36 protein-coding genes, 1 tRNA gene and 1 pseudogene (2 of these 38 running past the window's edge) are annotated in these 57671 nt (G+C 38.9%); 22 read left to right on the forward strand and 16 right to left on the reverse strand.

Translation table 11 applies throughout. The features are described 5' to 3' along the window. Window positions 1-908, forward strand: partial view of a glycoside hydrolase family 125 protein gene (locus O0931_RS03645; RefSeq protein ID WP_269414188.1) — the 3' portion only. 517 nt of this gene lie to the left of the window's left edge; only the last 908 of its 1425 coding nucleotides appear in the window; the start codon falls outside the window, past its left edge; it ends in the stop codon at window positions 906-908. Window positions 909-1354: 446 nt separating this feature from the next. On the opposite strand, the gene O0931_RS03650 is transcribed toward O0931_RS03645, so the two are convergent. After that, window positions 1355-1957, reverse strand: a complete 603-nt coding sequence (locus tag O0931_RS03650; protein ID WP_269414189.1) for a TetR/AcrR family transcriptional regulator — start codon at window positions 1955-1957, stop codon at window positions 1355-1357. A 118-nt stretch (window positions 1958-2075) separates the two neighbouring features. Next, window positions 2076-3146, reverse strand: coding sequence for a BamA/TamA family outer membrane protein (locus O0931_RS03655; protein WP_269414190.1), 1071 nt, complete (start codon window positions 3144-3146; stop codon window positions 2076-2078). Window positions 3147-3419: 273 nt separating this feature from the next. Between O0931_RS03655 and O0931_RS03660 the strand changes: the two genes are divergently transcribed. Next, entirely contained in the window at window positions 3420-6008 is a 2589-nt protein-coding gene (locus tag O0931_RS03660; RefSeq protein WP_269414191.1) for a phosphatidylglycerol lysyltransferase domain-containing protein, read from the forward strand. A 4-nt stretch (window positions 6009-6012) separates the two neighbouring features. Here O0931_RS03660 and O0931_RS03665 read toward each other — a convergent pair whose 3' ends face one another. Genes O0931_RS03665 through O0931_RS03680 form a run of 4 tightly spaced genes read right to left on the reverse strand, consistent with a single transcriptional unit; the run spans window position 6013 to window position 9049 of the window. Further along, on the reverse strand, window positions 6013-6690 hold the full coding sequence (locus O0931_RS03665) for an AcvB/VirJ family lysyl-phosphatidylglycerol hydrolase (protein WP_269414192.1): 678 nt from the start codon (window positions 6688-6690) through the stop codon (window positions 6013-6015). 5 nt (window positions 6691-6695) lie between these two features. Next, a complete protein-coding gene (locus O0931_RS03670) occupies window positions 6696-7412 on the reverse strand; it encodes an AcvB/VirJ family lysyl-phosphatidylglycerol hydrolase (RefSeq protein WP_269414193.1) in 717 nt (238 codons plus the stop codon). A 5-nt stretch (window positions 7413-7417) separates the two neighbouring features. Beyond that, the gene (locus O0931_RS03675; RefSeq protein WP_269414194.1) at window positions 7418-7990 is read right to left on the reverse strand and encodes an outer membrane beta-barrel protein; all 573 of its coding nucleotides are present in this window, start codon (window positions 7988-7990) and stop codon (window positions 7418-7420) included. 60 nt (window positions 7991-8050) lie between these two features. Next, window positions 8051-9049, reverse strand: coding sequence for a LacI family DNA-binding transcriptional regulator (locus O0931_RS03680; RefSeq protein WP_269414195.1), 999 nt, complete (start codon window positions 9047-9049; stop codon window positions 8051-8053). A 255-nt stretch (window positions 9050-9304) separates the two neighbouring features. On the opposite strand from O0931_RS03680, the gene O0931_RS03685 reads away from it, so the two are divergent. The 8 genes and pseudogenes from O0931_RS03685 to O0931_RS03720 form a co-directional block, all read left to right on the forward strand. Next, on the forward strand, window positions 9305-11062 hold the full coding sequence (locus O0931_RS03685; protein WP_269414196.1) for a glycoside hydrolase family 13 protein: 1758 nt from the start codon (window positions 9305-9307) through the stop codon (window positions 11060-11062). A 7-nt stretch (window positions 11063-11069) separates the two neighbouring features. After that, the gene (locus tag O0931_RS03690; RefSeq protein WP_269414197.1) at window positions 11070-12419 is read left to right on the forward strand and encodes an MFS transporter; all 1350 of its coding nucleotides are present in this window, start codon (window positions 11070-11072) and stop codon (window positions 12417-12419) included. Beyond that, window positions 12419-13603: a glucosidase family protein gene (locus O0931_RS03695; RefSeq protein ID WP_269414198.1), complete on the forward strand. Its 1185-nt coding sequence runs from the start codon at window positions 12419-12421 to the stop codon at window positions 13601-13603. Before O0931_RS03690 ends, O0931_RS03695 begins: the two co-directional genes overlap by 1 nt. Window positions 13604-13610: 7 nt before the next feature. Then, on the forward strand, window positions 13611-14528 hold the full coding sequence (locus O0931_RS03700) for a carbohydrate kinase family protein (protein ID WP_269414199.1): 918 nt from the start codon (window positions 13611-13613) through the stop codon (window positions 14526-14528). Between the two features lie 109 nt (window positions 14529-14637). Next, entirely contained in the window at window positions 14638-17661 is a 3024-nt protein-coding gene (locus O0931_RS03705) for a SusC/RagA family TonB-linked outer membrane protein (RefSeq protein WP_269414200.1), read from the forward strand. 18 nt (window positions 17662-17679) lie between these two features. Beyond that, window positions 17680-19188: a RagB/SusD family nutrient uptake outer membrane protein gene (locus tag O0931_RS03710; protein ID WP_269414201.1), complete on the forward strand. Its 1509-nt coding sequence runs from the start codon at window positions 17680-17682 to the stop codon at window positions 19186-19188. A gap of 191 nt (window positions 19189-19379) precedes the next feature. Continuing rightward, window positions 19380-21416, forward strand: coding sequence for a kojibiose hydrolase (locus O0931_RS03715; protein WP_269414202.1), 2037 nt, complete (start codon window positions 19380-19382; stop codon window positions 21414-21416). A gap of 15 nt (window positions 21417-21431) precedes the next feature. Further along, window positions 21432-21680: pseudogene (locus tag O0931_RS03720) on the forward strand (DAPG hydrolase family protein); the annotation flags it as partial. A 323-nt stretch (window positions 21681-22003) separates the two neighbouring features. On the opposite strand, the gene treF reads toward O0931_RS03720, so the two are convergent. Then, a complete protein-coding gene (gene treF, locus O0931_RS03725) occupies window positions 22004-23611 on the reverse strand; it encodes an alpha,alpha-trehalase TreF (RefSeq protein WP_269414203.1) in 1608 nt (535 codons plus the stop codon). Between the two features lie 242 nt (window positions 23612-23853). On the opposite strand from treF, the gene O0931_RS03730 reads away from it, so the two are divergent. The 9 genes from O0931_RS03730 (at window position 23854) to O0931_RS03770 (ending at window position 48379) form a co-directional block, all read left to right on the forward strand. Next, a complete protein-coding gene (locus tag O0931_RS03730; RefSeq protein ID WP_269414204.1) occupies window positions 23854-25536 on the forward strand; it encodes a GH39 family glycosyl hydrolase in 1683 nt (560 codons plus the stop codon). A 293-nt stretch (window positions 25537-25829) separates the two neighbouring features. After that, window positions 25830-28673, forward strand: a complete 2844-nt coding sequence (locus tag O0931_RS03735) for a glycoside hydrolase family 31 protein (RefSeq protein WP_269414205.1) — start codon at window positions 25830-25832, stop codon at window positions 28671-28673. A gap of 130 nt (window positions 28674-28803) precedes the next feature. Next, window positions 28804-31557 (forward strand): glycoside hydrolase family 2 protein, encoded by a 2754-nt coding sequence (locus O0931_RS03740; protein ID WP_269414206.1) that lies wholly within the window; start codon window positions 28804-28806, stop codon window positions 31555-31557. A gap of 597 nt (window positions 31558-32154) precedes the next feature. Beyond that, entirely contained in the window at window positions 32155-35025 is a 2871-nt protein-coding gene (locus O0931_RS03745; protein ID WP_269414207.1) for a SusC/RagA family TonB-linked outer membrane protein, read from the forward strand. Between the two features lie 5 nt (window positions 35026-35030). Beyond that, window positions 35031-36797 carry a RagB/SusD family nutrient uptake outer membrane protein gene (locus O0931_RS03750; RefSeq protein ID WP_269414208.1) on the forward strand — a complete coding sequence of 589 codons (1767 nt, stop codon included), beginning with the start codon at window positions 35031-35033 and terminating at the stop codon, window positions 36795-36797. A gap of 24 nt (window positions 36798-36821) precedes the next feature. Next, the gene (locus tag O0931_RS03755) at window positions 36822-40052 is read left to right on the forward strand and encodes a SusC/RagA family TonB-linked outer membrane protein (RefSeq protein WP_269414209.1); all 3231 of its coding nucleotides are present in this window, start codon (window positions 36822-36824) and stop codon (window positions 40050-40052) included. Between the two features lie 10 nt (window positions 40053-40062). Continuing rightward, complete coding sequence (locus O0931_RS03760) at window positions 40063-41814, forward strand: RagB/SusD family nutrient uptake outer membrane protein (RefSeq protein ID WP_269414210.1); 1752 nt, start codon at window positions 40063-40065, stop codon at window positions 41812-41814. 126 nt (window positions 41815-41940) lie between these two features. After that, on the forward strand, window positions 41941-46104 hold the full coding sequence (locus O0931_RS03765) for a hybrid sensor histidine kinase/response regulator transcription factor (RefSeq protein WP_269414211.1): 4164 nt from the start codon (window positions 41941-41943) through the stop codon (window positions 46102-46104). Between the two features lie 502 nt (window positions 46105-46606). Further along, window positions 46607-48379 carry a glycoside hydrolase family 9 protein gene (locus O0931_RS03770; RefSeq protein ID WP_269414212.1) on the forward strand — a complete coding sequence of 591 codons (1773 nt, stop codon included), beginning with the start codon at window positions 46607-46609 and terminating at the stop codon, window positions 48377-48379. Window positions 48380-49045: 666 nt separating this feature from the next. Here O0931_RS03770 and O0931_RS03775 read toward each other — a convergent pair. From O0931_RS03775 to O0931_RS03795, 5 genes are all read right to left on the reverse strand, one after another. After that, a tRNA-Ser gene (locus O0931_RS03775) sits at window positions 49046-49130 on the reverse strand. A 96-nt stretch (window positions 49131-49226) separates the two neighbouring features. Next, the gene (locus O0931_RS03780) at window positions 49227-50216 is read right to left on the reverse strand and encodes a YihY/virulence factor BrkB family protein (RefSeq protein WP_269414213.1); all 990 of its coding nucleotides are present in this window, start codon (window positions 50214-50216) and stop codon (window positions 49227-49229) included. A 10-nt stretch (window positions 50217-50226) separates the two neighbouring features. Further along, window positions 50227-50634, reverse strand: coding sequence for an acyl-CoA thioesterase (locus tag O0931_RS03785; RefSeq protein WP_269414214.1), 408 nt, complete (start codon window positions 50632-50634; stop codon window positions 50227-50229). Then, entirely contained in the window at window positions 50634-51665 is a 1032-nt protein-coding gene (gene mltG, locus O0931_RS03790; protein ID WP_269414215.1) for an endolytic transglycosylase MltG, read from the reverse strand. The genes O0931_RS03785 and mltG overlap by 1 nt, the downstream gene beginning before the upstream one ends. A 41-nt stretch (window positions 51666-51706) precedes the next feature. Beyond that, the gene (locus O0931_RS03795) at window positions 51707-52477 is read right to left on the reverse strand and encodes a PASTA domain-containing protein (protein WP_269414216.1); all 771 of its coding nucleotides are present in this window, start codon (window positions 52475-52477) and stop codon (window positions 51707-51709) included. A 216-nt stretch (window positions 52478-52693) separates the two neighbouring features. Between O0931_RS03795 and O0931_RS03800 the strand changes: the two genes are divergently transcribed. The 3 genes from O0931_RS03800 (at window position 52694) to O0931_RS03810 (ending at window position 54784) form a co-directional block, all read left to right on the forward strand. Beyond that, entirely contained in the window at window positions 52694-53680 is a 987-nt protein-coding gene (locus O0931_RS03800; RefSeq protein WP_269414217.1) for a D-alanine--D-alanine ligase, read from the forward strand. Between the two features lie 18 nt (window positions 53681-53698). Further along, window positions 53699-54280 carry a Crp/Fnr family transcriptional regulator gene (locus O0931_RS03805; RefSeq protein ID WP_269414218.1) on the forward strand — a complete coding sequence of 194 codons (582 nt, stop codon included), beginning with the start codon at window positions 53699-53701 and terminating at the stop codon, window positions 54278-54280. Window positions 54281-54385: 105 nt separating this feature from the next. Then, complete coding sequence (locus tag O0931_RS03810) at window positions 54386-54784, forward strand: DUF983 domain-containing protein (RefSeq protein ID WP_269414219.1); 399 nt, start codon at window positions 54386-54388, stop codon at window positions 54782-54784. Between the two features lie 165 nt (window positions 54785-54949). Here the strand turns inward: O0931_RS03810 and O0931_RS03815 are convergent, their stop codons facing one another. From O0931_RS03815 to O0931_RS03830, 4 genes are all read right to left on the reverse strand, one after another. Then, window positions 54950-55324 (reverse strand): hypothetical protein, encoded by a 375-nt coding sequence (locus tag O0931_RS03815; protein ID WP_269414220.1) that lies wholly within the window; start codon window positions 55322-55324, stop codon window positions 54950-54952. A gap of 1 nt (window position 55325) precedes the next feature. Next, window positions 55326-56138 carry a copper homeostasis protein CutC gene (locus O0931_RS03820; RefSeq protein ID WP_269414221.1) on the reverse strand — a complete coding sequence of 271 codons (813 nt, stop codon included), beginning with the start codon at window positions 56136-56138 and terminating at the stop codon, window positions 55326-55328. A gap of 61 nt (window positions 56139-56199) precedes the next feature. Next, a complete protein-coding gene (locus O0931_RS03825; RefSeq protein WP_269414222.1) occupies window positions 56200-57234 on the reverse strand; it encodes a glycosylasparaginase in 1035 nt (344 codons plus the stop codon). A 95-nt stretch (window positions 57235-57329) separates the two neighbouring features. Beyond that, window positions 57330-57671, reverse strand: partial view of a nitrilase family protein gene (locus tag O0931_RS03830; RefSeq protein ID WP_269414223.1) — the 3' end only. It continues 462 nt past the right edge of the window; the window shows 342 of its 804 coding nt (coding positions 463-804); the start codon falls outside the window, past its right edge — the gene reads right to left on this strand; the stop codon is at window positions 57330-57332.

Consider the following 57671-nt stretch of genomic DNA (forward strand, 5'->3'; position numbering starts at 1 on the left):
AATGGGAAATTGATTCCTTGTGTTATCCAATTCGTTTAGCCTACCACTACTGGAAAAAAACAGGTGATAAAATGCCCTTTGATGCAGATTGGAAAAAGGGAATTGAAGCGACATTAAAGACTTTTAAAGAACAGCAGCGCAAAACCGATAAAGGCCCTTATCATTTCGAAAGGGAAACAACGCACCCTACGGATAGTTTGCCTATGGGGGGGTATGGTTTTCCGGTAAATCCCGTTGGTTTAATTTGTTCGGCATTCCGCCCCAGCGATGATGCAACAATATTTCCATTTTTAATTCCTTCCAACTTTTTTGCAGTAAGCAGTTTAAAACAAGCGGCAGAAATGGTAAAAGCATTACAGCCTGATGCTGTATTAGAAAATAATTTATTAAACCTTGCTGACGAGGTTAATGCAGCGATTCAAAAACATGCGATTGTAAATCACCCGAAATATGGTAAAATTTATGCTTTTGAGGTCGATGGTTTTGGAAGTTCCTATCTGATGGATGATTCTAACGTACCGAGTTTACTGGCTTTGCCATATTTAGGTTCCGTTAAACTGAACGACCCGATTTACCAGAACACCCGAAAATTTGCACTTTCTTTAGATAATCCTTATTTCTTTAAGGGTACAGCGGCAGAAGGAATAGGTGGTCCGCATGCGGGTCAGGATATGATTTGGCCAATGAGTATAACGATGCGGGCACTAACCTCAACGGATGATAAGGAGATAAAAGCTTGTATCGAAAGCCTGCGGAAAACACATGCCGGCACAGGATTTATGCACGAATCATTTAATAAGAACGACCCGGCTAAATTTACAAGGGCATGGTTTGCGTGGTCTAATACCTTATTTGGCGAATTGCTTTGGCGAACTTATCATGAAAAACCTAATTTGTTAAAAGCATGATGATCAAGCTTGTTTTTTAAATTAAAACCCTAGTTAAGCTAAGAAATATTAATTTAAACTTACCTGTTCTAAGGTGTTTGAGGTGGTAAAAAAACAGGCAACCATTTAAGAAATAGAAGGTTCATTGAAGGTTGCCATTGTGAAGCTTTGTTTTTTAATTTAACACCTTAGACACCTTAGTTAAGCTAAGAAATATTTATTTAAAATACATGTTCTAATATGTCTGAGGTGGTAAAAAACAGGCAACCATTTAAGAAATAGAAGGTTAATTTAAGGTTGCTTTTGTAAAGCCTTGTTTTTTTAATTTAACACCTTAGACACCTTAGTTAAGCTAAGAAATATTAATTTAAACTTACCTGTTCTAATGTGTCTGAGATGGTAAAAAAACAGTTGACTATTTAAAGCATTATTTTAAACAAAATTTTCGATTTAATAGTAAATTTTTGTCAGGGTTTAAATGCAGTTTTCAAAAAATCAATTACATAAGCTTTACGGGCTTTCATTAACTTAATATAGGTTTCATCATCAATTTTAAGCATATTTTGCATCATAGCTTTTCCGGCAAAAGAAAAAACGCAGATTGAAATCATAGTTATGAAAATCTGCTGCGGTTCACCTTTTAGCTCACCACATTCTACTGCTTTTTTAATGTCGTTAATCATTAACATTATAGGGCTTCCCGATTGTAAAATTTCATTCATAATTTCCGGATTATTATTAAATTCATTTAACATGAATATATCCAGTTCAGGTTCGGAAAGTGCCTTATCAAAATAATGATCTGCAAACAATTGCATCTTTTCTACAACTGTTACCTCGGCATTTTCAATAATAACCGAGCGTTCCAGCATTTCTTTGAATACATCTCTCCATACTTCCTGAAATAATTTTTCCTTACTTCGGAAATAGTAGTGTAAGGCAGTTCGTCCAATTCCTGCTTCGTCGGCAATTTCCTGGAGTCTTGCTCCTGCAAGGCCTTTTTTCATAAAAACCTTTTTAGCTGCTGCCTTAATAGCCGCTTCCGTATCGATTTCATTTACATGTTTCATTGCTTTTAACTATTTGGTTCGACATAATTGTCTGACACTAATATAGCGCTTTTTTTTTAGTTTGCAAGTTTTACGTGGTTTTTCTGCCTTTAATAATTAGGGTTTACCTGCAATTGGTTTAAAATGCTTCTGCCAGACTTACATAAAACCCGCTTTGCCTGTCTTCATTGGCTTTTTTCTCGCCAAGGCCATAGTCGATACGAACGCTCAGCCCTTTACCCGGATCGTAAAAATACCTTAAACCTGCACCCAGGTTTGGCTTAAAGTTGTTGAAGGTAAAATCTCTGCGTCCCCATACCGTTCCGGTTCCGGCAAATAAAACGGCGCCGAACCTGCTGCTATACCTGTAACGCAGTTCAGATTGAAAAGCAAATAAATTTTTATCCCGATACCTGCCCGTATAATAACCCCTCATTATTTCATCATTACCCAGTTGTGGTAGCAGGTAAAATGGAACGTGATCGCTTTGAACCGTATGATAAATTCCCTGGCTGCCTAATACTAAATGCTTATTTATAAAAAAGAACTGGCGAAGATTAAGCTTTATCTGGCTGCCGCTGAAATTATCCTGACCAAAAATTTCAGGTCCATACTGGTAACTAATTCTTCCAAAAAAACCTTTTGTAGGGTAATTATTCGAATTCCTGTTATCGTAACTTTGAGAAATGCCTGCAAATACTATTTTACCACCCGAACGGCCTGAAATATTTGGATCACGATAAAAAACACCGGTTCCAATTCTATCTACAACTTTATAATCTTCAAAACCAATCGAAACGCCTGAAAATAAATTCTTAAGAAGCTGTTTCTCCAAATCAAACTGCAGTTTTATCTGGCGTAGTTCCAGCTTATGCTCATCCGATTGTGCAGTTCTTGGGCCAATCCCATAGAAATTAAAGGGCATCTTCCTTAAACGAAGTTCTGCTAATCCATGATAAAGATTGCCTTTGCTCCAGGCATCGCCATATACACTGAAATTATAGGTTTTCTTGGTTGAGTAGGACGAGGTGAAAGAGAAATTTGAGCTCCTGTTTAAAGTATCGCTTTTATCTGCATAAAAAGAATATAATGCACCTGCGCCAAACTGAAAACCTGCTTCTTGAGTATAACCAAATACAGGTACAGGCATAAAACTCGATTTACGGGTTGTATCGCTTGCCTGAGATAACATCTTCTTTATCAACTTCATTTGTGCATTTGATGTGATGGAAAAGCTGAAGAAAAAAATAAAGAGTATAACCCGATTCATGAAGCAAATAAAAGAATTTTTATGCGAATCGCTAACTGCTTTATGCATCATATTATAAAACATTTAAACTATTTATACGCCTTTTCAGAATATCCCTGTTTTACATTTTCTCTGTAGATTTACGTAAAAACTTTATACTTTAGTGAAGCGTTTAACTAATCATTTTCTAAACGATGGACTTTAATCAATACATAGCCCATCAATTTATTCAATATGCACAAAGCGAAATCCTTTTTATCCAGATTGGTATATAACAAGTTTTTCTGGCAATTTTTCCTTGCCGTTTTTATGTTGGGGATGGCCATTTTTTTTATAAGGGCGCAACATCTGGAATTACTTCAGATAAGAACGCAATTAAATACCGCTGTACCGTCATTTATTATAATAGGGATAATTTTAACAATCATTTACATTATTGCGCAGGGGCAAATGTATGTGTATAGTTTTAAAGCTTTAAATGTAAAACTGAGTTTAGTAAATGCGATTAAATTATTTTTGAAAAGAAACTTAATCAGCATATTTCTTCCCGCAGGGGGATTTTCTTCCTTAATCTTTTTTACGACTGAAATAGAGGAAGAAGGCATATCTAAATCAAAAATTCACCTGGCTTCAACTGTATTTGCATTTTGCGGCATTCTATCGGTTGTTATTGTTGCCATTCCTGTTCTGGGCATTGCCATATTATCAACTAAACTCGGGAATGTTGAATTGGTTAGCTTTTTATTTTTAGTTCTGCTTACCGCTTTTTTAATTGTAGTTATCTATTCAATATCAAAAAAAGGTTGGGCATATACTTATTTGTCAAAAATAAGACCTTCCCTATCAGCCGTTCTGGATGACATGGTTGAAGAGAAAATCAGCCGTAAACATTTCTGGCTTACGCTCATAGTTTCTATTGGCATCGAGATAACAGGTATAGCGCATTTATACATTTGTATGCTTGCACTGGGATTTCAGGCAAGTTTACCTGCAGCCATCATTGGTTATATTGTAATCGTTATCTTATTAATAGCATCGCCTTTTTTACGCGGATTGGGTACTATAGAAGTTTCCCTTACCTTTATTTTAGGCCAGTTTGGGTTTCCAATTGTAGCCGCTGCAACCATAACTTTATTATTCCGGTTTTTTGAATTCTGGCTACCGCTGCTGGGTGGAATTATCAGTTTTATCATCAGAAAAGATAATATTATTTTGAGGCTTTTACCCGCTTTTATTATACTCGTTTTAGGCGTTGTTAATATTATATCTTCCATTAGTCCGGCAATACCAACCCGGTTGAGGCTTGTAAAGGATATTTTGCCAGAAGATTTAATAGTAACCAGTAATGCCCTGGTGCTGATATTTGGTTTAATCCTGGTAATGGTAAGTATTTTCCTGCTTCAGGGTTCTAAAAGGGCCTGGTATATCGCCATTTCACTAACCTTGTTTTCTATTATCGGGCACCTTTTAAAGGCAGCCGATTATGAAGAGGCCTTATTGGCATTTGTTGCAGGCTCGTCACTTTTTTACACCAGAGATAACTATAAATTAAAACCGCATCCAAAATTTGTAAAATTTGGTTACCAGGTTGTAATTTATGCGATTTTAGCGGTCTTTGCATATGGTGTTTTAGGTTTTTATTTTATCGAGAAGAGACATTTCGGAGTGGAATTTAAATTTGTAGATTCTGTTAAGGCAGTTCTTAAAGTTATTTTCTTTATTGATGACAAAGCCCTTCACCCGCTCACAAAATTCGGTTCTCATTTTGAGCAATCGATTTACGCCGCTAGTGGCCTGGTGATACTTTTTATATTTTTCAGCCTTCTTAAACCTTATTTTTCAAAGCCCTACAACAATGAGAAAGATTTTTTAGATGCAGAAGATTTGGTTAAAAAAGATGGCAGCTCTGCCTTGGATTATTTTAAAACCTATCCGGATAAATTTATCTATTTCAATGCAGACCGCACTGCTTTTATCAGCTTTAAAATTACCCGGCACTTTGCCCTGGTTTTAGAAGATCCCGTTGCCGCGAATTTACACGATAAAATGGAGATGGTCAGAAAGTTTGAAGAGCGGTGTGAAGAAAATGGTTTTATTGCGGCTTATTATCGCGTTCCCGAAGAATCGCTGGATTTTTACAGAACGATTGGAAAAAAATCAATTCCGATAGGCGAGGAAGCCGTGCTCGACCTCACTAAATTTACCATAGATGGCGGTAAAATGAAAACTACCCGAAGCGCAATTAACAGGCTTACCGGAGAAGGGTATTTATTTAAAGTGTATAAAGGCCAGCAAAAGGAAGGATTACTCCAGAAAATGCAAACCGTATCGGATAACTGGTTAAGGGATTTGAATCAAAAAGAAGTCGCTTTTACACAAGGTATTTTTGATAAAAGCATTTTAAAAAATCAAACCATATTAACCATTGAAGATGATGAAGAAAAAGTATATGCTTTCTTAAATCTTGTGCCGGATTATGTGCCGGGTGAGGCCACTTACGATTTGATCCGGAAAGAAACCGATGCACCTAACGGTGTGCTGGATATGTTATTGGCAAAAACCTTTCTCTATTTAAAAGAAGAAGGATTTACCAGCGTTAATATGGGGCTTGCACCATTATCCGGAATTGAAGGTATAAACGTGACGCAGAAAACAATTAAATATGCTTACGACAATTTGAAGGCGTTTGCCCAATTTAAGGGGTTGCGGAAATACAAAGAGAAATTTTATCCCGATTGGAAAAAGAAATACCTGATTTACAGCCACAATTATCATCTTTTACAGGTTCCTAATGCATTAAAGCGGATTTCCGAAGGAAGTTAATGATTTACAGGCCCGAAATTATGGCATTGATAATTTTTTCGTAATCGTTATCGAATTTATGAGAACCCGGTATCAATATTTTTTCAATGTTCTTTTTCTCCTTCATTGATTTATAAAAGTCGCTTTCTTCATCTTTACCAAAGATGCATCTGACAGGTGAATTAATCTTGTTAAGTTCCGGGATGGTTTTATACTTTCCTTCCTTACTGCCAAAACCAATCAAATCGCTTACTTTAACAACCAGATCTGTAGAAGTTGAAGGAGATAATAATACGGTCGATTTAAGATGCTGCTGCAGGCTATTTAGTCTTGGTACAAAAAATAATGCAGCATCAGCACCGAACGAATAGCCGATTATAGAAAATTCGTCTTTATTCCACAGTTTTAAATAGTGTTGAATAACCATGCTCATGTCTTGAGCAAGTTTTTCCGGACTTTTTGTTTCCCAGAAATACTTTCGGGTATCTAAACTAACAATTGCATAGTTTTTTTGCGCCAGGCCTTCGGTAAGTTTTTGCGAAAAGCTGTTCATTCCACCGTCGCCACTAAAATAAACTATCAGTTGTTTTGCACCAGGCCTGCTTATTGTACTTATCGGCAATCGGGAAATGTCAGCGGGGTTTTGCGCCTGAATAAAATTAACGAAAAACAGCAGGATGATACCTGATAATGATTTTAGCATATTAATTATTGTTTAAGCAATGCCGCTATAATTTTAGTGTATTCTGCCTCATGATAATGGTGGTTCCCGCTTAAACTATCGAGGTGAAAATTCTTTTGTGCAATTTTGCTCAGGGGTTTATCATCTTCGTCCGTTCCATAAAAACAGTAAACAGGCAGGCTGAGTTTTTCAACTTCTTTATCAACTTTATACGGGTAATTATCATCCGATATATTTGTTAAATCTGAAAAATGTACCATAAAGTCTGTTGTAGCAAACGGGGATAACATTTCCAAGGCCTTTACGTGATTTTTTGCCCTGAAAGGCAGGCGGTTATAGATAAATGGCAATACATCTGCACCGAAAGAATAGCCGCAAAAATAAATCTGATTTGTTTTATACTTAAACGCGTATTTCCTGATGAGTAGCAGCATGTCAGTTGCCGTTTGTGCCGGTGTTTTTTGTTTCCAAAAGTAACTTCTGGCATTTATACCAATGGTTTGAAAGCCATTTTCGGCAAACTTTACGGATAATTCGTCTTCGAACTTAATCCAGCCACCATCGCCGGAGAGAAATATCAATAATTTTTTTGAAGAGACGTTTTTAGCAGGATAAATAATTACGGGGAGGTTAAATTCAGTTTTTTCAATTCCGTTGTGTTCATGGATTCTGTTTTTTTTGAATAAAACACAACTGCTCAAAAGAAACAGGCAGATTAAAGAAACTAAACACAGTTTAATCATAAAAATTAAAAGAAGGTAAAACCCAGCATGAAGGAAAGCCCATGAGGATTAATATCTAAATCGTTAGTACTCATTTTATAACCTTTAAAACCAATACCTAAAAACGTATTTAATGTATTGCTGATAGCATATTTTGCCCCAAAGCCGGTATACAGGTATAGGCCTTCTTCAGTTGTTCTTGACGTTGTAAATGGTGTGCGTTCATCTGCAATATCATATTTATTAAATGAAACACCTAACGATGTTTCCGCATAGAATCGTATCTGTTTATCGCTTTTGAAATTGTATTTTACATTTCCATAAACCGGTATAAATTTTAATTTGTAAAGCACAAAACCGTTATCATGATGTTCGGGCGTAGTTGAATATTCTAATCCAACTCCGGCTTCAAAACCGTTGGAGAATGTGTAGTTAGCTTTTAATGATGGCGCATAAAAAGCGTTACCATGTGTAGAGCGCAGCAATTCGAAGGCCGGTGAAAACGAAAATGAGCCGGTATGGTCAGTTTTATTTTGAGCCACTGAAAAAAAAGGCATCAGCAATAAGGATAGTTTAAGGCCGTATTTAAAAATATTCATTTGACAGGGTATGGTATGTAAATTTATAAAAATTCACTAAAATATTTCTTTATGCAGTAATTAAATAGAACCGCCCATAACCAGTTTAGACTGGTCGATAATGGTTTGTGCAAAAGAACTTCCTGAAATGCATCGCATCATTCTGCTATATGCCAGTTTACCCAGGTTGTAGCCGCTGGTTTCTGCGTACGTTATTTCAGGGTAAAAGAGCGATGGAATCATGCCGTCACTAATCCCGATTAAGCCCAAATCATGCGGTGGTTTAAGTCTTTTGCGCTGTATGGCTTTCATCGTCCCCGCTAAAATTTCGTCGCTCATGCAAAAAATTGCAAATTTCTTTTCCAGGTAATCGGGTATTAAAGATAAGGTAAGCTGTTCAGCCTCTTCAGAACTTCTTGCATGCACTGTTTTTAAGTCGATTTCCGGATTACCATTACGCATAACTTCCATAAATTTTTGTAAGCGGGCTTGTGTTATCGACATATTTTTATCGCCAAAAATGCCTAAAACATTCCTAAAACCTTTCTTTAAAATTTCTTCAGCTGCTATAGATGCGGCATGTTCATCGCCAACGCAAATTTTATTGCAGGATTCGTATTGCGGCACCTTGTCGAAAAATATAACCGGGATACCATGAATATCCAGTTTTAAAAAAGGCGCTATATCTGTCGTTTCAGAAGTGATTGCGATGAATATTCCGGAAACCCTTTTATGTCTGCAGCTTTTTAAAATCTGCTGCTCGATTTTTGGATCATTTGATGAACGGTAAATAATTACAGAATAGCCATAATCCCTGGCATCTTCCTCTATGGCAGAAATAAAAGAATGATAGAAAAAATTGGAAAGGCTTGGTACAACGACTGCAAATTCCTTGCTGCTATGTGTACGCAGATTTATTGCATATGGATTAGGATCGTATTCAATTAACTCAGCAAGTTCATTTATCTTTTTTTTTGTTTCTGAAGAAATATCGGGGTGGTCTTTCAATGCCCTTGAAACTGTTGAAATACTAACGTTTAGTTTTTCCGCAATTTTTTTCAGTGTAGGATTCTGTCTCATGATCTATATATCGATAAACAAATATAAGTTTTCCACAGCAAACATTTTCGCAAATGTTACCGCAAACGTTTGCGGTAATAATTTACTGATTTTGATATTTTTAAATTGATTATCACTTATCTTCATATAATAATTCGAAGAACTAATAAGATTAATCTGAAAGTTTTGAAGATTTAACCCTGATAACCAAATATTAAATAACGATACGGATGCTGTTCCAAAATTTTTGGCGGTTAAAGTATTGGATCAAAAAATATGAGATACATTAGTCAACTTATTATTTTATGCCTGTTTTTAACCTTTTATAGTGGTTATGCACAGCATACTGTGGTCTCTAATCAAATATCGGGCATGGCGAATAAACCCGCATGGTGGAAAGAAGCGGTGGTGTATCAGCTTTATCCACGTAGTTTTAAAGACAGTGATGGCGACGGCGTTGGCGATTTAAAAGGAATAATTTCAAAACTTGATTATTTAAAAAGTCTTGGCATTGATGCCGTATGGCTCAATCCGATTTTCTCTTCTCCTAATGATGATAATGGTTATGACATTAGCGACTATCGTAACATCATGAAGGAATTCGGTACCATGCAGGATTTTGATGAACTGCTTGCAGGCTTACATAAAAGGAATATTAAACTTATTTTAGACATGGTGCTTAACCACAGCAGCGATGAGCATGAATGGTTTAAACAATCAAAATCATCCCGAACCAACCCATACCGGAATTACTATCACTGGTGGCCAGAAGAAAAAGGTAAACCAACGCCCCGCTACAGCTTTTTTGATGTTAATAACGATGCGTGGAAATATGATGCAGCAACAAAATCTTATTACCTGCATTATTTCTCTCAAAAACAACCAGATTTAAACTGGGAAAATGAAAAACTCCGGAATGAGGTTTATGATATGATGAAATTCTGGCTTGATAAAGGTATTGACGGTTTAAGAATGGACGCTTTTCAATACGCGGCGAAAGATACGACCTGGAAAAAATATCCTGAGGGCTACGAAAAAAACATTATAAAATATTATGGCATGGGTCCGAATCTTCATAATTATTTAAAGGAGATGAATAAGACTGTTATTCGTAAATATAACGTAATGACAGTTGCGGAAGGTGCGGGAAGTACACTGGAAGATGCGCATGCACTGGTAGATGAAGACCGTAATGAGCTTAACATGGCCTATCATTTTGAAATAATGGATATCGGGAACGATCCCAAAGGTTACAAATTAACCGATTTGAAAAAAACTTTTACAAAATGGGATAATTCTTTTGCAGATAATGGCTGGCTGGCAATCTTTTTGGCGAACCATGATGTGCCAAGAATGGTTAGCAAATTTGGTAATGATAGCCCTGAATTCAGACGCTATTCTTCAAAATTGCTTACGACATTAATCATGACGATGCGCGGAACGCCGTTTTATTTTAACGGTGATGAACTCGGTATGTCAAATATTAAATTTGATGCTATTGAAGACTATCGTGATATCGCTACGATAAATGCTTATAAAAATATTAAAGCTAAAGGAGAAGACATAAAGGCTTTTATGGATAAGCAGAAGTTTATATCCCGTGATAATACACGTACGCCTTTTCAGTGGAATGATACCGCAAACGCGGGCTTCACAACAGGTAAACCCTGGATAAAGGTAAATCCGAATTATAAAATGGTAAATGTAGCTGCAGAAGAAAAGGATCCAGATAGTGAGCTTTCTTATTTTAAAAAGATTGTGGCTTTAAGAAAAGCGTCACCTGTATTAGTTTACGGCGCTTACCAGGTTTTTGATATCGAAAACCCTGATGTATACTGTTATACCAGAAGTAACGGTAAAGATAAAATGCTCGTTATTTTAAATTTTTCCGGCAAAGCGATTAGCTATTCCTTAAATAAGGATATTGATACGGCATCAGCTGAAGTGCTTATTAACAACTATGCCAAAGCGGCGTTAAAGCAGAATCAAATTAAATTATTGCCTTGGCAATCAATTGTTTATAAAATTAATTAACCTCAATATGGTAGCAGCACAAGCAGAAAAGGTTGATAATTTATCATCAGCGGTTAAGCTAAACTTCGGGTCGATAATTGCCATGAATCTGGGTTTTTTCGGCATTCAGTATAGTTTTGGTTTACAGCAAACCAATATGACACCGATTTACTCTTACCTTGGTGCAAACCCTGATCAATTGCCGCTGCTTAATCTTGCCGGACCAATGACGGGTTTAATCATTCAGCCGATTATTGGCGCCATGAGCGATAAAACGACCAGCAGATTTGGTCGGAGAAGACCTTATTTTTTAATCGGTGCCATTATCTGCAGCATTTGTTTGTTTGCCATGCCTTACAGCAGTTCGATTTGGATGGCTGCCAGCATTCTATGGATTTTAGATGCGGGTAACAACATTACGATGGAACCTTACCGTGCTTTTGTAAGCGATAAACTTCCATCTGAGCAACATGCACTTGGTTTTTTAACACAAAGTTTTTTTACCGGTTTAGGCATAACACTGGCAAATCTTACTCCGGGGATTTTAATTGCCGCAGGCTTAATCAGCATTCATTCCAGAAGTGGTAATAACATTCCTTATACAACCTATGCAGCATTTTTTATCGGCGGAATTGTATCAATAGGGTCTATCATGTACAGTTGCCTTACCACAAAGGAAACGCCTTTATCTGATGAGGAAATAAAAAAGATAAAGGCTATGCCCGGCGGTATTGGCAGTATCTTTAAAGATATTGTTGAGGCTTTTAAAGTTATGCCTTTAACCATGAAGAAACTGGGTATTGTGTATCTTTTTAACTGGTATGCGATGTTTATCTATTGGCAGTTTATTACGCTTTGTCTTGCTAAAACAATTTACAACACAACTTATGCCGCTTCAGATGGTTTTGCGTCGGCGCAATTACTAACGGGAACGGTAAATGGTGGTTATAATGTTGTAACGTTTATGGTTGCCTTTCCACTGGCTTTCTTTGCCAGGAAAATTACAGCTCAGAAAGTCCACCTTATCAGTTTATTGTTCGGCGGTATGTGCCTGATTTGTTTGCCAATGATTCATGATGCGTCACTTTTATTCATCCCGATAATTGGTTTGGGCGTTGCCTGGGCCAGTATGATGGGTACACCCTACGCCATGCTCGCCGGTAGTATACCCAAAGCAAAAACAGGCATTTTTATGGGGATACTGAATATGTTTATTGTAATCCCCATGCTTCTGGAAACCATAACCTTTAAACACATATATAAATATTTTTTAGGGCATGATCCTGCAAACGCAATCGCCTTTGCCGGTGCTTTAATCGCCATTGCAGGTATAATGGTTTTACTAATTAAAAAGAAAGACAAAGTACTTGCAAACTGATGGTCGATTTAAAATCATATAACCTGGCTATAGACCTTCTACACGAGGCATCAACTCCGTATGGTTTTGTTGCGGCTGTGCAGGAATACGATAATTATAAACGTGTATGGACAAGAGACGGTGTTATCATCAGTATTGCGGCATTACTTAGCGGTGATAAAAAACTAATTAATACGGCTAAAGCAACATTAGAAACTTTGTTAAGTAACCAGCATGAAAACGGATTTATGCCGTCGAATGTTTCTCCTGCAGATGGATCTGTAAGTTATGGCGGCACCTCGGGAAGAGCGGATAATCCATCCTGGGCCGTAATCGGTTTATCAGCCTATACCATTTTAACAGCTGATAAGTCGCTTTGGGAAAAATACCAGGAACAGGTAACTAAATGCTTTGCTGTACTGGATGCCTGGGAATTTAACGGAAAGCATTTAATTTACGTACCACAAAGCGGCGACTGGGCTGATGAATATATCCAGCACGGTTATGTTCTTTTCGAACAACTGTTACGGGTTTGGGCGTTAAAACTCGCTGCATCATTATCGGGAAATAAAAGCTGGGTGAATAAAGCGTCCCAGATTACGACCGCCATTCAATCCAATTATTGGAAAACGGAGGAACAGTCAAATGTTTATGCGCCAAACCTGGTTCATCAGTTAAAAGATGCTTCAGAAAAGTTCTGGCTTATGGGTTTTAATCCGGCAAGAATTTACAAATACTTCGATTTGCAAGCTAATGCATTTTCTCTTTTACTTGGATTGGGTAATGGCATTCAAAATGATTCGGTAATCGACTATATAAAAGAAGTTTACGATGAAAAAAAATCAATATTGCCCTCGTTTTATCCTACGATTAATGAAGGCGATGCTGATATGAATGAACTTAAAAATAACTATGCATATGCCTTTCGTAACCAACCAAACTATTTCCATAACGGAGGTTTGTGGCCGGTTTGGAATGGCTGGCTGGTTGGTGCATTAAATATGCAGGGCGAAATAACAATCGCAACGGATTTAATCGCTGATATACATGCTGCAAATGCAAAGGGAAGCTTGTTCAACGAATGTTTGCACGGTTCGGATAAAATACCTTGTGGCGTGCCAAATTGTACCTGGAGTGCCGCAGGAGCTGTAATTGCAGAACAGGCTATGATAAATAGTGCTTTTAAAAAACTTTTTAAATTTTAACATAAAAATGAAAACAGGATTGACGGATAATATTTCAGGGGAAAAAGTTTTGGTGGTAGGCGAGCTGCTGGCAGATATTATATCCGAAAAAGATATAGCGTCTCTTCAATTCCCTTCATCTTTTATGATTAACCAGGGTGGAAGTTCAGCGAATTTATGTGCCAATTTAAAGTGGCAGGGAATAGATGCAGCCTTAGTCGCAACTGTTGGGAATGATAATCTTGGCGCTTTTTTAATAAATGAATTAAAAACTGTCGGATTATCCGATAATTACATAAGTCGCTCTGCAAACCGCCAAACCAGTATTGTACTGGTTGGTAAGAATGTGGATACACCAGATTTTATTCCTTACAGATGTGCCGATATGGCAATAAAAAGGGTAGAAGATGCTGTATTGCAATCGTGCGGAATAATACATACTACTGCATTCGCTTTGAGTAAAGAACCCGCCCGCGGTAATATTCTTAATGCCTTTACCAAGGCAGCTCAACTGGGTAAATTTTTATCAATTGACTGGAACTTTGCACCTTCCATCTGGCATGAAGATGATGGAAAAGCGGTTTTCAAACAAATCTGCAGGCTTAATCCGCTGTTAAAAATAAGTGTAGATGATTTGGAGCGTTTTTTAGGGGAGCACCTGAGTATTGAGGCCTGTATACAGTGGTTGGATAAGCTAAATGTGAAAGCAATTTGCCTGACCTGTGGAAAAGATGGGGTTTGGTTTAAAGGGCAAGATCAAAGCTGGAGCTATAAGCCTGCACTTGAAGTGGCATCGGTAGTTGGTGTAACCGGTGCGGGTGATGCTTTCTGGTCGGGATTTTTAGCTCATTTTATAAAAGGAAAACCCCTTGAAGCTTGTGTAGATAATGCGCTGGAAGTCGCAAGATGTAAAATAGAAAAGCCTTACCCTTTATATAAAAAATAATTATTATTCATTAAACATAAATTAACAGAAACTATGAAACACCCTCCTTCTTAAAACTTAACTTTTGAATTCAAAAAACAAATTTCTAACCATTTTAAATCAATCAATTATGAACAATACTTTACCAGGCAATTGGACTGTTTTACCTCTAAAACAGAAATTGTATGCACTGGAGAAACTTATAATTTTAAGTTTCTTTATGATCTTTTTAAGCACGGCAGCCTTTGCGCAAACCGTAGTAAAAGGTATAATTTTCGATAATGACAAACTCCCGCTTGCGGGTGCAACCTTACAGGTTGCGGGTACGAACACAAAAACACAAAGTGACGCGGAAGGCAAGTATCAAATTACGGTACCGTCGCCAACTTCAAAATTAATTGTAAGTTTTGTTGGCTTTGAAACCCAAACCGTAAGCTTAAACAACCAAACCGTAGTTAATATTACGCTGGCCTCGCTTAATAATCTCGATGCTGTGGTTGTGGTGGGTTATGCATCTGTAAAGAAAAGTGATTTAACCGGAGCCGCCACAACGGTTTCGGCAAAGGATTTTAACAAAGGTCCTTTAAATGCGCCCGACCAACTTATACAAGGTAAGGTTGCAGGTGTGCAGATGATTAATAACAGCGGTCAGCCAGGGGGTGCATCAACCGTTCGCATCAGGGGTAACTCGGCCATTACCGGAACAGGACAGCCACTTTATGTTGTCGACGGGGTTGCGCTTGATGGCCGATCGGCAAGACCATCTACCAGTGCAGGTATTGGTACCGCACCGGACGGTAACCCTTTAAACTTCATTAATCCGGCAGATATCGAATCGATGGAAATTTTAAAAGATGCATCGGCAACTGCAATTTACGGCTCACGTGCCGCTTACGGCGTGGTTTTGATTACAACCAAAAGAGGTAAATCAGGCGAGACAAAAATCGATCTTAGTGCTTCTGCAGGGGTAAGCAATATTGCAAGACGGGTGGACGTATTATCAGGTGATGAATACCGCGCTGCGTTAACTAAGTACAACCTTACCAACGGTAATTTTGGTACAAGCGTTGATGCACTTGATGCCATTACCAGAACTGCATATAATCAAAATTATTCAGTAGGCATAAGTGGCGGTTCAAATGGCAACACATTCCGTGCGTCACTTGGTTATCAGGATCAGCAAGGTATTATCAAAACAACCGACTTTAAAAAATACAGTGCCGGTTTTAATGGTAATTTTAAATTCTTAGAAAGTAAAAAACTTGGATTAGATGTAAACATGATCAGCAATCAGTATCTGGAAAGTGTAGCGCCAATTACGACGGATGCCGGTTTTACAGGAAGTTTAATTTCTCAGGCATTATCGTGGAATCCTACACAGTCTTTTTATAATCCTGATGGCAGTTTGTTTATCGACTACGGTTCTACAACGATTAATCCTTTGGCCGCATTAGCTGCGAATAATGATAAATCAAAGGTTTCGACCATTTTAGGAAGTGTTTCGCCATACTATAAAATTGCACCGTGGTTGGAATACCGCATGCTTGCCAGTGTAAACTATAGCACCGGTATCAGAAGGGCATCAACAAGAAGCTTCTTAAATCTTCAGGGTATACAACCATCTGGCGATTTCTTAGGCGGTTATGCCAGCTATTCAAATACTGAATTAATTACGCAGCAATTTACAAATACCTTAAACTTTAATAAAGAGATAGTTGGTAAGTTAAATTTAAACGCGATAATCGGCTACGAGTATTCTAATTTTATTAATAAAGGTACTACAAATACGGCAACGGGTTTCGGTAATATTGAAGGTGATTATACAGATGCATTTCAAACAACTGCACCTGCAAACCGTACATTTTCTGCTTTTAATAACCCGACTACGGAGTTACAGTCTTATTTCGCAAGAGCAATTTTCAACTACGACAGCAAGTATATTTTAACGGCTACTTTCAGGGCAGATGGTTCAACTAAATTTGGTAAATCTAACCGTTATGGATATTTTCCTTCTTTTGCAGCAGCATGGGATATTAAAAAGGAAAGTTTCCTGTCGAATACCGAATGGATTGATCAGTTAAAACTTAGGGTTGGCTATGGTAAAACAGGTAACCAGGATTTCCCTTCAGGATCTGCTCAGCAACGGTATGATTATGGTAACTCAAACGGAGCGCCGACTTTAATTGCAATCAATAACGCAAATCCAAACCTTAAATGGCAGTCGGATGAACAAACTAACGTTGGTGTAGATTTCGGTTTGTTAAAAAACAGACTAACAGGTTCGGTAGATTACTTTCATAAAACCACCAATGATTTGTTATTCCCACAAATTTCATTTGTTCCGGCAGTTGGTGGAAATGTACCAACTTGGGTAAATTTACCAGGTCAGATTATTAACAAAGGTTTGGAATTAACCTTGAACGGAAATATTATTGATCAGGAAAATATTTCATGGTCGTTAGGTGGTAATGCAACTTTCATCAAAAATAAAGTGCAAAACATCTCCGGAATTATAAAAACCGGTGCATTAAATGGTCAGGGTTTAAGTGGTGTAACTACTGAGGTTATTCAAAATGGCTTGCCTTTATTTGCTATGGTAACCAGACAATTTAACGGCATAGATGCAAACGGATTTTCGATTTATACAGATGATGGTTTCACCAATTACTATGTAGGTAACCCGAATCCAAAAGTAATTATGGGTTTAAGTACCAACTTCAGGTATAAAAAGTTATCCTTTACTGCCAACTTTAACGGCGCATTCGGACAAAGCATTTACAACAATACCGCAAACTCTGTACTGGCGATTTCTAACTTAGGTACAAGAAATGTTTCTTCGGCATTGGTAAGCTTGCCAGTTGCAGAATCGTTAGCTAATCCAATTGCAGCATCTTCAAGATACATTGAAAAAGGTGACTATATAAAGCTTGCAAATGCGACACTGAATTACAATTTTGGTAATATCGGGAAAGCAATTAAATCATTAAACGTTTATGTTAACGGACAAAATCTTTTTGTAATTACAAATTACACAGGATTTGATCCGGAAGTTAACGTTAATAAAAGTGTAAGTGGTGTTCCTTCGGCTGGTATAGATTATACAGCTTATCCAACTGCAAGAACGTTCAATTTTGGTGTTAATTTTTCACTTTAATTCTTAAAAAATAAAAACATGAAAAATAAATATATTATCGGTTTTGCTATGGTTGCCCTAAGTTTTTCGGGTTGTACCAAGCTAGATGAAAACCTGAACGGCCAGGTAGGCAGTGCAGGTGTGAGTGGGGGTAATGTTTCGAGTTTATTAGGCGCAACATATGCTGCAATGATTGGTCCTTACCAGGCGCCATGGAACTGGTCGGCATTACAGGAAGTAACATCTGATGAAATTATTGTACCTACCCGTGCAGGCGATTGGGATGATAATGGCGCATGGCGTTCCCTACACTTACATAAATGGGCACCTGATCATACCAGGATTTCTGATGTTTTCAGAGATTTAAACAGTATTTCTTATGTAGCAACAAGTGTGCTTGGCGCCAGCCCTACAGCAAGTCAGGCTGCACAAGCCCGTTTTCTGCGCGCCTTTGCACAGTTTTCTATTTTAGATGGCTGGGGCCAGGTTCCATACAGAGATGCCGGGGAAGATGTAACCAAACCATCGCGTGTTAGAAATGCAGCTGATGAAATTGGTTATTTAATTAATGAATTAACAGCCATTATCCCCGATTTACCAACAGGAACAGCAAACGTAGCCAATAAAAACGCTGCCAGAACATTATTGATGAAAGTTTACCTTAATAAAGGTGCCTTTTTAAATCGTAATGCACCAACTTTCGATGCTGCAGATATGGCTAAAGTAATTAGCCTTGCTGATGAAATTGCAGCTGGCGGCTATACTTTAACAGCTAATTACTTCGATAATTTTGCACCTACTAATGATATCTTATCCAAAGAAAATATTTTTACGGCTCAAAATATCGGCGGTGCCAGTGGCAGCGATTTAGATGGACAATGGAAATGTACAACACACTATAACCAAAATCCAAATGGTTACAACGGTTTCTCTTCATTATCAAATTTTTATAACAAATTTGAGGCATCTGATAAAAGAAGAGGCGGAAGCTATACCGGTCAAACCAACATTTCCGGAATCAGAGTAGGTTTCCTTGTTGGTCAGCAGGTTGATCAGAATGGCGTTGCTTTAAAAGATAGAAAAGGTAACCCTTTAGCCTTTACACCAGAAGTGAGCATTATCGAGCGTGATCCAAATCACCTGGAAGTTGCAGGTATTCGTGTAATTAAATACCCGATTGATTATGCAAATGCAGGTTCAAGGAAACCAGATAATGATTGGGTTTATTTCCGCTATGCTGATGTATTGTTGATGAAAGCAGAAGCGCAGTTAAGAACATCACAAGCTGCTGCCGCATTAACTATTGTGAATTCAATCAGAACCATAAGAGGTGCATCGGCTTTAACCAGCTTAACTCTGGATATTTTATTAGATGAGCGCGGACGTGAACTTTACTGGGAAAGTTTCAGAAGACAGGATTTGATCCGTTTCGGTAAATTCCTTGCTGCATGGCAGGAAAAACCCGCAAGTGAAGCGAAATATTTAGTGTTCCCGATTCCTGATAATCAGCTTGGAAATCCTAACCTGATTCAGAACCCGGGCTATTAATTCCAATAATGCTTAAAAACCAGAGGCTGTAACATAAATCAATTTATTTTTGGCCTGTCATGTTGAGCTTGTAGAAACGCCCAAAAAGGCTTTTTTACAAACCTTTCGACAGGCTCGGGATGACATTTTGTATTTGTGTTATAGCCTCTGATTTGTTTTTAAATGCTTTCAAGTGCTAATTTATTATATCCATGAAAAACAAAATAATTTTATTCCTGCTATCGGTTTTCAGTTTGAATGCCACCGCACAAGATCCTTGGAAAATAAGTGCAGATAAAATAGATCCGGGCAAATATTTTGGTATTACTGCTGCAAATGGAATTATTGGTATTGTTTCTTCACCACAACCCTTTAAAGTGAAAAATGTGATTTTAGCCGGGGCCTATGATACTTATGGACGTGGCCGGGTAAGCAATTTTCTTAACGGGTTCAATTTGCTTAATATGTATCTCGAAATTGATGGAAGAAGATTGGATGAACAGAATACTCAAAATATGCAGCAACAGCTCGATATGCAACATGCGGCATTTACCACAAAATTGCAATATGGGAAAAAGGCTGATGTTAAATATACCTATTATGCATTGAGGCATTTACCTTTTACGGTACTAATGGATGTAACCATCACAGCTAATGAAGATTTAAAACTAACTGCTGCAAGTGTAATGGAAACGCCCGATGCATTGCGGGATGTAGAAAATTATTATAATGAAATAGACAGACCGCATGTAACCTTAAGTTTGCTTACTTCTACTGCTAAAAGTCCTACGGGTAAGTTGCAGCTTTGTGCATCTAATAGTTTTTTGTTTACAGAAGCCCATGGAAGCGAGCCAAAAACTATCCATGAAATGTGGGATAACAACAGCCATTTAATGAAGTTTAGTAAAGCTTTAAAAGCAGGCGAAAGTTATACCTATTCAGTTATTGGCAGTACAATCAGTTCGGCACAACATGCCGATCCGTTAAATGAAGCGGAAAGAATGACGATTTTTGCGAAACTTGAAGGCCACGACAGGTTAGTTAAATTTCATAATGCGGCATGGGATGAACTTTGGAAATCAGATATTTTAATTGATGGAGATCCACAGGCACAGCAGGATGTGCATAGTATGTTGTACCACCTTACTTCATTTTCCCGTGCGGGTACATCTTATTCCCTTTCGCCCATGGGTTTATCAGGATTAGGTTATAATGGCCACGTTTTTTGGGATACAGATATCTGGATGTTTCCGGCTTTGCTGGTGCTTCATCCTGATGTAGCCAAATCATTAATTGAATATCGATACGAACGATTGGCAGCAGCAAAACGAAATGCATTTTCACACGGTTATCAGGGTGCTATGTATCCCTGGGAGAGTGCAGATACCGGCGTAGAAGAAACACCGGTTTGGGCATTGAGCGGCCCGTTCGAACACCACATATCGGCTGATGTGGCGCTTGCAGCATGGAATTATTACTGTGTTACGCAGGATAAAACCTGGCTTAAAGAAAAGGGATGGCCTATTTTGTCGCAAACAGCAGATTTCTGGGCCAGCAGGGTAGAGCGAAATGGAGCGAACCAGTTTGATATTAAAAATGTGGTCGCGGCCGATGAATGGGCGGAAAATGTAGACAATAATGCCTTTACAAATGCAGCAGCGAAATTAAATTTAAAAAATGCAAACCTGGCCGCCGAAATTTTAGGCTTACCTTTAAATAAAGATTGGGCGTTGGTTGAAAAAAACATTCCGATTTTGAAATTTCCTGATGGTGTAACGAAAGAACATGCAAGCTACAAGGGTGAAGGCATTAAACAAGCTGATGTAAACTTATTGGCTTATCCATTGAAAACCATTACAGATAAAAATCTGATTGAAAAGGATTTAGCTTATTATGAAACACGTATTCCTGATGAAGGTACGCCGGCCATGACGCATGCAATTTTTGCACTTCTGTATGCGAGAACGGGCAATGCCGAAAAGGCTTATACATATTTTAAAGAAGCTTACCAGCCCAACCTAAACCCGCCGTTTCGGGTTATTGCTGAAACTAAAGGGGGCACAAACCCATATTTTGCGACTGGTGCAGGCGGTGTTTTACAAAGTGTGCTTATGGGATTTGGTGGTCTTGATATTACAAATAAAGGCATTGTTCAGGTACCAAGCGTTTTACCTCCAAAATGGAAATCTGTAAAAATTACAGGCGTTGGAACGGATAAGAAAACCTTTACTGTGACCAATAAAAATTAAACAAAAGAATTTGGTTTTGATATGAACCGTTTTAAAGAACCCAATGTTGGTACCGCGATTTGTTCCAATGGCAATTCGAGAATGTGCCACTTTGTACGCCGGAAAAATAATGGAATAGAACTTAGAAGCCGTTTCTGGTTCCCTGCGAAAATGCATATTCCAATGATGGTATTAAAAGGATTAAATTATCATGCATTAGAGGAATTTTCTAACCTGGCTAAAATTCTTCCATTGCTTTATAAAGAATATGGCCCTGAAAAATAACGATAGCATTTCGATAAGCTCAATGTGACATTGAGGGTTTTTTATTTCAATTTCCCGGTCTGCGCTTCACCATTGGTGTTCGGAAGAATGAAAACCATTAAGAAAAATAAGCGATTTCCATTTAAATGCCTTATAGTGTAAAATGAAAAAGCATTTTAATTTTAATAACCTTAACTTCTAATTGTTATTTAAAATTTAAGCTTAATAAATTGCTGTTGATTAGGCTCGGTCTGTGGCTCACAGACCAAAACCTGTTAGTTTTACTCTTTATGATCTGTAAGGGCATGGCCATCGTTAGGCTCAACATGCCAAATTAAACGCAACTATTTTTTCATCAATTTTAAAAGCACGCCGTTTGTCCAGCCGAAACCGTCTTGTAATGGATATTCTCCACCACCACCGCCTTTGCTGTTTGGTTCGACAACGTTATATTTTTCCATCAGTTTGCCGGTTTCTTTAAAAACGGCAATATTCAAATTCACCCACCGGTTTGTGATGGTATCGGCCAGCTTATCATAGCCGTAATTATGCAAACCCTGAATGCTGACATATTGTAAAGGTGCCCAGGCATTTGGTGCATCCCATTGTTGTTTGGTTGTGGTAACAGTTGTAATTAAACCGCCGGATTTTAAAAAATCTTTTTCTATTTTTTCGGCAACTGATTTTGCCTGTGCAGGTGAAGCTAATTTAAAGTAAAGCGGAAACGAGGCCGCTAAAGTTAACTGATTAGACAAACGCTGTTTTTTCCAGTTATAATCAGTAAAAAAGAGCTGTTTGCTATTCCAGAAATATTTTAAAATTGCTGCCTTACGCTGGCTTGCCTTTACTGTAAATCGTTTTGCTTTAGTTTCATTACCCGCTTGTTTATTGGCATCAGCAATGGCAATTTCAAGATTATACATTAAACTGTTCAAATCAACAGGCAATAAATCCGTTGTAATAATCTGGCTGTAACTTTTGCCATCTGCAAACCACCTGCTGCTAAAATCCCAGCCGGATTCTGCCGCCGAACGCACATTCCTGAGAAAAACGGATGGTTCCTGCTTCGTTAATTTTGCCGCCTCATAATCTTCTCGATATGATTCTTCCCTGGGCTGGTCGCCGGCATCGTGGTAGCGGTTTAATACCGTCCCATCTGTTAATTTCACAACGTGATTTAAGGCTGTACCTTTTTTCAGTTGAACTGCACCTTTCATCCAGAAATTATATTCCTTTTCCAGTACGTCTTTATAGTCACTTAATTTCACATCAGCATCATATTTAGTAAGCAACTGAACCATGGCGGCAAAAAAGGGTGGCTGCGATCGGGTGAGGTAATAGCTGCGGTTTCCATTCGGGATAAAACCATAAGTATTAATCAGATAGGCAAAATTATCAACCATATCTTTAACGGTTTGGGTTTTACCAGCTTTTAATAAACCCAGCATGGTGAAATAAGAATCCCAGTAATAAATTTCTCTAAAACGACCCCCAGGTACCAGATAAGGCTTTGGCAGAGGTAAAAGAGATGTTTGAAAAGCAGAAAGGGTATCAGGATTTCTTTTTAGAACCGTCCAAAGTGTATCTAAATGTTTTTCGATTCCTGCATTAATATCTGATTGATAAATTGCATTGTGATTTTCCGGTAGTTTAAAATATTCATTTACAAAACGCTTTAAATTGAATTCCTTCAGATTTTTCTGCGCTTCAAAAGCTTTCATAATTTCCGAAGGTTTTTTCTGGGGAATGGCATCTGCAAAAGATTTACCGTCCGGATAAACCCTTGCGAGCTGAACCCTTTCAAATAAACCCGGATAGGTTTGTCTTGGGCTTAATTCTTTCTGGGCGTATAACTGTATGGAGTTAAGTAGTAAACAAAAAATAAATAGTTGTAAAAATTTAAAACGCCCAGTTTTTTTTTGGTTTGAAAATAAATATATGTTGCTCATCATATTATTATGCTTATAATGTGAAGTTAAGGTTTATTAAGTTTTCTTAGGCTATACTTCTTTAATTTTCCATCACTTATATTGTATTTAAAACATGCAGGAAGTTAAATTATGTTTCAGATGCATTGATTTTTTTATTGGCAATTTACTTAAAAATAAAAACCATCTAAAATAGTAAGATTCGGATCTATTTATCAACTTTGTTAGATACAGATAAATAGAGTCCCGGTTTTAATTAATCAAAAATGTACAAAAACCTAATACGTTGCCTGCTCACTTTAATGATTTTGCATATCGTGGCACCATTGCATGCACAAAGTCCGGTAGTAAAAGTAGATCTCAGCCAGGAAGTAGCCCCTATGAAAAATGTATGGGCATGGTTTGGTTATGATGAACCAAATTACACATACATGAAAGATGGCAAAAAACTCCTTTCGGAAATTGCAGCGCTTAGCCCGGAGCCGGTTTATGTACGTACACACAGTTTGCTTGTAACCGGCGACGGCACAGCATCTTTAAAATGGGGATCAACCAATGCATATACTGAAGATCTTAACGGTAAACCGATTTACAACTGGACAATCGTAGATCGCATTTTTGATACCTATGTTTCCCGAGGAATGAAACCGCTGGCACAAATTGGTTTTATGCCCGAAGCGTTGTCTACACATCCTTCACCATATCGGCATTATTGGAAGCCCGGCGATCCGTATAACGATATTATAACTGGTTGGGCATACCCGCCAAAGGATTATGATAAATGGCGGAAGCTGGTGTACGAATGGGTAAAGCATTCAGTGGCCCGGTATGGTCAAAAAGAAGTGGAGAGCTGGTATTGGGAGGTATGGAACGAACCTAACGGCGCTTATTGGAAAGGTACACAGGAAGAATTTTATAAACTGTATGATTACGCTGCCGATGGCTTAAAAAGTGCTTTGCCTACGGCTAAAATCGGCGGAATTAATGTTGCAGGAACCCGTGGTAAAGGTGCGAGGGACTGGACGAATAATTTTATTAAGCATTGTATTGACGGTACCAACTATGCAACGGGCAAAAAAGGTGCCCCGCTTGATGCTATACTTTTTCATGCTAAAGGCTCACCTAAACTGGTGGATGGTGCCGTGAGAATGGATATGGCACCTCAGCTTAATGACATCAAAACCGGATTCGAAATCACCACGTCATACCCTGAAACGAAAAACCTGCCTGTTATTATAGGTGAGTCTGACCCGGAAGGTTGTGCCGCCTGCGGAATGGCGACCAATCCCGAAAATGCGTATAGAAATGGTACGATGTATTCCAGTTATACCGCGGCAACTTTTGCCCGTAAATACCTCTTGGCCGACCAAACTAAAATCAATTTTCTAGGCGCCGTATCATGGTCTTTTGAGTTCGAAAATCAGCCATGGTTTTATGGTTTCCGCGATTTGGCAACCAACGGCGTGGATAAACCGGTATTAAATGTTTTCAGAATGTTTGGTATGATGAGCGGCAATCGTATAGCAGCTGAAAGCAACAGGATGTATCCCTTAAAGGAAGTTCTGAATACAAGTGTGCATGGCACCCAGTCGGATGTAGGGGTATTGGCAACAAAAGATACAAAAACTGCGGCGGTAATGGTGTGGAATTATCACGATGATGACCGGCCGGGACCAACTGAAAGCTTAAGTATTAACATCACAAATATTCCAGCAAAAACGATTTCACTAAATATTTACCTTATTGATAAGGAAAACAGCAATTCGTATGAGGCCTGGAAAAAAATGGGTTCGCCACAAAATCCTACAAAACAACAAATTGCTGCACTTGAAAAATCAGGAAAGCTAAAACGCGTTGTTTCTAGTAAGATAAATACAACTTCAGGCAAGGTTGTTGTTCCATTACAATTAGAACGACAGGCTGTTGCCCTTCTAAAAATGGATTGGTAAAGCGAGCTCCATTATCCCGATTGATACTTATTACACCGCTATTTATCTGGTTAAGCTTAAGTAAATATTTAAAGTGGTGATACAATTTTAACAACACTTTTAAACAAATCCGGCGGGGTTTTTACTTTATATTTAATCATTATAATGGTTTGAAAGCGATTTATTCAGTCTCCTTAACATTTGTGCTTTATTCTGAAACATTTGTGTAAGATTCACATTTTCTTACTTACATATCTTTAGCTTATTAAACCAAATATTTATTAATCGCCATTTTGCGGTTTACAATAAGCTTTATGAGAAAAATTCTTACCCTTTTACTTACCGCTGTATTTTTATTAGCCTTTCCAGTTTTTAGTTTTTCACAAAATGTCCGTTACCAGAAAACGGATAACGGTGTAATTATACGTCCGGTTAACGGTGATGAAAGCAGCGGTAAACAAATTAAGCTGGAGGTGGTCAGCGATAAAATCATCCATGCGGTGATTAGCCCTGAAGGATTTTTTTCGCTGGAACCGGGTTTGATGGTTGTCCCGGTTAAATCCAAGCCTGAGTTTACCGTTTCAGAAGCCGGGGCATACATACAGCTCAACACCCGGTCACTTATGGTAAAGGTTAATACAACAACCGGTCAAATCCTCTACCAGGATTTATCGGGTAAAAGCATCCTCGAGGAGAAAGCAGGGATTTCCCGTTCATTCCGTGCGGTTTCAAACGGTGGGGAAGCAAGTTATGAGCTTAAGCAGGTTTTCAGTTCCCCTGCAGATGAATCGATTTACGGATTGGGCCAGCACCAGGACGATATGATGGACTATAAAGGCAAGCAGGTTTTATTGCTGCAGAACAATACCGATGTGGCCATCCCTTTTCTTTTGAGCAATAAGCACTACGGCATCCTCTGGGACAATTACTCGATTACCAAAGTCGGCGATACAAGAGATTATCAGCCGCTTTCAAGCCTGCGCCTGTTTTCCAGAGAAGGAAACGAAGGCTGGCTGACGGCAAATTATGAAAACAGGAAAAGCGGCGGGGCAAGCCTAAAACGTGCGGAATCAGACATCGACTATTCTTTTCTGAGCGATATGAAGAAATTCCCTGACAGCTTTAAAATGGCAAATGGACTTGTAAAGTGGGAAGGCAAAATCGCTTCGGGTTATTCCGGTCTTCACCACTTCAATGTGAAGTACGCGGGCTACATCAAAATGTGGGTAAACGGGGAGCTGCTGGTGGATAAATGGCGGCAGGCCTGGAACCCGGGCAGTGCGGTTGTAGGCGCCGAAATGCAGAAAGATAAAAAATATGATATCAGGATAGAATGGTTGCCCGATGGGAATGAATCATACCTTTCGGTTAAATGTTTAACACCCATCCCCGAGTGGGAAAAGAATCAGTATGCCTTTTCATCTGAATCGGGCGATGCGGTAAATTACTACTTTGTATCGGGAAATGATGCGGATGAAGTCATCAGCGGTTACCGTACGCTTACGGGCAAAGCGGTGCTGCTGCCCAAATGGGCAATGGGTTTCTGGCAAAGTCGGGAACGGTACAAAACCCAGGAAGAACTTTTGGGGGTGGTTAAGGAATTCAGAGACCGTAAAATACCGATAGACAATATTGTGCTGGATTGGCAGTACTGGAAACCGGATAGCTGGGGCACACACGAATTTGATAAAAGCCGTTTCCCGGACGCAGATGGGATGATTAAAACGTTACACGATACCTACCATACCCGTTTGATGATTTCGGTATGGCCGAAGTTCTATACCGGCAATGCCAATTATGAGCTGATGAATAAGAACGGCTTTTTGTACAAACACAATATTGCCGATGGCAGAAAAGACTGGCTGGGCTACCAGTCGACCTTTTATGATGCTTTTAATCCCGAGGCCCGAACGCTGTTCTGGGATTTGATGGACAAAAAGCTATATAAAAAAGGCATCGATGCCTGGTGGATGGATGCAACCGAACCGGATATCCATTCTAACCTTCCGATTTGGGAACGGAAATACAACATGACCCCAAACTACCTGGGTTCGGCGACAAAATATTTCAATGCCTTTCCGCTGCAAAACTCGAAAGGGGTTTACGAAGGGCAGCGGAAGGCAAACCCGAACGAGCGGGTATTTATCTTAACGCGTTCAGCTTATGGGGGGTTGCAAAGATATGCGGCGGCGACCTGGAGCGGCGATATCGCCTCGAGGTGGGAAGATATGAAATCGCAGATTTCAGCAGGACTGAATTTCTCGCTGTCGGGTTTACCTTACTGGACGATGGACATCGGCGGTTTCTCGGTAGAGCGCAGGTATGAAAAGCCGAATGATAAAGACTTAAAAGAGTGGCGGGAGCTGAATACGAGGTGGTACCAGTTCGGGGCTTTTGTTCCGCTGTTCAGGGGCCATGGCCAGTTCCCTTACCGGGAGGTGTATAATATCGCACCGGAAGACCACCCGGCTTACCAGAGCATCCTGTATTACAACAAACTGCGCTACCGCCTGATGCCTTACATCTATTCGCTTGCCGGGGCCACTTATCAAAAAGATTATACGATAATGCGAGGCCTGGTGATGGATTACGGAACAGATGGGAAAGTAAAGGATATAGGCGATGAGTACCTATTCGGCCCTTCGCTGCTGATAAACCCGGTGTATGAATACGGGGCAACGAGCAGGAAGGTTTACCTTCCGGAAGGGAACGGCTGGTATGATTTATATACGGGCAGGCACACAAAAGGCGGGCAGACGATAAAGGCAGATGCACCGTATAACCGGATGCCGGTTTATGTTAAGGCGGGTTCGGTTATCCCTTATGGCCCGGAGCTCCAGTATACCGATGAAAAACCTGCAGATGCGATAACCTTATATGTTTATGGCGGACAAGACGGAATGTTTACGCTTTACGAAGATGAAGGCACGAACTACAACTATGAAAAAGAGGAGTATGCCACAATAAACTTTAACTATAGCGAAAAAAGTAAATCACTGACGATATCGGAACGTAAGGGCAATTACAAAGGAATGCTAAAAGACAGAAAGTTCCATATTGTTTACATCAGCGAAAAGAAACCAATTCCATTAAACTTTAACCAGAAACCAACCAAAACCATCCAGTATAATGGCAACCAAATTATAACCAGATTTTAAATTCAGAAAAATGATAAGTTCTGTCTAAATTTCGGCAGATCAGGCAAGATTGTACTATTGCTAATTATAACCCAACTTAATAAATTACAGATACTGTAATATTGATATTTAATAAAATACAAAATAAAATATGATGAAGAAGCTGCTTTTTATGTTCCCGGCTATTTTTTTTGCACTGAATGTGCATGCACAAGACACACAATACCAGTATTTATCTGGTAAAGATAAAGACCATATGGTTACCTGGGATTTCATGGTCAATACCGGGATGAAAAGCGGTGTTTGGTCTAAAATTGGCGTGCCTTCCAATTGGGAACAACAGGGTTTCGGAAGTTATAACTACTATAAAGATACGCAAAACCCGGAAGAAACAGGACAGTACAAATACAAGTTCAATGTCTCAAAAAGCAATGCCGGCAAAGCAGTATTTATTGTTTTTGAGGCAGCTATGACAGATGCTGAAGTAAAAATCAACGGAAAATTAGCTGGGCCTATACATCAGGGCGGATTTTATACTTTTCAGTACAATATTACTTCATTACTAAATTTTGAAGGTGAAAACCTGCTGGAAGTAAGAGTAAGCAAACAATCTGCCGACCCATCGGTAAATCGTGCCGAAAGAAAAGCCGACTTCTGGCTATTTGGGGGTATTTTCAGGCCTGTATACCTGAAAATTTTACCAAAGGCACACTTAGACAGAATTGCAATTGATGCGAAAGCGAATGGCGGTTTTAGTCTGGATGCTTTTACAGAAAATGCGCCTGTAGGTTCATTTTTAAAAGCCAGGGTACAGAAATTAAATGGCGAAAATGTTGGAACTGAAATTTCGTCTAAAATCACATCGGTTGAAAATGCCACAAATCTTAAGGGTTGGTTTAAAGATGTAAAATTATGGAGCCCTGAGTCGCCGAATTTGTACCAGGTAGTTGTTTCTTTAAGTGATGCCAATGGCAAACTTATCCACCGTATTAAACAAAAATTCGGTTTCAGAACAGCAGAACTCCGTGCACATGATGGTTTTTATGTAAACAATAAGAAAATCATTTTCAAGGGCGTTAACCGCCATAGCGAGTGGCCTGAATCGGGGAGGGCTTTAAGCAAGACGCTCAACATCGAAGATGTAAAACTCATTAAAGAAATGAACATGAACGCGGTGCGCATGTCGCATTATCCACCTGATCCGAGCTTTTTAGATGCGTGCGATTCGCTTGGTCTTTTTGTAATCGACGAACTAACCGGCTGGCAGGCAAAATACGATACCGAAGTGGGTACTAAGCTGGTAAAGGAACTGGTGACCCGCGATGTTAACCATCCATCTATCGTAATATGGGCAAATGGTAACGAAGGCGGTTTTAATTATGATTTAGACCATCTTTACGCAAAATATGATAACCAAAGCCGCTTGGTTATCCACCCCTGGGAAAAATTTAACGGTACCGATACCAAGCACTATCCTGATTATAACTACGTAGTAAATTCTGCTTTATATGGAAAGGATGTGTTTTTTCCGACAGAATTTATGCATGGCTTACATGATGGCGGACATGGAGCCGGTTTGGATGATTTTTGGTCGGCGATGATGAAACACCCCTATGCGGCAGGTGGTTTCTTATGGTCTTTTGCAGATGAAGGTGTAACCCGTTTAGATAGGAATGGTAAAATGGATATTCAGGGTAATGCAGCCCCAGATGGTATTTTAGGTCCGCACCGCGAAAAAGAAGGTAGTTTTTATACCATAAAAGAAATATGGTCGCCCGTACAAATTACTTTAAAAAACCTGCCCGTAAATTTCGACGGAAAGATACCGGTAGAAAACCAGTATTTCTTTACTAATCTGAATCAATGCCGTTTCGAATGGCGCCTGGCTAAACTACCTGCCCCGGGTGCAAATAGCCAGGCTACCACAACAGCATCAGGGAAATTAACAGGCATTGGCTTAATGCCCGGCGACAGAGGCCTACTTAGCCTGCCACTACCCGCTAGCTGGAAGTTTAATGATGTTTTATATTTAACCGCTTTCGACCCATACAATAAAGAAATTTTTACCTGGAGCTGGCCAATTAAAACGCCAACTGCGCCGGTAACGACCGGTGTTGCAGCAAAATCTAAAATCCAGGTATCGGAAACCAATAAAACATTAAGCCTTAATGTTGATGGCATTGTTTATAATTTTGATAAAAAAACAGGCTATATCCAAGGCGTAACAAATAAAAAATCGGAGATTTCGATATCTGGCGGTCCGGCTTTGGCAGGTGTTAAATGCGAGTTGAAAGAATTTAAAAATTATGCTTCAGGTGATGATTATATTGTAGAGCCTGTTTATAATAACGAAGCGAAATTTAAAGTGAAATGGATTTTTTCATCTGGTAAAGATGTAAAACTCGATTACGAATATTCAGGTCAGGGGGAAGCAGATTTTATGGGTATTACTTTTAACTACCCTGAAGAAAACATTACCGGGATGAAATGGGCAGGCAATGGTCCTTACCGGGTCTGGAAAAACAGGTTGAAGGGTACAAAATTCGGGGTTTGGGACAGTGATTTCAACAATACAATAACCGGAGAAAGCTGGAAATATCCTGAATTTAAAGGCTACTATTCTGACGTTTACTGGGTAACTATAAAAAATAAACAATCGCCTTTTACGGTATATACAACGAATAAGGGAACATTTTTTCAGATGTTGAAACCCCTGAAAGCAGCAGGTGCAACCAATAACAATACCACACCACCATTTCCTGACGGCGATTTAGGCTTTTTAGATGCGATAAGTCCTATAGGAACAAAATTCCAGTCGGCAGAAAAACTTGGTCCTCAAAGCCAGAAAAACATGCAGCTGAATTATACCTGGAATAAAGGAAGTCTCTGGTTCGATTTTAATTAAACAACGAGTTGCAGTCAGACGGATTAGCCGTCTGACTGCGCTTTTCTCCAAGAAGATTGAGAAGCGGGTATGTTGACATATTCCTCAATCGTCATGCTCGCGCCTGCCTTCCGCAGGCAGGAATTTTATTTTGCGATACAAGTTTCAACGTTATTGCCTGTGCGCCACAGACCATTGAACAGAACAGGTTATTAAACAGAATTCAAAATTAAATCAATTAGAAATGTCACTATAATTTTTACTCTTAAGTGTTTGATTTTAAGTTAATTATACATCTGTTAACATTTGTTCTATAAAGATTAACAATCCTATCGCAATTATTGTATTACACCTGTTACTTTCACCATTGAAATTTAACCAGGCCACTGGAAATTTAAACTAACCAAATATACTATCCAATTTTCGGCACTGCATAAACATTGCAATGCGGATATCGGTAGTTATAAACAAACAAAATAACTAACCAAATTAACCAAACAACATGGACATTTTTACTACAGAAACCAAACTGTTTCCTTCTCATCGATTGCTGATTTTTCATTTTCAGTACAGCTCGTCAGTTATCTGATTTCTTTAACCATTAACTCTTATAATAACATGAGAAAGAAAATTACATTTAGGCTTTTAGGGCTTTTTACGTGCTTTTTCAGCGTAGCATTAACGAAAGTTTCTGCGCAGGAAAAGCCCATAAGGAATGTAAATATCAAGGATAGCGTAATTGCAATCAGCGATTCTGTCTATTCTAAAAACAGGGTCTACCTGCCCTTCAGCATTCCTGTATCTACAAATCTGTCAACCGTTTCTACGCAGACAATTTACAATGCTACACTATTAAAGCATCCGGTTAACAGCATTACGAATGCGCTTTCAGGACAATTTGCCGGTTTAAATACACAGCAAAGTTCAGGGCAGCCAGGCTTTGATGCCGTGAGTTTATCGTTAAGGGGAAGAACACCAATGGTTTTAATTGATGGTATACCCCGTTTAATTACAACAATAACTTTAGAAGAAATCGAATCAGTTACTGTACTGAAAGATGCTATGTCGACGGCACTATTAGGTGTTAGAGGTGCCAACGGCGCTTTATCTATAACCACTAAGCAAGGCTACAACGGCAAAGAACGGATATCTTTTACCATCCAGTCTGCTTCGCAGAGACCGCTGAAAATGCCGCAGGCACTCAATGCATTCAATTACGCATCCTTAAGAAATGAGGCGATTAGCAATGAACTTTCTGTAAATCCATTTTACAATACAGCATTATTATATACAGCAGCCGACCTTCAGGCATTTAAAGACAGCTCAGATCCGTTAGGACATCCCGATGTAAATTACCGGGATGAAGTTTTAAACAATAATGCGCCACTTAACCGGTACTCGCTTAATATGAGTGGCGGAAATAAAATGGTAACTTATTATGCAGGCGTAGAACATTTGAAACAAGACGGACTTTTTAAAAGCACCGATATTTATAATACAAATAATTACCTGGCCAGTTACCTGCTTCGTTCCAACATTAACATTCAAATTAATCCAAAACTATCGGGAGGCATACATTTATTTGGACGTATTGGCAATACAAACGAACCTGGTGCAACTACAAACGCAATTTATAGCGCATTACTGACTACGCCCAGCAACTCATATCCCATATTTAATCCAAATGGCAGCCTTGCCGGCACAACGAGATTCACAAATAATATTTACGGAATGGCCGTACAATCCGGCTACCGCCAAACATTCAGACGCGATATCATCTCCGATTTTTATGTAAAAAGAACACTGGATGATGTTACACCGGGTTTGTATGTTAAAGGCCTGGTTTCCTATGCATCCTACCTGATTGAAGAAACAAACCGAAGTAAACCAGTTGTGGCTTTTCAAAGAACTGTTTCTTCAGGCGGTGTAGAAACTTACTCAAATGCACTTACTCAACCTGCTCCCCAAACAAATGTATCAGTCATCAGTACAACAAGCGGACAACCGAATGTAGGGCAGGGACGGCAAGCTTATCTGGAGTTTTCTGCAGGTTATAACCGTACATTCAAAGGCCTTCATACGATTGATGCAGCGATAATTGCCAACTATGATAATAATGTTTATGGCACCAACATTCCTTACAGCGTTAAAGGACTTGCAGGAAAGGCTTCTTATGCATACAATGAAAAATATATAGCAGAATTTGCAGCCGCTTATAACGGATCGAATTACTATCCGGGTAAAAGCCACTATAAAATGGGATTCTTCCCTGTTGCAGGACTAGGTTGGGTTGTTTCGAAAGAAGATTTTCTTAAAGAAAGCAAAACATTAAATTTTCTGAAATTATCGGCTAACTACGGAAAAGTTGGAAATGATAATCCAGGTTATTTCTCCTATATCCAGCGCATATTTGGCGGCTCTACAGCATATTTCGGAACAGGGGCAGGAACTGTAGCAACACTTAACGAAAGCACACTGGCTAATCCGGATATTACTTATGAATATGCAAACAAGTTAAATGTTAACCTTCAAGGGGCATTTTTCAATAATCAGTTAGGCTTTTCAGTAGATTATTATAACAATAAATTTAAAGATTTATTAACGCAAAGAGGTAAGAATACGTCGCTGCTTGGTAATTTTTATCCAAATGAAAATATTGGCCGGAACAAATATGATGGCCTAGAATTTCAATTGTCGTGGCAACAACAGAAGAAAGGAAGTTTTAATTATTTTGTAGCGCTTAACGTTGGCTTTCAACAATCTGTGGTGGAGTTTTTTGATGAAGTTGATCAACCCTATCCATGGATGCAGCGGACCGGCCAGCGGGTTGGCCAGTCGTTTGGTTACGTGGCTGACGGGCTTTATCAATCTCAGGCTGATATAGCAAATTCAGCCAAAAACGGCGTAGCTACTTTCCTGGGTTATACCCCTCAGCCCGGCGATATTAAATACAAAGATTTAAATGGTGATGGCATTCTCAACCAGTTCGATCAAACCGTTATCGGCAGTAAAAGCCCTTTAACAACCTTTGGTGCAAATCTGGGCTTCAGCTATAAGTTTTTTGATTTCAGTGCCTTAGTTCAGGGGGTAGCCAATTATACGGTTAACCTTAGCAACAACAACTACTTTGAATTTCAAAATGGCGGTCTTGGAAACGCCTTTTCACAACATCTCGATCGTTTTACACCTGCAACGGCTGCCACGGCAACCTATCCGCGTTTGAGCATCGGATTTAATCAGAATAACCATACTTTTTCGAGCTATTGGCTCAGAAGGGCGGATTACATCAGGCTTAAAAATATTGAACTGGGTTTTACCGTTCCCGCACGTCTGACAGGTATTTTAAAAATAAGTTCGATACGGGTTTTTGCAAATGGTACCAATTTATTCACAGCGACCAAGCTGAAAGGCAATTTAGATCCTGAAGTACCTACCGATGCATACCCTTTGCAAAAGCTTTATAACCTGGGCGTTAACGTAAAATTCTAATCATCATGAAAAAAGCGATTTTAATATATATATTCTTGTTCAGCCTGATGGCTGTACAGTCCTGCAAAAAATTCGAAGCCGAACCAAAGGATTTAGATACCTACGACATCATTTTCGATCCGGCAGATTTAAATGCGGTAAGGGCGCAGGAATTTCTTAATAATATTTACACCTTTCTGCCCGCAGGTTTCGCCCGTGTCGGCGGAGACTTTTTAGATGCGGCAACGGATGATGCCGTTTCAATTGTTCCTACAGCATCCATAACTTACTACACTAATGGAATTGTGAGTGTCGTTAATAATCCGGATCAGTACTTCAGTAACGCTTATTTTGGAATAAGACAGGCTAATATTTTTCTGGCGAACAGTTCAAAAATCCCTGTCCCTGCAAGCAATCCCACCCGTACAAAACGATTTAATGCAGAAGCCAGGTTCATCAGGGCATTCCTGTATTTTCAATTGTTGCAACGTTACGGTGGCGTTCCGCTTGTTGCAGATAATGTTTTCACCTTAAATGATAACCTTCAACTTAAAAGAAACACTTTTGAAGAGTGCGTAAACTACATTGCCAGTGAATGCGATGCGATAAAACCGGATTTATATCCGGATAACGATTCTAATGCAAATAACTTTGGTCGGGTGGTTCAGGGTGCGGCGGTTGCATTAAAATGCAGACTGTATCTTTATGCCGCTAGTCCACTATTTAATGGAGGCGGAATTGAAGGTGATACCGAACTTAAAAAGCTCACCGGCTATCTAACGACAGATTTGACCCGCTGGCAAAAGGTTATTGACGCTGTAACTGAATTTAAAGCCCTTGGAAGCTACTATGCTTTACAAACAGGAACAGCCGCATCTGGTTACAGAAATATCTTTATCAACAAAAAGAATTCGGAAGTTATTTTTGCCAAGCAAAGTGCGAATAATTTTGATATTGAAAATGGTAACGCGCCGGTAGGCTATGTTGGCTTTGCTGCCATCGCCGGGGGCGGACGAACAAACCCTACACAAAATTTTGTAGATGCATTTACAACGATAAATGGTAAGCCGATAAGCCAGGATATAAAATCGCCAACCAACCCAAATGGATATGATCCGGCCAGCCCTTATGCAAATCGTGATCCCCGCTTTTATGTCACTGTTTTCTTTTCCAATGCAAATACGCCTTCGGCCGCAAATTACAACTGGCTGAACAGGGCTGTTGAGACATTTGAAGGCGGAAAAGATAAGCCAAACAATAACCTGATTACACAAACCAGAACCGGCTACTACCTCAGAAAATTCCTGGGCAATTTTGTAACAGGTACAACTTACTCACAGCAAAGCCACAATTTCATTTATTTCAGGTACGCTGAAATTCTGCTGAACAATGCAGAGGCATTAAACGAAATAGGCGGACGAACAGAAGATGCCGTTAAGGAAATCATTGAAATACGAAAACGTGCCGGTATAAATGCAGGAACGGATGCCCGGTACGGGATTCCGGCAGGAATAGCGCAAAATGCATTAAGGGATCTTATCCGCAATGAACGTAGAATTGAGCTTTCATTTGAAGAACACCGGTTCTTTGATGTACGTCGCTGGAAAATTGCAAATACGGAGTTAACTAAAACCCTGACGGGGATGAAGATTACAAAAGAAGCAAATGGCTCCTTTACACATGAAATTGTGCCTGTGGTAAGCATCAATTTTCAGGATAAACTTTATCACAACCCGCTGCCTTATGATGAAACCGTTAAAAATTCAGCGTTGAGACAAAACTTAGGATGGTAATTAAGAATGTAAAAAATACATAAAATGAAAAAATTTAAATTTTTTAGCATAGTATTTTTACTATTGCTGATTACAAACTATATACATGCACAGAACAAAACCGTTAGTGGGGTAGTTCGGGATGTTCAGGGACCATTGCCAGGCGCAGTTGTAGAAGAAAAAGGGACTGCAAACAGAGTAGCAACAAATGGGAACGGAGAATATAAACTGGTACTAAAAGGTACCGGAAATACATTAGTTGTCAGGTCGGTAGGCTACGTTACGCGTGAAATTTCCATTAGCGGAAATAATACAGCGCAGATTGTTTTACAACAGGCCTCACAAGATTTATCGGAAGTTGTGGTTACCGGTTATACGACCCAAAAGAAAATAACGCTTACCGGTGCACAAAGTGCGGTTTCGGGAAATGATATCCGTCAAAATCCATCCGGCAGCTTACAGAATACACTTGCCGGAAGGGTAACCGGCTTTATTTCACAACAGCGTGTCGGCCAGCCCGGTAACGATGGAGCAGCGTTTCTGGTAAGGGGCGAATCATCACTTAATAACAATTCGGTAAATGGCGTTGCAAGTACAACAAATAACCCGTTAATTATTGTCGATAATATAGAGTATTCTTATGAGCAGTTTTCAAGACTGGAGGCTAATGAGGTAGAATCTATTACGATATTAAAAGATGCTTCTCAAACCGCGGTTTATGGTATAAAGGGTGGTAACGGTGTTGTAATTGTGACTACACGACGCGGAAAAGTTGGAAAACCAAGAATTTCCGTACGTACAGATTTTGCACTTTCTGAGCCAACCATTTTGCCGGATTACCTGGATGCATACAATACGGCGCTCTTGAGAAACCAGGCCGAAATTACAGATAACTCTTATGCACCTAACCCGTCGTTTAAGCCAACCTGGAGTGCTGCAGATTTAGAAGCATTTCGTACAGGTTCCGATCCGATAGGGCATCCGAATGTGAACTGGAAAGAAATGCTCTTTAAAAAATATGCGCCACAGTTAAAAACCAATTTTGATATCAGTGGTGGTACAGCAAAAGCAAAATATTTTGTTTCCCTGAGTTACCTGAATCAGGGTGGGAATACGAAAGATTATTTTGAAGATTCAGGCGATAATATAAACAGTGGTTTTTATAATAAAAGATTCAATTACCGCTCCAACCTGGATATTAGTGTGACCAAAAATTTTACCTTACAGCTTGATGCTTTTGGAAATATTGGCGAAATCAACAGACCGAATATTTTTTATCCAAGTACAAATGGAAATAAAGACGATATTTTTGCCGATTTCGGAAGCTATCTTGCTTTATCACCAATGGCCTATCCGATAAAAAATCCGGATGGAAGCTGGGGATATAGCCAGTTTCAGGCCAATAGTGCCAATTACCTCACACCGAATATTATCGAAAGATTAACATACGGCGGTTTCAGACGTAACAATGAAAACAATATGGTATTGTCTACAACTGCTACGGAGAAGCTCGATTTTATAACAAAAGGGTTAAGTGTTCAGGGCAGAATCGCCTATACAAATAATTATACCGTTGCCAGGAGTCTCACCAGAACAAATTTGCCATCTTATATTTTCCGTCCGGCTGTTTTAGCCGCTGATGGTTCTATTGTAACACCAGAACGGTATGATCCGGCCTTTGCGAATGTTTATACGATTGGCAGATTGGGCAATGCATATGGCACGAATGGATCGGCCGGAAGCACACAACGCAGGCTCGCTGCGCAGGCGGTTTTAACATATAGCAGGCAATTTGCAGAAAATCATCATGTCGATTTTTTAGGGGTTTACAGCTTATCCAGCAATAATGTTCGGAGCGATGATTTGACTTATAATTTTGTACCCGCCAGCGTAATCAGCAGGGTTGCCAAATTGGGTTACGATTTTAAAAATAAATACATCGTAAATGTGACGGGTACGCTCAGTGGTTCAAACCGGTTTACAGGGAAAAAGAAAAACGGATTCTTTCCGGCTGCATCAGCGGCATACAACTTAGCAGAAGAAGATTTTTTTAAAAAGAGAATTAGTTTCATCAATCAATTTAAAATGAGGGCTTCATGGGGAATCGTTGGTAACGACCAGCTCGCGCCGGGACGGCAATACGCCTATCAGCAGAGTTATGCGGCATCAACTACTAATGCGTACCGCACAAGCAACAACGGAACCATTTATTCTTTCGGCGAATCGAACGGAACCCTGTCTGCCAATACAGGTTATGCGGAAGGGGCATTGGCGAATACCAATGTAACCTGGGATAAAGAAAGACAGTTTGATGTGGGGTTAGATTTTGCTTTATTCAACAATAAATTAACAGGTTTAGTGGATTACTTTAAGTATAGACGATATGATCAGTTAATTACACTTAGTTTAATTTCTGATATACAGGGTGTACCGCTACCTCCGCAAAATCTGGGAGAATCAACCCGGAAAGGTATAGAGTTTGAATTAAATTACCGTTCAACCATCGGAAAAGAATTTGCCTATAATTTTAGAGGAACATTTTCGAATGTTAAAAATGCCGTGGTTTTCAACGGACAGCCTGTACCGCAATATCCGTGGCAATCGGCTATAGGTAAACCTATCGGTGCAGAAGCACTTTATCAGTTTCTGGGCTATTTTAGGGATATGAACGATGTAAACAGCAGTCCCACATCTACTTTTATACAAAGGCCGGGCGATTTAAAATATGCTGATTTAAATGGCGATAATGTTATTGACGACAAAGACAGAGTTGTTGCAAATTACAGCAATACCCCGCAAAATACTTTCGGTTTCCAGTTTGGCTTTAATTATAAAGGAATCAGCGCCAGCGTTTTATTTCAGGGTGCAACGAAGTTTTATCTGAGGGGTACAGAAGAAGCCATCCGACCATTTTCTGCCAATCTTCAGGCCGTTCATCAGCAGGCATGGACACCTGCACTTGGCGATAATGCAAAGTTTCCGGTGTTAACAACACTGCGATCGATAAGTGATCCCGGAACCAACTCCACCTATTGGGCAGTACCGGGCGATTATTTACGTCTACGCACGGCAGAATTATCCTACGATATTCCGACTAACCTGGTTAAAAAACTTGGGCTGCAGGGCGTAAGGTTTTTCTTAAGTGGCAACAACCTGGTTACCTGGTCGAAAGCATTTAACCTGTATGCAATTGACCCGGAGGCAACGCCCGGAAATGACAGGCAGGCATACCCGCCGTCACGCATATATAACCTGGGTATAAATGTTAACTTATAAAATTATTACAATGAAAAAGATATCCATTATATTATTGATAAGTATTATAGGCTTAGCTTGTAAAAAATCGACCTTCCTGGATAATAAATCCAATAATGCACTCAACGAAGAAACTGTTTTTACCGATAGTGTAAATGCGATCAGTTTTCTTACCCGTGTTTATATGGAGATGGGCTATTCCTATGATAAAGACAGGTATGAATCTGGCGGTACCGAACAGGCCACTGATGATTCTGAATATGTAAACCTGAATCCGGCCAGAAGACCGCTTATTCTTTACGGGTCTACCTACACGGCAGATAATACCACCATGTTTAATGAAACCTGGGTACTCCCTTATCAGAATATAAGACGCGTAAACCTGTTTTTATCTAAAATGCCGGTAATGCCTTTTAAAGAAGTTACGAAAAAAAGGCTCATTGCAGAAGCGAAAATGCTAAGGGCCTGGTATTATTATAACCTGCTGATTACTTTCGGCGGTGTGCCGGTTATCAACGATAATTTATTCCCCGGTGATGAGTTGATTACCGTGCCTAGAAATACATTCAGCGATTGTGTAAATTATGTCGTTAAAGAGCTGGATGCTGCGGCAGCAGACTTACCGGTTGATCAAACCGGCAATGATTACGGACGTGTTACAAAAGGCGCTGCATTGGCCGTTAAAGCAAAAATGCTGCTGTTTGCTGCGAGTCCGTTATTTAATGGTAATTCATGGGCGAGCGTACCGGGCGGTACAAAAAGTCCTGAGCGTATTGCAGTTGCCGGATATCCTACCTTTGATGTAAGCCGCTGGCAAAAGGTTCTGGATGCTGTTGATGCAATAAGCCCATTGGGTTATACCTTAAACGTTGAACCGTCCAATCCAAATCCCGGATTTGGTTTTTACAACATGTTTCTGCAAAGAAGAAATAAAGAGCAGATATTTTTTATCACACAACCACCTAACCGTGATTTTGAAACATTTTATCTGCCGCAAACCAGAAATGGAAACAGGCAGGGTAATCCAACTCAAAATGTGGTCGAAGCCTTCCCGATGGCTGATGGTAAGTCGATAACAGAGTCGCCATTATATAATCCCCAGGATCCCTATAAAAATCGCGATCCGCGATTCGGTTACTCGATTATTTATAACCAGGCCTTGTGGTTTAGCAGCAGTACAAACAGCAAAATTGCTGTAAATACGTATGTTGGTGCACCAACTGATGGATTTTATCAGGATGCAGGAACATCGGGCAGTTCAGGATATTTCTGCAGAAAAATGCTCGATGAAGGTTTAACCGGCAATAGCGGTACCACCAACCGGAACTGGATATTAATTCGTTACGCGGAAATTTTATTGATTAAAGCGGAGGCACTTAATGAGCTTGGCAGAACGGCAGATGCCTATGGTCCGATTAGAGAAATAAGGCAGCGCGCAGGTATAACAGCTGGTGCAGACAATAATTATGGGATGAAAGCAGGAATGACACAACAGGAAATGAGAAGCTTTATACAGAATGAAAGGCGTATAGAACTTTATAACGAAGATAAACGCTGGGATGATGTTCGCCGTTGGAAACTCGCCGAAACATTTTTTAACGGTTATAATAAATTAATAAGTCCTACAAGGGTAACCATTTCTGCACAATACCCAACAGGGTATAAATATGATGTCGTTAATTCCTTACGTTTACATGTATTTAAAGAACGCAATTATTTATTCCCGATGCAGATTAGCGAAATGCTTAAAAACACCGCATTGATTCAAAATCCTGGTTGGTAAAACGCATCTTCTAATAAATTAACAGTGCTGGTCTGTCGGTTTTCAAAAATCGGCAGACTTTTTTCTTCTGTTATTTTTGTTTAAATTAAACCCTTTGTACGCTAACCTGCAAAAAATAATTAGCCCATGTTCATCAGATTTGTTTTTGCCTTAACTGTCGTGTTATTTATAATGCCCTGTGCAAAGGGGCAGACTGAACATTATCAGTTTTCTCAGCTGAATATCTCGGACGGACTTTCCAACAATCAGGTAAGAAGCATTTATCAGGATAAAAAAGGTTTTATGTGGTTTGGTACCTTATCCGGACTTAACCGTTACGACGGGCATAAATTCCGGGTATTTAAACATAATTTTCACGATTCGAATTCGCTGAGTGATGATTTTATTTCAGCAATTTTTGGCGGGCCTGATGGTAAGATCTGGTTGCAAACCAAAAATACCTATAATATTTATGATCCGCTTACGGAGCATTTTGAGCGTACACCAAAAGCTTTTCTGGCATCTATCGGTTTGCCTGACGCAGAAATAACATCAATCAAAAATGATGGTAAAGGTAATTTCTGGTTTATTTATGCGCATCTTGGTGTATACCGGTACAATGAGAAAAGTAAATTAGCCCGGCATTTTTACAGCACCAAAGCACCCGGAAGTATTTATTCCAGTGATATTACTTCATTATCACTTAATGAGAAAAACCAGGCATGGATTGTGTACAGGGATGGTACCATCGACTTATTGGAGCCAAAGCTAAATAAGGTAGTCTATCGCTCAACTATTTTACGTAATGCCAATCAAGGTAAACCGGTATCGTATTCAGTTTTTGCAGATAAAGATAATGATTTGTGGTTTTTTACAACGTCAACATCCTTAGGGGTTTATTATTTCAGTCCTGAAAAGAAAATACTTAAACATTTCGATAAAGATAATACCAAAGATAAATTAAAGTCAAATATTGTTTACAATGTGCTTCAGGATAATAATGGTTTAATCTGGATTGGCACTGACCATGGTGGAATTAACATTATAGATAAAAAAGACTTTAAAGTAACTTACCTGTTAAACCAGGATTACAATGAGAAATCGATAGCACAAAATGCAGTTCCCTCTCTTTTTAAAGATAATATGGGTATTATATGGGCCGGAACCTTTAAGGGAGGAATCAGTTATTACCATGAAAATATTATACGGTTTCCTCAATACAAGCATAATGTTTCGGATAATAAAAGCTTGCCTTATGATGATGTGAACCGATTTGCAGAAGATGCTGCCGGTAATCTTTGGATTGGTACGAATGGCGGTGGCTTACTTTATTTCAACAGAAAAACAAATACCTATACACAATACAAACACGATCCTCATAACCCGAATACACTTTCAAGTGATGTTATTGTAAGTCTTCTCGTTGATAGTGATAAGAAATTATGGATAGGGACTTACTGGGGCGGACTCGATAGCTTTGACGGAAAAAAATTCAGACATTTTCGCCACGATGATGCCAATCCTTTGAGTATATCGGATGATCGTGTATGGAAAATTTTTGAAGATTCATCAAACCGCTTGTGGGTTGGAACATTGGCTGGCGGACTAAATCTTTTAGACAGAAAAACGCTTACCTTTCAGCATTACGGGCCGGAAATAAAGAATTCGATTACATTCGGCTATGTCCCTGCGATATTGGAAGATTCAGAAAAAAATCTCTGGGTTGGCGGATGGGGTATTAATGTACTGAATTCTAAAACAGGAAAGTTTACCTATTTTTCCAGAAATTTAAAAAATCCAAATAGCCTGATCCACAATAATGTAAATGCGATTATAGAAGATGACAGGAAACTTATCTGGATTGGAACACGGGAAGGACTTTCCGTTTATGACCCGGAAACGAAGCGGTTTAACAATCTTCGAAAAGAAAACGGACTTCCTGATAATACCATTCTTGGCCTTCTGGAAGATGATGATCATAATATCTGGCTCAGTACACCTAACGGCCTCAGTAAAATTAAAATAAGGGAAAAACAGGGGAAATATTTTCTGCGCTTTCAAAATTTCGATGATTCGGACGGTTTACAAGGTAAAGAATTCAATGAAAATGCAGCCTTTAAGACCAGTAAAGGAGAACTGATTTTTGGCGGTCCAAACGGATTTAATATTTTTAAACCTTCGAAAATACAGGTAACCAGAAACAAGATTAACCTTGCGTTTACCGATTTTCAGGTTTTCAATAAAAGTATTAGTCCCGGTGAAAATATTGAGGGGCATACCCTGTTAACCAATTCCATAACCGATACCAAAGAAATTGAATTGAAGCATAGCGAGAATGCCTTCGCTATTGAATTTGCAGCGCTAAACTTTTTTAATTCAAAAAAGCTTACCTATCAATACATGATGAAAGGCTTTGATAAGAAATGGATTGACGCGGAAAATAATATTCGAAAGGCTGGTTATACGAATTTAAACCCGGGAACCTATACGTTTATGGTCCGCGTTTTAGACCCGGAAGTTGCAGGGGCTGTCGCAAATTTATCATTAAACCTAAAAATACTTCCGCCTTTCTGGAAAAGCAACCTGGCTTATGTTCTTTATTTTCTGGTTGCATCAGGCTTACTTTTTTACATCCGCTACCGCGGGATTCAAAAGCTGAAAAGGGAATTTGCAATTGACCAGGAACGTGCCGAAAATAAGCGCATCCGCGAAGCAGAACGGCAAGATGCCGATCGGGTTCATGAACTTGATTTAATGAAAATTAAATTCCTGACGAATGTTAGTCATGAGTTCAGAACACCAATATCGCTGATTATGGCACCTGCCGATAAAATTATGCAGAGCCTTGAATCGCCTGAACAAAAACATCAGATTCAAATCATTAAGCGCAATGCCTATCGCCTGCTAAATCTGGTTAATCAATTACTTGATTTTAGAAAGCTCGAAGTGCAGGAACTTAAGTTACATCCATTACCCGGAGATATCGTAAAGTTTATTGCCGAGATTACAGCGTCCTTCACAGATATTGCGGAATCTAAAAAGATTGGTTTTGTATTTGACAGTGATATTGAACAGCTCAATACCAGGTTCGACCACGATAAAATTGAACGGATTATATTCAACCTGCTTTCAAATGCATTGAAATTTACGCCTCCGGGCGGACATGTAAGCGTTTTGTTGAGCTTGCAAAAAAATCCGGACAGCCACGAAATGCCGTTTTTAGAAATAAAAGTTATGGATACGGGCATTGGAATTGCGGATGATAAACTAACCAAAATTTTCGAGCGGTTTTTTCAAAACGATATTCCCGGTTCGATGCTTAACCAGGGTAGTGGTATCGGGCTTTCTATTGTAAAAGAGTTTGTTAAGATGCATGGCGGTGAAATTTCGGTTGAAAGTGAAATCAACCAGGGCAGTTGCTTTATGGTAAGTTTGCCTGTACGGTTAGGGGAGACCTCTTTCGGACAGATTGATGAATGTATAAAAGAAAAATTAGCCACTCAACCCAAAAAGAAATTAGATTTAAAAAAACCAACTGTATTATTGGTGGAAGATAATGAAGATTTTAGGTTTTACTTAAAAGACAATTTAAAAGAAACTTTTAACATACTGGAAGCAGCTAACGGTAAAGACGGATGGCAAAAAGCACTCGCATTACATCCCGATTTAGTGGTAAGTGACATCAATATGCCGGAAATGAGCGGTACGGAATTGTGCCAGAAAATTAAAAACGATTCGAGAACTTCTCATCTTCCTTTTATTCTTCTTACTGCGCTTTCAGAAGAATCAGAGCAGGTTAGGGGACTGGAAACCGGGGCGAACGATTACATCACAAAGCCTTTTAATTTTGAAATCCTGACTTCAAAAATTAAAAATTTACTAATCCTTCAGGATACTTTTAAAAAAACGTATACCAAGCACCTGCAGATAAATCTTCCGGATATTGAAATGGAATCGAATGATGAGAAATTTATAAGTAATGTATTGGCCTATATCGAAGCAAATATCCTCAACCAAAATTTATCTGTAGAGGAACTTAGTAAGCAAATGAACATGAGCCGGGTTTCCCTTTATAAAAAGATTCTACAGTTAACAGGTAAATCTCCTGTCGAATTTATCCGATCGTTCAGGCTTCAGAAAGCAGCACAATTGCTTGAAAAAAGCCAGCTGAATATTGCGGAGGTATCTTATGAAGTTGGGTTTAATACACCTAATTATTTTTCAAAATCCTTCAAGGCCGAATTTAAAATGCTGCCATCAGAATACATTACTGAAATGCGGAAGAAATATGCCGAAGATGTGGCATTGTAACTTTGTTCTCCTCAAGGCGTCATTCCCGATTCAATTGCGAATCACAAAGCGGTAGCTGTTTTGTATCATGCATTATTATTACTCCTGCGATAGACAAGCGTTAGACAGACGAAGTGACGACTTATCAGTGTGTAAATATAATGGTACAATTGATGGTAATGCGTTGATAATGTTTAAGTTGATTTATATGTTAACATTTCTGCCTATAATATTAACAATTTAACGCCAGGCAGTATTATACCTGTTTTAACTTGTGCAAAGATTTTAAATTACGCTATTATAAGTTTAGGATTAAACACATTAGAAGAGGCTTTCTCATAAATCAATTTATCTTTGAATCTTATCATGTTGAGCTTAGCCTGTGCTGAGCTTGCCGAAGCATCAAAACGCCCTGAAAGGTAGTTTTGATAAGTCCTTCAAAAGGCTCAGGATTACATTCGTATTTATGAGGCAGTCTCCTGCTAAATCATTCATCGCAAATATTTTAACCAAATTAATTATAATGAAAATCGATTTTTCGTATGCCTGCATTTGGCTGTACCTGTTCTTGTTTAGTTTTACGTCGAATGCCCAGAACAAACAGATTTCCAATATCAGGCTTAACCAGGTAGGTTATTACCCTGAGGCACCTAAAGTTGCAGTAATTACGGATAGTAGTTTCACATCTTTTAATGTCGTCAGAAATGCAGATAACAAGAAAGTTTTGGAGGGTAAACTCAAAAAGGTTCAAGGATTAGTTTCTTCTCAAAAAGAAACTTTTATTGCTGATTTTTCAGCCATTAATAAACCTGGTCTTTACAAAATAGAATTAAATAATAGTGGTTATTCGTCAACCTTCGAAATAAAACCTGCTGTTCACCATTCATTAGCAATAGCGGCCATTAAGGCATACTATTATCAACGCGCGTCGACAGCGCTGCCCGAAAAGTATGCCGGGAAATGGAATCGTGCGGCAGGACATCCGGATAACCAGGTGTTAATCCATCCGTCTGCGGCCAGTGAGCAACGCCCTGCCGGGACGGTGATTTCTGCTCCGGGAGGCTGGTATGATGCAGGCGATTACAATAAGTATATTGTGAATAGCGGTGTAACGATGGGTACGATGCTTGCTTTGTGCGAAGATTTTCCTGATTACGTAAAAATGGTGAACACCAATATACCGGAAAGTGGAAATGCCACCCCTGATTTGATTGATGAATTGGTATGGAACCTGAAATGGATGTTAAAGATGCAGGATCCGAATGATGGTGGTGTGTACAATAAATTAACCAATGCCAGCTTTGATGGTATGGTTATGCCGAACGTTACCCGCCTTCCGCGTTATGTAGTTCAAAAAGGAACCGCTGCAACGCTTGATTTCGCTGCAGTAACCGCGCAGGCCAGCAGACTTTTAAAGCAATACGAAAAAGATTTACCGGGCCTGGCAGATTCATGCTTAGCAGCTTCAAAAAAAGCCTGGGCCTGGGCGCTTAAGAATCCTGATATGGCCTACGACCAGCGCCTGGTTAATGAAAAATTTAGCCCCAAAATTACCACCGGAGGATATGGTGACAAAAACTTTTCTGATGAATTTATCTGGGCGGCGGCCGAACTATATATTACCACCGGGGATGCTAGTTTTTATAAAGCCGTAAACATGCTGCCGGATGAACGAATGCCTTTGCCATCGTGGGGCAATGTGAGGTTATTGGGGTACTATTCTTTAATCAGAAATGAAAAGAAGTTAATTAATCAACCTGCTAATGATATAGAAATAATGAAGGAAAGAGTCATAACAATGGCAGATCGTTTGGTTACCGGCATCATACACACACCATATTATACGGTTATGGGGCAAACCCGGCAGGATTTTGGCTGGGGCAGCAATTCACAGGCGGCAAACCAGGGCGTAGCATTAATTCAGGCTTACAAAATTTCAGCAGATAAAAAATACCTGAATGCTGCTTTAAGCAACCTGGATTATCTGATGGGACGAAACGGTACCGGCTATTCATTTGTAACCGGAATTGGCTTTAATACGCCAATGTATCCGCATCATCGTCCGTCGGTTGCGGATAAAATTGTTGAACCTATTCCCGGTTTACTGGTCGGCGGACCAAACCCGGGTAAACAGGATGGCGTTGCCCTGCCCAGCAGTATTCCTGATGAAGCCTATGTAGATAATCAGGCATCGTTTGCTACCAACGAAATTGCCATTAACTGGAATGCCCCGCTTGTTTATCTGGCTAACGCAATTGAAGCGCTTCAGGTTAAAGCGGGTTATGTTAAACGCTAATTAATTATTATTGATATCCCGCAGAAAAAAATTTACACGCGTTGTTTGGGGATTTTAATCCGCTGTCTTTCCCCGCGGAAGTGGGAATCTTAAGAACTAAGAATCTAAATTACGTGATATATTCCCGCTTTTCAACACATCGTCTGTGGCTCACAGATCATATAACCTGTTGCTTATTTCGGTCTGTGTGCCATTAAAGATGTGCGAAAGAATAAAAACCATTAAGGTATTAGGAAAATTAAGCGATTTCCAGTAATGTATCTTACAGTGTAAAATGCTAAAAGCATTTTTATTTTGATAACCTTCAGTCTAAATGGTTTTTAATAATTTAAGCGTAATAAATAGCTTTTGATTAAGGCTATAGACAATATTCCAACGCGTCCGAACAATTATGGCGTGCGATAACCGAAGCATTATTTTTGCAAATTCACTGCGTTAATTTGCGGCATCAGCGGGAAATAAACTAATATGCTGGGAAAACGATGATTTAACGACGAAAATTTAAATGAAACGTTCGTCAGCATTAATCTGCAGCCGCAGTGAAGAATTAATTCTATTTTCCCGAAAATGTGGATTGTCGACGCAAAAAAAGCCATCAACCACCATCCAACCCAATAAATAAAAAAATCCTGTCATCTTTCGATGCAGGATTTTTTTATTTTGAAGCGGAAAGCGAGGGATTCGAACCCCCGGACCTATTACAGTCAACAGTTTTCAAGACTGCCGCATTCGACCACTCTGCCAGCTTTCCATCGGCAAAAGTACAAATCCAGTTTAAATCTGCAAACTGTGTTGCGCTTTTTTTTATATAAAGTTGATAATTGCTTAACACAGAGGGAGAAAAATTTTATTTTTTGCTGAGGTTTTCCTCGATTGGCGCTGATTTCTTAAATAAATTGAAGGTCGGGCGGATGATTTTAACACTTCTTTTGCTTACATCAACGCTGGCATTAAGCTCAAACCCGATTAATAAAATCAAGGAATTCAGGTAAAGCCAAATCATAACCACAATTAAAGTTCCGATGGAGCCATAAACTTTATTATAAGAACCGAAATTATTAATGTAAAAGGAAAATCCCCAGATGGTTAAAAAAGCAAGTATTGTGGCCAGCCATGAGCCGGCACTAAACAATTTCCATTTTTTTGCATGCGATGGCCCATATCTGTATAGAATTGAAATGGTAATAAAGTATAGAACCGTTAGCAATGTCCATCTGGTAAACTGTATCGCATAAACAGCCAGACTATCTTTAATATGAAGTTCCGTTTTAATGTAATTCAATAGCAGTTCACCAATTGCCATTGCGCTGATACACAGTACAACCGATAAAAAGATAATCATGGTTAAAATAAGGGCTATCAAACGTTGTTTTAGCCAGCTTCGCGTTTCGATAATCAAGGAGGCTTTGTTAAATGCCTTCATTAAATTCTTTACACCGTTTGTGGCGAAAAATATTGCAGATAAGAAACCGAAAGATAATAAACCTTTGTTTTGATTTTTGATAATATCCTTTAACGTGGTTTCAAAAGCCTCAAAAGCATTATGCGGAAGAATCAATTCAATTAAACTCAAAAGCTTATCCTGAAAACCTGATATCGGTATAAAAGGAATTAAGGTGAAAAGGAAGATAATACTCGGAAATACGGCCAGCATAAAGCTGTAGGCTAGTGAAGAGGACTTATTAACCAGCGATTCTTTTCCGATTTCCTTAAAAAAAAAAGTGGCAACAGTGTATAATGGAAGGGGACTAAATCCGGGCAATATACAACCCTTAGTCCATTCAATAAATTTAGAATAGAACTTAAGTTTTAATAATTGCCTGTGTAACCATTCCATTAATTAATTACTAAAAATATTGTTTAACGCCATCCATAAATTTTTTCGGGGGATGACATGGTCTTCTGGTGTTTTTATCAACAAATACCAATGTTGTTTTACCAATATTGATAAGTTCTTCTTTTTCATTGTAGATTTCATATTCAACGTTAAGGCGAACAGTTGGTAACTCTTTTACGATCGATTTTACGGTTAAAACCTGGTTATAAAGTGCCGGCTTTAAAAATTTTGATTGTAATTCGAGCAACGGCAGCATCACGCCTTCTGATTCCATTGATTCGTATGTAATGCCCGAACAGGCTTCAAAACACTCTGTACGTGCGATTTCATAATATAGCGCATAATTACCATGATGAACTATACCCATCTGGTCGGTTTCTGCATAGCGAACCCTAACTTTTGTTTCGTGTACAAACATTATTTAAAGATGTTTCTTTTATTTAAAGCCTCACGGTATTTTTTTGCATTAACCTCGTGTTCTGCTTTTGTTTCTGCAAAGTTGTGGTAGCCTGAAAAATCTTCTTTGGCACACATGTAAATATAATTGTTTTTATCCCGGTTTAATACCGCATCAATGGCGTTAATACTTGGCATCATAATCGGACCAGGAGGCAAGCCTGCATATTTATAAGTGTTGTATAATGATTGTACCTGCAGCAATTTATTGGTTACTCTTTTAACTGTAAAATCATCATTTGCAAAAATAACAGTAGGGTCGGCCTGTAATAAAATACCTTTATTTAACCTGTTCAGATATAATCCTGCAATAATTGGCATTTCCTTATCATAAAGAGCTTCAGCATCTACAATAGACGCTAAGGTATAAACCTGTGCTGGTGTTAGGTTTAAACTTGCTGCCTTTTGCTTGCGGTCCGCATTCCAGAATTTATCATATTCTTTATACATGCGTTCAAAAAAATCGACAGGAGCAGTATTCCAGTACATTTCGTAGGTATTTGGAATAAACATTGCATAAACATTATCCTGGTTAAATCCGTATTTGCTGATCAGTGGTGTTGAATCTAAAACACTAATAAAGCTTAATGAATCTGCTTCGAGGTTACTGGCCAGGTAAGCCGCGAAGTTTTCCTTTTTGCGGATATTCTGGAATTTAAGTTTAACAGGCTCTTGGTTTCCTGCCTTTATCATATTAATTAAAGTCCGGTTAGTCATACCCTTTTTCAGAAGATAACGTCCAGGTTTAACATGAGCAGGCAGGTTCATTTTTCCGGCAGCCGTAGCAAAGGAAGAAGTGCTGTTAAGAATATCCTTATTCTTCAGATTATCTATTAGGGCATCATAATTTGAACCCGTTTTAATGTATAAATACTTTTGATTTTCGGTAACGTTAGGGGCAAAGTACACCTGGTAAAAGTTTAATGCAAAATAACCTCCAACAAAAATAACTATCGCTATGATAACGATTGCCGCTTTTTTTCCGTTACTCATTTTATTTTTTTCTACTTCAGTCATTATGGTAATGTGCGTAATTATTGTTGCTTATTAGATAAGGTAATGTTAATTTTTGTGCCGATGGTAACTTTGGTTACAGAATCTGCCGGCATTGGATCTTGTTTGGTAATTACGGCGTTTGCGCTATCGGTAATTTGCCCTTCGTAGATAATGCTCCCCAAAGAGAGTGCAGAACCCTTTAAGCTAAATTTAGCCTCATCAATAGTTAAACCGATTAATTGAGGGATATCAACATCCTGGTTGCCGCGCCCGTCGCCCAGAACTAAATTTATCCTTGAACCAACCGGAATGGTCTGTCCGGCCTGAATCGGTTGGCCACCAAAAGTTGCTTCTAAAACCACATCACGGCTTACATCCGCTTTATAAGTGGTATCACCAACTTTAAGCCTCGAACTTTCAATAATGGCCTGTGCCTCCCTCAATGTTTTAAATGCAATATCCGGGAATTTGGTGTTGGGAATATTGCCGGCATTTATGGTCAAATAAATGGTTCTGTTATCTTTAACAAAAGTATTCGGATCGGGGTCCTGATCAATCACAATCCCCGCAGGTTGATCTAAAATAAAAACAGAATCAACTTCATATTTAAGCCCTGCTTCTTCGAGTTTTACCACAGCATCTGCAAAAGAAAGTCCTTTAACTAAAGGAACATTCAGGCCTTCGCCGTGTTTGGTATAAAATCTCAGACTGAAAAAAGCGATAAGCAACAATAAAAATACGGTAATTATGGCTGCTAATATGGTTTTTCTGAATGATTTGGTTTTTAAGTAATCTATAAATTTAGACATGAATCTTAAATGCTGGGGTTAAACGCTGCAAACTCAAATGTAGTTAATTTAATAATTGAATAACCGAATGTTAAATTATTGAACGCCCATTTTGAAGCAAATACAATACCATCAATTATCAATTCTATTATTCAAAATTAAATATTGCCCAAAGATATTTATATTTTTGAAGATATATTTATATTCAATTTCTATTTATAATTAAGGAATTTCCACATGAAGAAAACGATTGCATTGTTAACTGGCGGTACCACAGGCGAATGGGTTGTTTCGGTAAAGAGCGCTGCTACAATTGCACAAAATATCGATAGCGATTTATATGATGTTTATAAAATCATGCTGAATGATAAAGGCTGGTTTTACGAGCCTGCAGATTCTGTTAAGATAGAAATTGACAAGAACGACTTTTCTTTAAACTTTGAAGGTCGTAAAATAAAGTTCGACGGGGTTTTCATTGCCATTCATGGTTCGCCAGGAGAGGATGGAAAACTTCAGGGTTATTTCGATATGCTGAATATTCCTTACACCACCTGCGATGCCTTAACTTCATCCATAACCATGAATAAAGGCTACACAAAGGCAATTGTTGAAGGAATAGCAAATCTATACACGGCCAATTCTGTTCAGATTTTTAAAAATAGTAAATATAACCTTAGCCAGATTAAACAAGGTTTAAGATTGCCTTATTTTGTGAAACCAAACAGTGGTGGAAGCAGTATCGGTATGAGCAAAGTTAAGCATGTCGATGATTTGGATAGTGCTGTAGAAAAAGCCTTTAAAGAAGATACACAGGTTTTAATCGAAGAATTTGTTAGCGGAAGGGAATTCTCGATTGGTGTTTTCAGCGCACAGGGTGAAGTTACGGTTTTGCCCACCACTGAAGTTATACCAACAAATGAATTTTTCGATTTTGAAGCAAAATATACACCGGGTTCTACCAAAGAAATTACGCCTGGCGATATGAATGAAGAAGAATATGCGAGGGTTCATCAGATAGTAAAAGATGTTTACAAAAAATTAAATTGCAGGGGCGTTGTTCGTATAGATTATTTTCTGGAACACGGAACCGGTAATTTTTATTTCATTGAAATTAATACCATTCCCGGGCAAACGGCAACCAGTTTTATTCCTCAGCAAGTTGCTGCGATGGGCTTATCACTCAAAGAATTTTACACCAGTTTAATGAAAGAAACTTTAGGATAGCCTTTAATAAAACCGCAAATGTATATCCAGCAACTCATAGATAAAGGTTATCCGGTTAAGGAATTTCCGAAGGATTCTATTATCTACGAACCGGGAATGCAGCCTCGCTTTGTTTATTTTATCAAAAAAGGAGAGGTAAGAATGGTTACGGTGAATGATGCAGGAAAAGAGTTTATTCAGGGTGTTTTTAAAACCGGTCAATACTTTGGGGAACCTGCATTGCTAATAAATAAACCTTATCTGGCCTATACAATTGTCAGCAAAAATTCTGAACTAATCCCGGTTGGTAAAACCGATTTCTTGAATCTTTTAAAAGATGATGCAGACTTCAGCATGAACTTAATAAAGGTTTTGAGCAACAGACTATTTTATAAATCTATGATGCTTGAAGAACTTGCAGGCGAAAAGGCAGAACATCGCCTGGAAACCATAATTAATTATTTGTTTTTGGAGGTTTCATCAGGCGAAAGTTTAAAGGTGACCCGTCAGGATTTGGCGGATATGACGGGTTTAAGGGTTGAGACGGTGATAAGAGGTGTGAAATTGCTTGCTGATAAAGGTTTGATAAATTTAAACCGGGGAAAGATTATGAAGGTTTAATCCTGCCGCAGAACATTTCTTGGTTCTTGCTGTTCTATTGATATGATGCAGATCATAATTTAAGCATTTTTCAAAGTGTAAATTTGCCTCATTAATAAAATAATCATGGCAGAGCTTTCTAAATTCCAGGCGGTATTACAGTGTAAATGTCCGCGTTGCCGTAAGGGTGATATTTTTACCGGTAGCGCTTATGCTTTCAAACTCCAGAAAACAAATATAAATTGCCCGGTTTGTAATTTGAAATTTGAACGCGAACCCGGGTTCTTTTATGTAGCGATGTTTGTAAGCTATGCGATGAATGTTGCTGAAATCATTACAATTGGCGTTGCATCATACATTTTAGGTTTACCACTTATCTATGAAAATCTTTGGTATTATGTGGGTTTAATTCTATTTGGTGTATTATTGCTATCACCTATAAATTACCGCTATTCAAGAGTCATTTTATTGCACTGGTTAACACCAGGTTTGGGATATGTTTCCGGAAGTGGCTTAAACAAGTAAACAGAAGTGTATTAAATTTATAGATTAATTTATTTGGAGAAGAATAAACTTTGTCGTCATTCCCAATTTAATTGGGAATCTTAATTCACAACACAATACGGATTAAGATTCCCGCATACGCGAGAATGACGACTTGTGGAATATTGTCTGAAAATTAATTGATTTTTATTTTTTTAAAATACCGAAGCAAATATTTGTTAAGAAAAGTATCTGACTTAAAATGAAAATTAAAGTAATCCAATTCAAGGCCTTTCCAAACGGGTCAGTAATAAAAATGAAAATTCCAATTGCAATAAGCATAATTACGATGTGGAGGTAGCTTAATATAAGCAGATTTAAATACCTCTTTAATAGTTTGTAAAATGCGCTAAAGATAAAAAGGACTACGGCCACCATTCTTAAAAACTGAATAAAACCAATAATATAATAGCTGTCTGATAAGTTTACTTCGATTGTTTTTCTGGTAACGAAAAAGGAAGCGATAAAAAATAATGTAGCGACTAAAATTAAAAAATTGTAAGGCTTAAAAATAACTGCCATTTTAAAATTTTTCTATTTTCTTAACCAAAGCCTTTACTTTTTCCACAGAAGTTAATTCATATTGATACTCATCTTCAATACTACCCATTTTACTCTCTGTATTCCTAAACTTCATACCACTCGAGACAAAAGATTTAGCGGAAGCATGAAACTCCGTGGCTCCTGAAATATCAATTAGTTCTTGAATGTTATCACTATTAATTCCGGCACCCGGCATAATAGTTATACGACCATTTGCCTGTTTAATCAATTTTGCTAATTTTTTTGCACCTTCAATTGCTGAGCTTGCTCCTCCCGAAGAAAGCACACGGACAATTCCTAGTTCAATTAAATCTTCAAGCGCTTTTTCCATATTGTTACTCATGTCGAAAGCCCTATGGAAAGCGACGGGAAGTGGTTGTGCCAGTGCTATTAATTCAGCACAACGTTCTTTATCAATGCTTCCATCTGATTTAAGTATTCCGATAACTACGCCATCGCAATTTAATGATTTGCAAATTTTTACATCTTCTTTCATTAAGTTAAACTCTATGTCGGAATATAAAAAATCACCACCCCGCGGACGAATAATTGGCCAAATTTCGATAGTTAAATTTTTCTTGGCCAGAGCCAGTTGGCCGTAACTTGGTGTTGTTCCGCCTTCGGCCAAATTATCGCAAAACTCCACGCGTTTAGCCCCGCCAATTTGAGCATTTAAGGCAGATTCATAACCATTTGCACAGACTTCTAAGCCGTAAGTTGTTGCAGGGGATTTTGAATTTCCACCGTTTAACCCCTCCGCTCTTAAAGGAGGAGCTGAATTATGAGTATGCATATATACTTAATATTTTTCGCTTGCTATTTACATCTTTTCTGTAGCACCCTGCGGCTGGGGGTTAATAATAACTTTTTCCTTTAATCAACAAATCTTGCTTTTCTGCATTGCAAACTGCATAGCTAAAACCTTGCTGAATGGCATAGGCACCGTATTCGCCTTTTTTATTGATGGCCAGAAAGCCCACCTGAATATTTTTTGCAGTTTCGGGTTTTTTCTTGATAATCCGCATTACAGCTTCTTTACAAGCCGCCTCGGGGGTGTAGCCCTGCCGCATCAGTTCAACAACCAAAAATGAACCCACATTGCGAACCACTTCTTCGCCAACACCGGTTGATGTTGCGCCACCCACTTCATTATCTACATATAAACCCGCGCCGATAATGGGACTATCGCCGATTCGGCCATGAAGTTTATAGGCCATACCACTTGTAGTACATGCGCCGGAAATATTTCCTTTGCTATCGATGGCTAACATGCCAATCGTATCGTGATTGTATTGATTGCCCGGTAATTTCTGAGGTGCCGCTTTATCGTAAAGCTTGTTCTCAATATTCATTACAGGTTCGTATTTAGCCGTTTTTAACCATTCTTTCCATGCTTTTTCACTTGCAGGTGTAAGAAGGTTTTCTTTTTTAAAGCCTTGCTCTAATGCAAATTGCAGCGCACCGTCGCCGGCCAGCATCACATGAGGTGTTTTTTCCATCACCTTACGCGCAACAGAAATGGGATGTTTAATGTGCTCTAAAGCCAAAACAGCGCCGCAATTTCCTTGCTCATCCATAATGCAGGCATCTAAAGTTACTTTACCGTCTCTGTCAGGCAAGCCACCGTAGCCTACAGACTGATTTTTCTCATCAGCCTCCGGTACCCAAACGCCTTGTTCAACGGCATCCAACGCTTTTCCACCTTTGGAAAGTACTTTCCAGGCATCAGCATTTGCAGCGATACCGAAATCCCAGGTAGAAATTACAATTGGAAGATTAGCGGCTTTATTTGACGGAGCCGGTATTGCATCGGCCATACTGGTTTTATCAATGGCTAATAACCCGGCAGAGAGGGCAGAAGCTTTTATAAATTTACGACGGTTGAACATTGTTTGGTTAATTGGTATAATTGCTAAATTATTTTATTGTTTGAACTGGTTAATCGGTTAGTTAAACTACCGACTAAAATCTGCCAACTGAATTGTTAACTGATTTCAAATTGATCTGCATCTTTTAAGAAAGGAAACTGGCGTCTGATTTTAACCAGTTCCTCATAATTAATGCTGAAAGTGTACAAATCTTCATCTTCAGGTTTGTAATAAACGGTACTGCCATATGGGTCGATACACATCGAATGCCCGCTGTGGTAAACCTGGTTTCCATCGTGGCCCACACGGTTTACGGCTATCACATAACTTTGGTTTTCTATCGCACGGGCCGGAATTAATGCTTTCCAATGTGAAGAACGTTTATCAGGCCAGCTGGCTACCAATAGCAAAATATCATACTCTTCATTTACGTTGCGTAACCACACGGGGAAACGCAA

This window comes from Pedobacter rhodius (genome assembly GCF_027213645.1).
Classification (GTDB): Bacteria; Bacteroidota; Bacteroidia; order Sphingobacteriales; family Sphingobacteriaceae; genus Pedobacter; species Pedobacter rhodius.

Bases quoted from the DNA above. Each gene is read 5' to 3' on its own strand.
- O0931_RS03690 (WP_269414197.1), top strand. From the start codon at position 11,070: ATGGTAGCAGCACAAGCAGAAAAGGTTGATAATTTATCATCAGCGGTT.
- O0931_RS03785 (WP_269414214.1), bottom strand. From the start codon at position 50,634: ATGTTTGTACACGAAACAAAAGTTAGGGTTCGCTATGCAGAAACCGAC.
- O0931_RS03770 (WP_269414212.1), top strand. From the start codon at position 46,607: ATGAAAATCGATTTTTCGTATGCCTGCATTTGGCTGTACCTGTTCTTG.
- O0931_RS03710 (WP_269414201.1), top strand. From the start codon at position 17,680: ATGAAAAATAAATATATTATCGGTTTTGCTATGGTTGCCCTAAGTTTT.
- O0931_RS03665 (WP_269414192.1), bottom strand. From the start codon at position 6,690: ATGCTAAAATCATTATCAGGTATCATCCTGCTGTTTTTCGTTAATTTT.
- O0931_RS03750 (WP_269414208.1), top strand. From the start codon at position 35,031: ATGAAAAAAGCGATTTTAATATATATATTCTTGTTCAGCCTGATGGCT.
- O0931_RS03700 (WP_269414199.1), top strand. From the start codon at position 13,611: ATGAAAACAGGATTGACGGATAATATTTCAGGGGAAAAAGTTTTGGTG.
- O0931_RS03780 (WP_269414213.1), bottom strand. From the start codon at position 50,216: ATGGAATGGTTACACAGGCAATTATTAAAACTTAAGTTCTATTCTAAA.
- O0931_RS03715 (WP_269414202.1), top strand. From the start codon at position 19,380: ATGAAAAACAAAATAATTTTATTCCTGCTATCGGTTTTCAGTTTGAAT.
- O0931_RS03695 (WP_269414198.1), top strand. From the start codon at position 12,419: ATGGTCGATTTAAAATCATATAACCTGGCTATAGACCTTCTACACGAG.
- O0931_RS03745 (WP_269414207.1), top strand. From the start codon at position 32,155: ATGAGAAAGAAAATTACATTTAGGCTTTTAGGGCTTTTTACGTGCTTT.
- O0931_RS03810 (WP_269414219.1), top strand. From the start codon at position 54,386: ATGGCAGAGCTTTCTAAATTCCAGGCGGTATTACAGTGTAAATGTCCG.
- O0931_RS03735 (WP_269414205.1), top strand. From the start codon at position 25,830: ATGAGAAAAATTCTTACCCTTTTACTTACCGCTGTATTTTTATTAGCC.
- O0931_RS03675 (WP_269414194.1), bottom strand. From the start codon at position 7,990: ATGAATATTTTTAAATACGGCCTTAAACTATCCTTATTGCTGATGCCT.
- O0931_RS03680 (WP_269414195.1), bottom strand. From the start codon at position 9,049: ATGAGACAGAATCCTACACTGAAAAAAATTGCGGAAAAACTAAACGTT.
- O0931_RS03740 (WP_269414206.1), top strand. From the start codon at position 28,804: ATGATGAAGAAGCTGCTTTTTATGTTCCCGGCTATTTTTTTTGCACTG.
- O0931_RS03685 (WP_269414196.1), top strand. From the start codon at position 9,305: ATGAGATACATTAGTCAACTTATTATTTTATGCCTGTTTTTAACCTTT.
- O0931_RS03800 (WP_269414217.1), top strand. From the start codon at position 52,694: ATGAAGAAAACGATTGCATTGTTAACTGGCGGTACCACAGGCGAATGG.
- O0931_RS03825 (WP_269414222.1), bottom strand. From the start codon at position 57,234: ATGTTCAACCGTCGTAAATTTATAAAAGCTTCTGCCCTCTCTGCCGGG.
- O0931_RS03755 (WP_269414209.1), top strand. From the start codon at position 36,822: ATGAAAAAATTTAAATTTTTTAGCATAGTATTTTTACTATTGCTGATT.
- O0931_RS03820 (WP_269414221.1), bottom strand. From the start codon at position 56,138: ATGCATACTCATAATTCAGCTCCTCCTTTAAGAGCGGAGGGGTTAAAC.
- O0931_RS03795 (WP_269414216.1), bottom strand. From the start codon at position 52,477: ATGTCTAAATTTATAGATTACTTAAAAACCAAATCATTCAGAAAAACC.
- O0931_RS03760 (WP_269414210.1), top strand. From the start codon at position 40,063: ATGAAAAAGATATCCATTATATTATTGATAAGTATTATAGGCTTAGCT.
- O0931_RS03660 (WP_269414191.1), top strand. From the start codon at position 3,420: ATGCACAAAGCGAAATCCTTTTTATCCAGATTGGTATATAACAAGTTT.
- O0931_RS03805 (WP_269414218.1), top strand. From the start codon at position 53,699: ATGTATATCCAGCAACTCATAGATAAAGGTTATCCGGTTAAGGAATTT.
- O0931_RS03730 (WP_269414204.1), top strand. From the start codon at position 23,854: ATGTACAAAAACCTAATACGTTGCCTGCTCACTTTAATGATTTTGCAT.
- O0931_RS03670 (WP_269414193.1), bottom strand. From the start codon at position 7,412: ATGATTAAACTGTGTTTAGTTTCTTTAATCTGCCTGTTTCTTTTGAGC.
- O0931_RS03655 (WP_269414190.1), bottom strand. From the start codon at position 3,146: ATGAAGTTGATAAAGAAGATGTTATCTCAGGCAAGCGATACAACCCGT.
- mltG (WP_269414215.1), bottom strand. From the start codon at position 51,665: ATGAGTAACGGAAAAAAAGCGGCAATCGTTATCATAGCGATAGTTATT.
- O0931_RS03765 (WP_269414211.1), top strand. From the start codon at position 41,941: ATGTTCATCAGATTTGTTTTTGCCTTAACTGTCGTGTTATTTATAATG.
- O0931_RS03705 (WP_269414200.1), top strand. From the start codon at position 14,638: ATGAACAATACTTTACCAGGCAATTGGACTGTTTTACCTCTAAAACAG.
- O0931_RS03650 (WP_269414189.1), bottom strand. From the start codon at position 1,957: ATGAAACATGTAAATGAAATCGATACGGAAGCGGCTATTAAGGCAGCA.
- treF (WP_269414203.1), bottom strand. From the start codon at position 23,611: ATGATGAGCAACATATATTTATTTTCAAACCAAAAAAAAACTGGGCGT.
- O0931_RS03815 (WP_269414220.1), bottom strand. From the start codon at position 55,324: ATGGCAGTTATTTTTAAGCCTTACAATTTTTTAATTTTAGTCGCTACA.